General features: G+C 64.5%; 55 protein-coding genes and 1 pseudogene (1 of these 56 cut by a window edge). 18 read left to right on the top strand and 38 right to left on the bottom strand.

Features of this window, described 5'->3' with window-relative positions:
• Together gyrA and AAE027_RS05600 are read right to left on the bottom strand one after the other, a co-directional pair.
• Positions 1-1,639: the 5' portion of a DNA gyrase subunit A gene (gene gyrA, locus AAE027_RS05605; RefSeq protein WP_370987235.1), read on the bottom strand. The gene continues 1,106 nt to the left of window position 1, outside the view; the window shows 1,639 of its 2,745 coding nt (coding positions 1-1,639); its start codon is at positions 1,637-1,639; the stop codon falls past the left edge of the window.
• A gap of 358 nt (positions 1,640-1,997) precedes the next feature.
• A complete protein-coding gene (locus AAE027_RS05600) occupies positions 1,998-2,492 on the bottom strand; it encodes a single-stranded DNA-binding protein (RefSeq protein WP_091897737.1) in 495 nt (164 codons plus the stop codon).
• Between the two features lie 451 nt (positions 2,493-2,943).
• Here AAE027_RS05600 and AAE027_RS05595 point away from each other — a divergent pair, with 451 nt between their 5' ends.
• From AAE027_RS05595 to uvrA, 3 genes are all read left to right on the top strand, one after another.
• Positions 2,944-3,714 carry an outer membrane protein gene (locus tag AAE027_RS05595; RefSeq protein ID WP_370987234.1) on the top strand — a complete coding sequence of 257 codons (771 nt, stop codon included), beginning with the start codon at positions 2,944-2,946 and terminating at the stop codon, positions 3,712-3,714.
• A gap of 233 nt (positions 3,715-3,947) precedes the next feature.
• A complete protein-coding gene (locus tag AAE027_RS05590; RefSeq protein WP_370987233.1) occupies positions 3,948-4,619 on the top strand; it encodes an outer membrane protein in 672 nt (223 codons plus the stop codon).
• A gap of 286 nt (positions 4,620-4,905) precedes the next feature.
• Positions 4,906-7,887, top strand: coding sequence for an excinuclease ABC subunit UvrA (gene uvrA / locus AAE027_RS05585; RefSeq protein ID WP_370987232.1), 2,982 nt, complete (start codon positions 4,906-4,908; stop codon positions 7,885-7,887).
• Positions 7,888-7,952: 65 nt separating this feature from the next.
• Here the strand turns inward: uvrA and AAE027_RS05580 are convergent.
• Positions 7,953-8,216 (bottom strand): annotated as a pseudogene (locus AAE027_RS05580) (RNA 2'-phosphotransferase); the annotation flags it as partial.
• On the opposite strand from AAE027_RS05580, the gene AAE027_RS05575 reads away from it, so the two are divergent.
• Complete coding sequence (locus tag AAE027_RS05575; RefSeq protein WP_370987488.1) at positions 8,163-8,612, top strand: hypothetical protein; 450 nt, start codon at positions 8,163-8,165, stop codon at positions 8,610-8,612. The pseudogene AAE027_RS05580 and the gene AAE027_RS05575 overlap by 54 nt on opposite strands.
• Here the strand turns inward: AAE027_RS05575 and AAE027_RS05570 are convergent.
• Positions 8,538-8,888, bottom strand: coding sequence for a DUF5615 family PIN-like protein (locus AAE027_RS05570; protein ID WP_370987231.1), 351 nt, complete (start codon positions 8,886-8,888; stop codon positions 8,538-8,540). The genes AAE027_RS05575 and AAE027_RS05570 overlap by 75 nt on opposite strands.
• A gap of 71 nt (positions 8,889-8,959) precedes the next feature.
• Entirely contained in the window at positions 8,960-9,181 is a 222-nt protein-coding gene (locus AAE027_RS05565) for a DUF433 domain-containing protein (protein ID WP_128941125.1), read from the bottom strand.
• A 70-nt stretch (positions 9,182-9,251) separates the two neighbouring features.
• Here AAE027_RS05565 and AAE027_RS05560 point away from each other — a divergent pair, with 70 nt between their 5' ends.
• Positions 9,252-9,917: an HAD family hydrolase gene (locus AAE027_RS05560; RefSeq protein WP_370987230.1), complete on the top strand. Its 666-nt coding sequence runs from the start codon at positions 9,252-9,254 to the stop codon at positions 9,915-9,917.
• 118 nt (positions 9,918-10,035) lie between these two features.
• On the opposite strand, the gene AAE027_RS05555 is transcribed toward AAE027_RS05560, so the two are convergent.
• The 6 genes from AAE027_RS05555 to AAE027_RS05530 form a co-directional block, all read right to left on the bottom strand.
• Positions 10,036-11,004 (bottom strand): YVTN family beta-propeller repeat protein, encoded by a 969-nt coding sequence (locus AAE027_RS05555; RefSeq protein WP_370987229.1) that lies wholly within the window; start codon positions 11,002-11,004, stop codon positions 10,036-10,038.
• Between the two features lie 2 nt (positions 11,005-11,006).
• Positions 11,007-11,570 (bottom strand): SRPBCC family protein, encoded by a 564-nt coding sequence (locus AAE027_RS05550; protein WP_370987228.1) that lies wholly within the window; start codon positions 11,568-11,570, stop codon positions 11,007-11,009.
• A 1,078-nt stretch (positions 11,571-12,648) separates the two neighbouring features.
• Positions 12,649-13,446 (bottom strand): AAA family ATPase, encoded by a 798-nt coding sequence (locus AAE027_RS05545; RefSeq protein ID WP_370987227.1) that lies wholly within the window; start codon positions 13,444-13,446, stop codon positions 12,649-12,651.
• Positions 13,447-13,587: 141 nt separating this feature from the next.
• Positions 13,588-14,448, bottom strand: a complete 861-nt coding sequence (locus AAE027_RS05540; RefSeq protein ID WP_370987226.1) for a PCC domain-containing protein — start codon at positions 14,446-14,448, stop codon at positions 13,588-13,590.
• A gap of 9 nt (positions 14,449-14,457) precedes the next feature.
• Positions 14,458-16,065, bottom strand: a complete 1,608-nt coding sequence (locus AAE027_RS05535) for an acyl-CoA synthetase (protein WP_370987225.1) — start codon at positions 16,063-16,065, stop codon at positions 14,458-14,460.
• Between the two features lie 105 nt (positions 16,066-16,170).
• Positions 16,171-16,668 (bottom strand): hypothetical protein, encoded by a 498-nt coding sequence (locus tag AAE027_RS05530; RefSeq protein WP_370987224.1) that lies wholly within the window; start codon positions 16,666-16,668, stop codon positions 16,171-16,173.
• 94 nt (positions 16,669-16,762) lie between these two features.
• Here AAE027_RS05530 and AAE027_RS05525 point away from each other — a divergent pair, with 94 nt between their 5' ends.
• Positions 16,763-17,122: a hypothetical protein gene (locus tag AAE027_RS05525; RefSeq protein ID WP_370987223.1), complete on the top strand. Its 360-nt coding sequence runs from the start codon at positions 16,763-16,765 to the stop codon at positions 17,120-17,122.
• Between the two features lie 102 nt (positions 17,123-17,224).
• Here AAE027_RS05525 and AAE027_RS05520 read toward each other — a convergent pair whose 3' ends face one another.
• Positions 17,225-17,620, bottom strand: coding sequence for an SPW repeat domain-containing protein (locus tag AAE027_RS05520; RefSeq protein ID WP_128933624.1), 396 nt, complete (start codon positions 17,618-17,620; stop codon positions 17,225-17,227).
• A gap of 318 nt (positions 17,621-17,938) precedes the next feature.
• Here AAE027_RS05520 and AAE027_RS05515 point away from each other — a divergent pair, with 318 nt between their 5' ends.
• Positions 17,939-18,214, top strand: a complete 276-nt coding sequence (locus AAE027_RS05515; protein WP_128933623.1) for a GNAT family N-acetyltransferase — start codon at positions 17,939-17,941, stop codon at positions 18,212-18,214.
• A gap of 53 nt (positions 18,215-18,267) precedes the next feature.
• Here AAE027_RS05515 and AAE027_RS05510 read toward each other — a convergent pair whose 3' ends face one another.
• A complete protein-coding gene (locus AAE027_RS05510) occupies positions 18,268-18,654 on the bottom strand; it encodes a DUF3597 domain-containing protein (protein WP_176945500.1) in 387 nt (128 codons plus the stop codon).
• A 333-nt stretch (positions 18,655-18,987) separates the two neighbouring features.
• On the opposite strand from AAE027_RS05510, the gene AAE027_RS05505 reads away from it, so the two are divergent.
• From AAE027_RS05505 to AAE027_RS05480, 6 genes are all read left to right on the top strand, one after another.
• The gene (locus AAE027_RS05505; protein ID WP_370987222.1) at positions 18,988-19,896 is read left to right on the top strand and encodes a DUF2189 domain-containing protein; all 909 of its coding nucleotides are present in this window, start codon (positions 18,988-18,990) and stop codon (positions 19,894-19,896) included.
• A 126-nt stretch (positions 19,897-20,022) separates the two neighbouring features.
• Entirely contained in the window at positions 20,023-20,847 is an 825-nt protein-coding gene (locus tag AAE027_RS05500) for a lytic murein transglycosylase (RefSeq protein WP_091885472.1), read from the top strand.
• Between the two features lie 402 nt (positions 20,848-21,249).
• Entirely contained in the window at positions 21,250-21,402 is a 153-nt protein-coding gene (locus AAE027_RS05495; protein ID WP_007590701.1) for a DUF1127 domain-containing protein, read from the top strand.
• A 126-nt stretch (positions 21,403-21,528) separates the two neighbouring features.
• Positions 21,529-22,956, top strand: a complete 1,428-nt coding sequence (gene trmFO / locus AAE027_RS05490) for a methylenetetrahydrofolate--tRNA-(uracil(54)-C(5))-methyltransferase (FADH(2)-oxidizing) TrmFO (protein ID WP_370987220.1) — start codon at positions 21,529-21,531, stop codon at positions 22,954-22,956.
• 7 nt (positions 22,957-22,963) lie between these two features.
• Positions 22,964-24,058, top strand: coding sequence for a serine/threonine protein kinase (locus AAE027_RS05485; RefSeq protein ID WP_370987219.1), 1,095 nt, complete (start codon positions 22,964-22,966; stop codon positions 24,056-24,058).
• A 102-nt stretch (positions 24,059-24,160) separates the two neighbouring features.
• On the top strand, positions 24,161-24,712 hold the full coding sequence (locus AAE027_RS05480; protein ID WP_176945518.1) for a CAP domain-containing protein: 552 nt from the start codon (positions 24,161-24,163) through the stop codon (positions 24,710-24,712).
• A gap of 12 nt (positions 24,713-24,724) precedes the next feature.
• Here AAE027_RS05480 and AAE027_RS05475 read toward each other — a convergent pair whose 3' ends face one another.
• Positions 24,725-25,198, bottom strand: a complete 474-nt coding sequence (locus AAE027_RS05475) for a VOC family protein (RefSeq protein WP_370987218.1) — start codon at positions 25,196-25,198, stop codon at positions 24,725-24,727.
• Positions 25,199-25,346: 148 nt separating this feature from the next.
• On the opposite strand from AAE027_RS05475, the gene AAE027_RS05470 reads away from it, so the two are divergent.
• A complete protein-coding gene (locus tag AAE027_RS05470) occupies positions 25,347-26,525 on the top strand; it encodes an aminotransferase class V-fold PLP-dependent enzyme (RefSeq protein WP_370987217.1) in 1,179 nt (392 codons plus the stop codon).
• 7 nt (positions 26,526-26,532) lie between these two features.
• Here AAE027_RS05470 and AAE027_RS05465 read toward each other — a convergent pair whose 3' ends face one another.
• From AAE027_RS05465 to yajC, 6 genes are all read right to left on the bottom strand, one after another.
• The gene (locus tag AAE027_RS05465) at positions 26,533-27,777 is read right to left on the bottom strand and encodes a threonine ammonia-lyase (protein WP_370987216.1); all 1,245 of its coding nucleotides are present in this window, start codon (positions 27,775-27,777) and stop codon (positions 26,533-26,535) included.
• 45 nt (positions 27,778-27,822) lie between these two features.
• Positions 27,823-28,686: a phytoene/squalene synthase family protein gene (locus tag AAE027_RS05460; RefSeq protein WP_370987214.1), complete on the bottom strand. Its 864-nt coding sequence runs from the start codon at positions 28,684-28,686 to the stop codon at positions 27,823-27,825.
• Entirely contained in the window at positions 28,683-29,066 is a 384-nt protein-coding gene (locus tag AAE027_RS05455; RefSeq protein ID WP_091885494.1) for an Mth938-like domain-containing protein, read from the bottom strand. Before AAE027_RS05455 ends, AAE027_RS05460 begins: the two co-directional genes overlap by 4 nt.
• A gap of 60 nt (positions 29,067-29,126) precedes the next feature.
• Positions 29,127-30,146 carry a protein translocase subunit SecF gene (gene secF / locus AAE027_RS05450; protein ID WP_370987213.1) on the bottom strand — a complete coding sequence of 340 codons (1,020 nt, stop codon included), beginning with the start codon at positions 30,144-30,146 and terminating at the stop codon, positions 29,127-29,129.
• A 10-nt stretch (positions 30,147-30,156) separates the two neighbouring features.
• Positions 30,157-31,761, bottom strand: coding sequence for a protein translocase subunit SecD (gene secD / locus AAE027_RS05445; RefSeq protein WP_370987212.1), 1,605 nt, complete (start codon positions 31,759-31,761; stop codon positions 30,157-30,159).
• 61 nt (positions 31,762-31,822) lie between these two features.
• On the bottom strand, positions 31,823-32,188 hold the full coding sequence (yajC, locus tag AAE027_RS05440; protein WP_091885503.1) for a preprotein translocase subunit YajC: 366 nt from the start codon (positions 32,186-32,188) through the stop codon (positions 31,823-31,825).
• Positions 32,189-32,370: 182 nt separating this feature from the next.
• On the opposite strand from yajC, the gene AAE027_RS05435 reads away from it, so the two are divergent.
• Positions 32,371-33,354, top strand: coding sequence for an ATP-binding protein (locus tag AAE027_RS05435; RefSeq protein WP_370987211.1), 984 nt, complete (start codon positions 32,371-32,373; stop codon positions 33,352-33,354).
• A gap of 165 nt (positions 33,355-33,519) precedes the next feature.
• Here the strand turns inward: AAE027_RS05435 and AAE027_RS05430 are convergent, their stop codons facing one another.
• The 3 genes from AAE027_RS05430 to AAE027_RS05420 form a co-directional block, all read right to left on the bottom strand.
• On the bottom strand, positions 33,520-34,905 hold the full coding sequence (locus AAE027_RS05430; protein WP_370987210.1) for a peptidoglycan DD-metalloendopeptidase family protein: 1,386 nt from the start codon (positions 34,903-34,905) through the stop codon (positions 33,520-33,522).
• A gap of 109 nt (positions 34,906-35,014) precedes the next feature.
• Positions 35,015-35,665 (bottom strand): protein-L-isoaspartate(D-aspartate) O-methyltransferase, encoded by a 651-nt coding sequence (locus AAE027_RS05425; protein ID WP_091885512.1) that lies wholly within the window; start codon positions 35,663-35,665, stop codon positions 35,015-35,017.
• Complete coding sequence (locus tag AAE027_RS05420; RefSeq protein WP_370987209.1) at positions 35,662-35,850, bottom strand: hypothetical protein; 189 nt, start codon at positions 35,848-35,850, stop codon at positions 35,662-35,664. Before AAE027_RS05420 ends, AAE027_RS05425 begins: the two co-directional genes overlap by 4 nt.
• Before the next feature lie 41 nt (positions 35,851-35,891).
• On the opposite strand from AAE027_RS05420, the gene AAE027_RS05415 reads away from it, so the two are divergent.
• Positions 35,892-36,263, top strand: a complete 372-nt coding sequence (locus AAE027_RS05415; protein ID WP_091886060.1) for a response regulator — start codon at positions 35,892-35,894, stop codon at positions 36,261-36,263.
• A gap of 106 nt (positions 36,264-36,369) precedes the next feature.
• On the opposite strand, the gene surE is transcribed toward AAE027_RS05415, so the two are convergent.
• From surE to AAE027_RS05355, 12 genes are all read right to left on the bottom strand, one after another.
• The gene (surE, locus tag AAE027_RS05410; RefSeq protein WP_370987208.1) at positions 36,370-37,137 is read right to left on the bottom strand and encodes a 5'/3'-nucleotidase SurE; all 768 of its coding nucleotides are present in this window, start codon (positions 37,135-37,137) and stop codon (positions 36,370-36,372) included.
• Between the two features lie 108 nt (positions 37,138-37,245).
• A complete protein-coding gene (locus AAE027_RS05405) occupies positions 37,246-37,608 on the bottom strand; it encodes a hypothetical protein (protein WP_370987207.1) in 363 nt (120 codons plus the stop codon).
• A gap of 59 nt (positions 37,609-37,667) precedes the next feature.
• Complete coding sequence (serS, locus tag AAE027_RS05400) at positions 37,668-38,999, bottom strand: serine--tRNA ligase (RefSeq protein ID WP_370987206.1); 1,332 nt, start codon at positions 38,997-38,999, stop codon at positions 37,668-37,670.
• A gap of 235 nt (positions 39,000-39,234) precedes the next feature.
• Positions 39,235-40,044 carry a twin-arginine translocase subunit TatC gene (tatC, locus tag AAE027_RS05395; RefSeq protein WP_370987205.1) on the bottom strand — a complete coding sequence of 270 codons (810 nt, stop codon included), beginning with the start codon at positions 40,042-40,044 and terminating at the stop codon, positions 39,235-39,237.
• On the bottom strand, positions 40,041-40,577 hold the full coding sequence (gene tatB, locus AAE027_RS05390; protein ID WP_370987204.1) for a Sec-independent protein translocase protein TatB: 537 nt from the start codon (positions 40,575-40,577) through the stop codon (positions 40,041-40,043). Before tatB ends, tatC begins: the two co-directional genes overlap by 4 nt.
• Positions 40,578-40,663: 86 nt before the next feature.
• Positions 40,664-40,900, bottom strand: coding sequence for a twin-arginine translocase TatA/TatE family subunit (locus tag AAE027_RS05385; RefSeq protein WP_091885538.1), 237 nt, complete (start codon positions 40,898-40,900; stop codon positions 40,664-40,666).
• A gap of 164 nt (positions 40,901-41,064) precedes the next feature.
• Positions 41,065-41,817, bottom strand: a complete 753-nt coding sequence (gene scpB, locus AAE027_RS05380; protein ID WP_165405914.1) for an SMC-Scp complex subunit ScpB — start codon at positions 41,815-41,817, stop codon at positions 41,065-41,067.
• Between the two features lie 21 nt (positions 41,818-41,838).
• Positions 41,839-42,678 carry a segregation and condensation protein A gene (locus AAE027_RS05375; protein ID WP_128933604.1) on the bottom strand — a complete coding sequence of 280 codons (840 nt, stop codon included), beginning with the start codon at positions 42,676-42,678 and terminating at the stop codon, positions 41,839-41,841.
• Positions 42,675-43,703 (bottom strand): beta-N-acetylhexosaminidase, encoded by a 1,029-nt coding sequence (gene nagZ, locus AAE027_RS05370; protein ID WP_370987203.1) that lies wholly within the window; start codon positions 43,701-43,703, stop codon positions 42,675-42,677. Before nagZ ends, AAE027_RS05375 begins: the two co-directional genes overlap by 4 nt.
• Before the next feature lie 46 nt (positions 43,704-43,749).
• Entirely contained in the window at positions 43,750-45,318 is a 1,569-nt protein-coding gene (locus tag AAE027_RS05365; RefSeq protein ID WP_370987202.1) for an SPOR domain-containing protein, read from the bottom strand.
• Positions 45,319-45,459: 141 nt separating this feature from the next.
• On the bottom strand, positions 45,460-47,250 hold the full coding sequence (argS, locus tag AAE027_RS05360; protein WP_370987201.1) for an arginine--tRNA ligase: 1,791 nt from the start codon (positions 47,248-47,250) through the stop codon (positions 45,460-45,462).
• Between the two features lie 9 nt (positions 47,251-47,259).
• Positions 47,260-48,468, bottom strand: a complete 1,209-nt coding sequence (locus AAE027_RS05355; protein ID WP_370987200.1) for a deoxyguanosinetriphosphate triphosphohydrolase — start codon at positions 48,466-48,468, stop codon at positions 47,260-47,262.
• A 124-nt stretch (positions 48,469-48,592) separates the two neighbouring features.
• Here AAE027_RS05355 and erpA point away from each other — a divergent pair, with 124 nt between their 5' ends.
• On the top strand, positions 48,593-48,922 hold the full coding sequence (gene erpA / locus AAE027_RS05350) for an iron-sulfur cluster insertion protein ErpA (protein ID WP_024342679.1): 330 nt from the start codon (positions 48,593-48,595) through the stop codon (positions 48,920-48,922).
• Between the two features lie 4 nt (positions 48,923-48,926).
• Here the strand turns inward: erpA and AAE027_RS05345 are convergent, their stop codons facing one another.
• A complete protein-coding gene (locus tag AAE027_RS05345; protein WP_370987199.1) occupies positions 48,927-51,257 on the bottom strand; it encodes a hybrid sensor histidine kinase/response regulator in 2,331 nt (776 codons plus the stop codon).
• Between the two features lie 133 nt (positions 51,258-51,390).
• On the opposite strand from AAE027_RS05345, the gene xth reads away from it, so the two are divergent.
• Positions 51,391-52,188 carry an exodeoxyribonuclease III gene (xth, locus tag AAE027_RS05340; protein WP_128945869.1) on the top strand — a complete coding sequence of 266 codons (798 nt, stop codon included), beginning with the start codon at positions 51,391-51,393 and terminating at the stop codon, positions 52,186-52,188.
• Between the two features lie 15 nt (positions 52,189-52,203).
• On the opposite strand, the gene AAE027_RS05335 is transcribed toward xth, so the two are convergent.
• Complete coding sequence (locus tag AAE027_RS05335; RefSeq protein WP_370987198.1) at positions 52,204-53,028, bottom strand: tetratricopeptide repeat protein; 825 nt, start codon at positions 53,026-53,028, stop codon at positions 52,204-52,206.
• Positions 53,015-54,736 (bottom strand): dihydroxy-acid dehydratase, encoded by a 1,722-nt coding sequence (gene ilvD, locus AAE027_RS05330; RefSeq protein WP_370987197.1) that lies wholly within the window; start codon positions 54,734-54,736, stop codon positions 53,015-53,017. The genes AAE027_RS05335 and ilvD overlap by 14 nt, the downstream gene beginning before the upstream one ends.
• Positions 54,737-55,432 lie beyond the last annotated feature (696 nt).

Here is a 55,432-nt window from a genome sequence, read left to right as displayed (position 1 = left end):
CGTGCGAGACGGTGACGACCATGTCCTCGCGCTGGATCAGGTCCTCGTCCTCGACCTCGCCTTCCTGCTCCATGATCACGGTGCGGCGCGGCGTGGCGAACTCGGCCTTCACCTCGGCGAGCTCGGTCTTGATGATCTCGAGGATGCGGGCGCGCGAGCGCAGGATCTCGAGATAGTCGCCGATCTCGCCGGCGAGTTTTGACAGCTCGTCGCCGATCTCGTCGCGGCCGAGCGCAGTGAGACGTGCCAGGCGCAGTTCCAGGATGGCCTTGGCCTGATCCAGTGACAGGCGGATGGTGCCGTCCGCGTTGATGCGGTGGCGCGGATCGTCGATCAACGTGATGATGTCCTCGACGTCGCGCGCCGGCCAGTCGCGCGTCATCAGGGTGTCGCGCGCAGCGGCCGGCGTCGGCGAGGTGCGGATCACCCTGATGATCTCGTCGATGTTGGCGACCGCGATGGCGAGGCCGACCTGCTCATGCGCGCGCTCGCGCGCCTTGCGCAGCTTGTACTTGGTCCGGCGCGTGACGACCTGCTCGCGAAAGCCGACGAAGATCGTCAGCATATCCTTCAGGTTCATCGTCTGCGGACGGCCGGAATCGAGCGCGACGGCGTTGACGCCGAAACTCGTCTGCAGCGGCGTGAACTTGTAGAGCTGATTCAGCACCACGTCGGGCACGGCATCGCGCTTGAGCTCGACGACGACGCGATAGCCCTCGCGGTCGGACTCGTCACGCAGATCGGAGATGCCCTCGATCTTCTTTTCCTTGTAGAGTTCGGCGATGCGCTCGACCATCGTCGCCTTGTTCACCTGATACGGTATCTCGGTGATGACGATCGCCTCGCGCTCCTTGCGGATCGTCTCGAACGTGACCTTGCCGCGCATCACGATGGAGCCGCGGCCGAGATGGTAGGCGCTGCGGATGCCCTGCCGGCCGAGAATGATGCCGCCGGTCGGGAAATCCGGGCCCGGGATGATGTTGTTGAGCTCGTCGATGGTCAGCGACGGATTGTCGATCAACGCCAGGCAGGCATCGATGACCTCGCCGAGATTGTGCGGCGGGATGTTGGTGGCCATGCCGACCGCGATGCCGCCAGCGCCGTTGACCAGCAGGTTCGGGAACCGCGCCGGCAGGACCACCGGCTCCTTGGTCGAGCCGTCGTAATTGTCCTGGAAGTCGACGGTCTCGTTGTCGATGTCGTCGAGCAGCTTCAGCGCGATCTTGGTCAGGCGCGACTCGGTGTAGCGCATCGCCGCCGGCGGATCGCCGTCGACCGAGCCGAAATTGCCCTGCCCGTCCACCAGCAGTTCGCGCATCGAGAACGGCTGCGCCATGCGCACCAGCGCGTCGTAGATCGCCTGGTCGCCATGCGGATGGTATTGGCCCATGACGTCGCCGACGATACCGGCCGACTTCTTGTGCTTCTTGTCCGGCGTATAGCCTTCCTCGTTCATCGAGAACAGGATGCGGCGATGCACCGGCTTCAGGCCGTCGCGCGCATCGGGCAGCGCGCGCGACACGATCACGCTCATGGCGTAATCGAGATAGGACTTCTTCATCTCGTCGAGGATGGAGACGGGGCGAATGTCCGAGGGTTGCGCCGGCTGGTCGCCGGGCTTGTTGTCGTCGTCAGCCAAGGGGAAATCCGGTGAGGTTTTATCTGGGAATCATATAGCGCATCGGGGGCCGGATAACCACCCTCGCGAAGGCCCTGGCAAGCGATTTTTCCGCCTATTTTTCCAATAACTTAAGCCATTCCGAGCACTGCTTCCGAGAGGCCCGGAATCCCCCTCCAAAATGACTTCACGCGCCTGGAAAACCGCGCAGCGAGCGGGCCCTGTCAGACGGTTTGCCCATGGGCAGCCCGAGCTCACGTCGAACATGAAGCGGGCCCGGAAAATCCGAGCCTGCCCCGCCGATTAGTAGAAATTGCTGACACGACACGCCCGGCGCAACCCGATCAGGTAATGCGCCTTGGCCGCGCGATCCGTGCTCTCAGAACGGGATATCGTCATCCATGTCGCTGTTGCGACCGCCGCCGGCGGCAACAGGACGGCGCGGTGCGCTGCTGACGGGACCGGAGGAGCCGAAATCGCCGCCCGGCTCATCGCCGAAGCTGCCGCCTCCTCCGCCGCCGCCGCGGCCGTCGAGCATCGTCAGCGTCGAGTTGAAGCCCTGGAGCACGACCTCGGTCGAGTACTTCTCGACGCCGCTCTGATCGGTCCATTTGCGAGTCTGGAGCGCGCCCTCGATGTAAACCTTGGCGCCCTTCTTCAGGTACTGCTCGGCGACCTTGCACAGCCCTTCATTGAAGATCACGACGCGATGCCACTCGGTCTTTTCCTTGCGTTCACCGGTATTCTTGTCGCGCCAAGTATCCGAGGTGGCGATGCTCAAATTCGCGATCGGCCGCCCGTCCTGGGTGCGGCGGATCTCGGGATCCTTGCCGAGATTTCCAACTAGAATGACCTTGTTGACGCTTCCCGCCATCGCCGCTCTCCACTCCAATGCCACTGAATTTCAAAGGCGAAAGTCCGCTCCTCGCGTTCCTCCGTCGCCCTGTTGAGGCGACCCTATACGCTTGCGGACGCCGCTCAGCCCATCACCCCCAAGGTTATCCCCACATATAGCATCGCCATCCGCTTCGTTCCAGATTTGTTCTTTGTGACGATTAGGGCGGACATCGGGCCCAGTCTGGGCACGATGGCGATGAAAAAGGCAGGCCTCCGGATGGAACTTTTTGGGTTCCCGAGAAACGGTAAAAACTACTTAACATTCATCAAGTTGCACTTGGCTCAATCGGTTTGCGAGTGTGGCATTTCGGAGACGGACTTTGCCCACCCCTTAGGCTACGGTTGAGTCGGACTTAGTTCATATGGGCGTCGCGCCTGATCAACCGCTTCGGGGACTTCGAGAGGCGGACGAAACTGGGGAGACTGCAATGAATAAGCTTCTGTTTGGTGCAATCGGTGTAATCGCGTTGGGCCTGTCGGCTCCTGCAGGCGCGGCGGATCTCGCGGCGCGCCCCTACACCAAAGCTCCGCCGCCGATGGTCGCCGCCATCTACGACTGGAGTGGTTTCTACATCGGTATCAACGGCGGCGGCGGCACCAGCCACAAGTGCTGGGACTTCGTGACGCCTGTGACCGGCACTCTGGTCGGCGAAGGCTGCCACAACGCGACTGGTGGCACGGTCGGTGGCCAGATTGGCTATCGCTGGCAGTCGGCCAATTGGGTGTTCGGCGTCGAGGGCCAGGGCAACTGGGCCGACTTTTCTGGCGACAATGTCAGCGCGCTGTTCGCCCTTCGCAACCGCTCGAAGATCGACTCGTTCGGTTTGATCACCGGTCAGGTCGGCTACGCCTGGAACAATGTGCTGCTCTACGTGAAGGGCGGCGGCGCCGTCGTCGGTGATCGCTACCGGACCTTCGATTTGGCGACAGGTCTCGAGTTCGACCGGGCCAACGAGACCCGTTGGGGCGGCACGGTGGGCGCGGGCATCGAGTTCGGATTCGCGCCGAACTGGTCGGTTGGCTTCGAGTACGATCACATCTTCCTCGGCAACCGCACGATCAACTTCACCGGGTCCGGCAATTTTGTCACTGCCCCGCTCGGTGTCGTCACACGCTCCGAGCGCATCAGCCAGGATGTCGATATCGGCCTGATCCGCGTGAACTACCGTTGGGGCGGTCCGCTCATCGCAAAATACTGATATCTACCTGATATCACTGAGAGATTGAAGGCCGGCCTCGCGCCGGCCTTTTGCTTGCTTGCTCTTCGGAACAATAGGTCGGCACTTGCCACGTTTTGGGGGCTGTTGTGGCTTTTCGGAGACACAACTTGCGGCTTTAGTGGTGTAAGCACGGCATTAGTTGGGCCGTTGAGTCCGCTGCCCTTCCGGCATGGAAGGCAACAACAGAAACTGGGACTGGGATTAGATTGAAGATGAAGAAGGTTTTGTTGGCTTCGGCCTGTTTGTTCGCTCTCGCTGCTCCGGCTTCGGCCGCTGATCTCGCAGCCCGCCCCTACACCAAGGCGCCGATCGCTCCGGCTGCTGTCTACAACTGGACCGGCTTCTATCTCGGTGTCGTCGGCGGCGGCGCTTGGGAAGCTACTTCGACCGACCCGAAGATGCAGGGTGGCTTCGTCGGCGGCACCGCCGGCTACAACTGGCAGACCGGCAACGTCGTGTTCGGCATCGAGGCGGATGGCGCCTGGGCTGATGTCAACGCTTCGGCGACCGCGCTTGGCATCACCGTGGCTTCCAAGACCGATGCGCTCGGCACCGTGCGTGGCCGTATCGGCTGGGCCGTCAATAACTTCCTGTTCTACGGGACCGGTGGTTACGCCTGGATCGACAACAAGATCACCCTCAGCGCGCTGGGCGTGAGCGTCTCCGACAGCAAGTGGCACTCCGGCTGGACCGTCGGTGCGGGCGTCGAAGCGTTCTTCGCTCCGCAGTGGTCGGTCAAGGGCGAGTACCTCTATCGCAGCCTCGGCAGCGAGAACTACTTCTCCAACCTCGGCACTCCGCTGGCGTCCGGCACGATCAACTTCCACACCGTGCAGGTTGGCGTGAACTATCACTTCGGCGCCCCGGTCGTCGCCAAGTACTGATCTGAAGTACTGATCTTCGCGACCGACGTCACATCGTCACGAAAGGCCGGCCTCGCGCCGGCCTTTTTGTTTCTAGGAGCCGTTCCCCGCAGTTCCGCCGCTCCTGCTGCCAGATGCCGCCAGCGCGCCAACAATCCGTTGACGATTCGCACGTGCCACTGGAAATCCGCGCCCGTTCTTCCTACGTTCGCTGCCATACCCATCGGCGCCGATCCCGGTTCCGGGCGAAGCGCGCCTTTTGCATTGGCGCGATCGCGCGTCTTTGGATTCCTTGAGGACCACCGGGATGGACGAAGTGATCAAGGCCAAGCGCCAACAACAGAACGCGGGCTCGAGCCTGCGCGCAATTACGATCCGTGGCGCGCGCGAGCACAACCTCAAGAACATCGACGTCGAGATTCCCCGCGACAAGCTGGTGGTGTTCACGGGCCTCTCAGGCTCGGGCAAATCCTCACTCGCCTTCGACACCATCTACGCCGAGGGCCAGCGCCGCTACGTCGAATCGCTGTCGGCCTATGCGCGCCAATTCCTGGAGATGATGCAGAAGCCCGACGTCGACCAGATCGACGGCCTGTCGCCGGCGATCTCGATCGAGCAGAAGACGACCTCGAAGAACCCGCGCTCCACCGTCGGCACCGTCACCGAGATCTACGACTATATGCGCCTGCTCTGGGCGCGCGTCGGCGTGCCCTATTCACCGGTCACGGGCCTGCCGATCGAGAGCCAGACCGTCTCGCAGATGGTCGACCGCGTGCTGGCGCTCCCCGAAGGCACCCGCCTCTATCTGCTCGCCCCGGTCGTGCGCGGCCGCAAGGGCGAGTACCGCAAAGAGCTCGCCGAATGGCTCAAGAAGGGCTTTCAGCGCGTCAAGATCGACGGCAGCTTCTACGAGCTGGCGGAGGCGCCGACGCTCGACAAGAAATTCCCGCACGACATCGACGTCGTGGTCGACCGCATCGTGGTGCGCCCCGACATCGGCCAGCGCCTCGCCGAGAGCTTTGAGACCGCGCTGAAGCTCGCCGAAGGCCTCGCCGTCGTCGAGTTCGCCGACGCGCCCGCAGTTGCGCCTGCGGAAGAGAAAGAGAAAAAGAAGACCGCGAAAATCCACGACAAGAGCGGGCCCGAGCGCATCCTGTTCTCGGAAAAGTTCGCCTGCCCGGTCTCCGGCTTCACCATCCCCGAGATCGAGCCCAGACTGTTTTCGTTCAACAATCCCTACGGTGCCTGTCCCGCCTGCGGCGGCCTCGGCGTCGAGCAGCATGTCGACGAGGATCTCGTGATCCCCGACAAGGAGCTGTCCTTGCGCAAGGGCGCGATCGCGCCCTGGGCCAAATCGTCGTCGCCCTATTACGAGCAGACGCTGACCGCGCTCGGCAAGCACTACAAGTTCACGCTCGACACCAAGTGGAAGGATCTCGCCAAGAAGACCAACGACGCGATCCTCTACGGCTCCGGCGAGGACGAGATCAAGTTCTCCTACCAGGATGGCGTGCGCTCCTACGACACCAAGAAGCCGTTCGAGGGCGTCATCACCAACATCAACCGCCGCTACCGCGAGACCGAGAGCGAATGGGCGCGCGAGGAGCTGGCGAAATATTTCCACGACGTACCCTGCGAGGGCTGCCGCGGGTTTCGGCTCAAGCCCGAGGCGCTTTGCGTCAAGATCGGCGGCAAGCATATCGGCGAGATCTCGGAGCTGTCGGTCAGACGCGCGGGCGAGTGGTTTGAGACCGTGCCTGATGCGCTCAACGCGCAGCAGAACGAGATCGCCGGCCGCATCCTCAAGGAGATCCGCGAGCGCCTCACCTTCCTGCTCGACGTCGGTCTCAACTATCTCACCTTGTCCCGCTCCTCCGGCACGCTGTCCGGCGGCGAGAGCCAGCGCATCCGCTTGGCCTCGCAGATCGGCTCGGGGCTAACAGGCGTGCTCTACGTGCTCGACGAGCCCTCGATCGGCCTGCACCAGCGCGACAATGCGCGCCTGCTCGATACACTGAAGCGCCTGCGCGACCTCGGTAATACCGTGGTCGTGGTCGAGCACGACGAGGACGCCATTCGCCTCGCCGACTACGTGCTCGACATTGGCCCCGGCGCCGGCATGCATGGCGGCTACATCGTCGCCGAAGGCACGCCCGCCGAGATCATGCGCAACCCGAAATCGCTGACCGGCAAGTACCTGACCGGCGAGCTCGAGGTCGAGGTGCCGGAGCGGCGCCCGCCGAACCATCGCCGCACCATCAAGGTGGTCAATGCGCGCGGCAATAATCTCAAGAACGTCACCGCCGAGATTCCGCTCGGCCTGTTCACCTGCGTCACTGGCGTCTCCGGCGGTGGCAAGTCGACGCTCTTGATCGACACGCTCTACCGCGCCATCGCCCGCAAGCTGAACAATGCCAGCGAGGGCGCCGCGCCGCACGACCGCATCGAGGGCCTCGAGCATATCGACAAGATCATCGACATCGACCAGTCGCCGATCGGCCGCACCCCGCGCTCTAATCCGGCGACCTATACCGGCGCCTTCACGCCGATCCGCGAATGGTTCGCCGGCCTGCCCGAGGCCAAGGCGCGCGGCTACGAGCCCGGCCGCTTCTCCTTCAACGTCAAGGGCGGCCGCTGCGAGGCGTGCCAGGGCGACGGCGTCATCAAGATCGAAATGCACTTCCTGCCCGACGTCTACGTCACCTGCGACGTCTGCAAGGGCAAGCGCTACAACCGCGAGACGCTGGAGGTCCTGTTCAAGGGCAAGAGCATCGCCGACGTGCTCGACATGACCGTCGAGGAGGCCGCCGAGTTCTTCAAGGCAGTGCCGCGCGTGCGCGAGACTTTCAATACGCTGCACCGCGTCGGCCTCGACTACATCCATGTCGGCCAGCAGGCGACCACGCTCTCAGGCGGCGAAGCCCAGCGCGTCAAGCTCGCCAAGGAGCTGTCGAAGCGCGCCACCGGCCGCACGCTCTACATCCTGGACGAGCCGACCACCGGCCTGCACTTCCACGACGTCAAGAAGCTGCTGGAGGTGCTGCACGAACTGGTCGCGCAGGGCAACACGGTCGTTGTCATCGAGCACAATCTCGAAGTCATCAAGACCGCCGACTGGGTCATCGATCTCGGCCCCGAAGGCGGCGACGGCGGCGGCGAAATCGTCGCCTGGGGCCCACCGGAAGACATCGCGAAAGCGCCAAGGAGCTACACGGGCAAATTCCTGGAGCCGGTGCTGAAGAAGGCAAGGAAGCCGAAGCGCGGGAGGACGAGCGAGGCGGCGGAGTAAAGCCAGCTCCGCTACCTCTTCGCGTTATTCGTTCGTAACCGGCACCAAGTACTCTGGTGGGCCAAGCCCAGTTCAACCGAAACCGAATGCCCTTGCGCAGCATGAATGCGGTCGGCATCTGGTGACAGAGAAAATCGCTTTTTGTCGCTCTCTGCGACGATGCGCAGCAGATCCTCACGGCCAAACTTCGTGCCAGCGGCATTCGCCTTGACGATTGGGTCGTCGATACCGGCCTATCCCTGCGAATCCAGCACAAGCCCGATCACATCAGGCTTATGGCGCAGGACGAGGCTCAGAAACTTGCTGAGCTGGATGTCATCGATCGGCATGGCTTCCCTTCCAATCCCCTACCTCTAAATTTAAGTATTCGACAAGACCAGATGATCGATCTGGAGGGAGCGATGCCTAACCAAACCTACACGCTCTTCCGCAACGCCATCCTTGCGGAACGGCAGGTGACCTGCGTCTACGAGGGGCGATACCGCGAGCTCTGTCCGCATATCATCGGCACCAACAAACGCGGTGAAGAAACTGTGCTGGCTTGGCAGTTTTCTGGCGAAAGCAGCGGGCCGCTGCCGCAATGGCGCTGCCTGAAGCTGGCCAATGTCAGCGGTGCTCGAGCGCGCGACGGCCATTGGCACGAGGGCGGCTCACATCGGACCACTCAGACTTGCGTCAGCAACATCGATATCGATATCAATGTTCATGTCCGCAAATTGCGGTGACTCACGGGATCGAAAACGAACCTCATCAATCACGACATAGCGGCCGAAGAGCCCTTGGCCGAACTTGTCGACGGCCTCCAGCAGCCGCTTCCGTACCAGCGGCCCATTCTCCGGATCGATGCGCAACAGGATAAGACCTGGAACGGCTTGGCCGCGACGAAAGACAAGCTCGCCGAAATCTTTGTCAGCTGTGAGGAGAAGACGCCCTTCCCGCGACGCCAGCACGATGACCTCCACGTCGCTCAGACTGGCAGCAAATTCGGCGACGCAAAGCACGTCGTGACCGGCGCCGCGCAGTTCTCGAACCAGAGAGACCGTGACGCACTCGTCCGCGAGCCGAGCACGGTTCAGCGATAAATGATGTCTTCGTCAGCCAAATAGTCGGCTGCGAACGCCTGGGCCGCCCGGATATCATCAGGCGTAAGCCGCGGGTGCTCCGCGATGATGGCCTCAGTGGTCATACCCGCACCCAGCTCGCGCAACACCAGTTCGACCGGCACACGCGTCCCGCGGATCACGGGCTTGCCGTCCATGACCGCCGGGTTGATTTCAATTCGCTCGTGCCGCATGGCTGTCCTCGAAATTTTGCCGAATGATAGCACGTCACATCTTGCCTGTCAGCGAACTCCAGAACCCACAATGCCCTACTCCCTCGCCATCTTCGACCTCGACGGCACCCTGGCCGACAGCTTTTCGTGGTTCCTGCGCACCATCAACGACGTCGCCGATCGCTTCGGCTTTCGCCGTGTCGCGGATGAAGACATCGAAGAGCTGCGGCATGCGTCGAGCCGCGAGATCCTCTCCCGGCTCGAAGTGCCCGTGTGGAAGCTGCCGGCGATCGCGCGGCATGCGCGGCGGTTGAAGGCGGAGGCAGCTAGCGAGATTGCGCTGTTTGCGGGCGTCGAGACCATGCTGCGGGCGCTGGCGGACAACGGCGTGCAGCTCGCGCTGGTGACATCCGACAGCGAGGCCAATGCGCGCGAGAAGCTTGGCGAGGCCGCCGCGCTGTTTTCGCATTTCGACTGCGCGGCCTCGCTGTTCGGCAAGCCCGCGAAATTCCGTCGAGTCATCCGCCGCGCCGGCGTCGAGCCGAGCCAGGTCATCGCGATCGGCGACGAGGTCCGCGACATCGAGGCGGCGCGCACCGTCGGCATTGCCTGCGGCGCGGTGTACTGGGGCTATGCGGCGCCGGCGGCGCTGCGGGCGCTGAAGCCGGATTACACGTTCGAACGGATGGACGAGATTGCGGATGTGTTGTGCCGAGATCGCGGAATCGTAGGGTGGGTTAGCCCTGCAGATGCGTAGCGCATCTGCTCGCGTAACCCACCGCTGTGCGTCTTCCGATCCTCCGTTGCTCGCGGCTTGGTGGGTTACGCCTTCCACATCTCGCGCGTGGTCCGGCTAACCGCCCCTACGCAATCCCCTACTCCGTCCTCCGCAAGAACGCCCCGAACGCCCGTGGGCCGTCGCCGGTCTTGACCTCGCCGATGACTTTCAGATCAGTGGCATCGATGATATCGAGCACGTTGCTCTCCCAGCACGCGACGATGATGCGCTTGCCGTCGGCGGTGGCGGCGATGCCTTCGGGATAATCGCCGACATTGATGCGCTTGATCGGCTTAAGCGTCGCCAGATCGAACACGCTGACGGTGCCGCCATACTGGTCGGTGACGAAGCCGCGCCCCAGCGTCAGCGCCACCGCATAGGGCCGCATCCCGACGGGCACGCGGCCGATCTCGCGGCCTTCGGCGATGTCGATCACGGAGACATCGTCGGAGCCGACATTGGCGGTGTAGGCGCGCTTGCCGTCAGCGTCGATGGTGACGCCGAACGGACGGGTGCCGACCTTGATCGTCGCCTTGCGCTGCCGTGTCGCGGTGTCCACCACCGAGACGCTGTCGTCGTCGCGGTCGGCCGAGAGCAGCAGCTTGCCATCCGGCGTTACTGCAAGGCCCGATGGCGAGGCGCCGACGGCGATGCTGGCCGTGACGCTGCGCGAGGCCGTATCGATCGCCCGCACCGCGGCGGCATACCAGTCGGCGACATAAACCGTCTTACCATCGGGCGCGACGGCAATGCCGAGCGGCCCGCCGCCGACCTCGATCCGCCCCACAATCTGCCGCGCGGCCGCGTCCACCACCGTCACCGCCTTGGCGTCGGGGCTCGTCACATAGGCAAAGCGCCCGTCCGCGCTGACGGCGACGCCCGCCGGCTTGCCGCCGATCGGGATGGTCGCAACGCTGCGCGCAGTGGCGAGGTCCACGACCATCAGATCGTCACTGAGCTGGTTAGTGACGAACGCCTCTTCGGCGGACGCGCTGCCAGGCCCCGCTATACCGAGACTGGCAGCGCAAAGGCTGGCGGCCAAGGCCGCCAGGACCAGCGCTCGCACGATCAGCTACCGCTCTCGATCTTCTTCTTGAGCGCCTCGAGCCCGGCCTTGTACAGCCCGCTCACCGCCTTCACCGCGGCCTCGTCGCTCAGCTCCGGTGGCGGATCGTTGTTGGGGTAACCACGATAGAACGCGCCGGCCCATTCCAGCTTCGCTTTGCCATCAGGCGCGGGCGACACCGTCAAGGTCGAGGAATAATTGGTCACCGGCAGCACCTTCACGTCAACCTTGGTGATCCGGTACGAATAGCTCAGCATCTCGGGCTCGTATTTGTAGAGCTCCTCCTCGACCGTCGGTCCGCCCGTCAGGGTCAGCGTCCGCGTCGCGCCGATCTCGTTGCCCTTCTGGCCCTCGGTCTTGGTGACCGGCGGGAGCCAGTTCATGTCCTGGAAATTGCCGATTGCGGCCCAGACCTTGGCCGGCGGCGCGCTGATCTCGATCGATTCCCGCACCTTCTGCCGGGTCGGCCCATGGGCCCAGACCGGCTCAAAAGCCGCCGTCAGAGCCATCCCCACCACCGCCAGCGCCGCCACCCCGGCGATCGCCGTTCCCATCGTCATCCTCATACCGTTTCCTCATTCATCAATCTGCGCGACTTGAGGCGCGCTGAGGTCATCGTAGCGCATATTTGGACCATGGGGAGACCTGTTCGTGGCGCGGCTGTGGCAAGCGTCGGTGCCCGTATCCACACCATCCCTTGCGTTGCCCGACGGGCAAAACACACGAGGCCAGGGTCAATGCGTCCAAATCAAAACAATTCGCTTTACTCGAATTCGGAATTATCGCATGTTTCGGTCACCCCAACCCGGGCCGAGGGGCGGATCGCGATCGTCACGAACGCGGGATGGGATGTGGTGGACGCGGGCGGCACCGCGCGGAGGTGGTTTGCAGGGCGGGTCACTCCGTGAGCGAACGCCGCGCGCACACGACGGGTGCAGCCTGCGTACGGCAAAATCGTGTGGTCCTGGCGCCCGGGGTCTGTGCGCCAAGTGTTGCGGTGATGCATGCGGCCCGACCGGGCCCGCAACATCAGCCATCCGCAAGGCGACGGGGGCAATAGTGCATCGCTCCCCGGGGAGATCACGACATAAGCCGTAAAACCACTGCGCAGGGAAGGCCGGGATGTCCAGGCTGCCCTGTATGCCGCTGTGCATTTGTTTCCAGCGCATTTGCGCACAGCGGACCGCGGGTGCCAGCCGGCGCCCGGCCTTCCCTGCGCCCTCGGCATCTTCGAGGGCGATGATTGAAGCAAAGCTCGGGCAGATGTGCCGCGAGAACGGGAAACCGTGTGTGCGATTTAGATTCGAACAGATGAATTCCGCTCTCGTGCCCCGGACGCAGCGCGGCGCCTCTTCGGCGATGCGCTGCAGAGCCGGGGCCCATGCAGCAGCGCACCGCGCGGCCTCCTGGGACCCGGCTCTGCGCCGCAACGCTCACGCGTTGCAGCTTGTCCGGGACACGAGAGTAGGTGCGCTGTTGCCTTACACTCCGTCATTGCGAGCCAACGGGTCCGCGCGAAGCGCGGCCCGATGACAGGCTCCGCGAAGCAATCCCGTCTGCCACCGTGGAAAGACTCTGGATTGCTTCGTCGCAAGAGCTCCTCGCAATGACGACGGAGAGAGCGGGTGTCTGCCACATCCCCAATCACTCCCCCAGCGTCGCCTCCACGAACCCGCGCGGATCGTCGCAAAATTCACGCATGACCCGATAATGATCGGTCTGCTCCACCGTAACAGGCTCAAGTCCATATTTTCCCAGCCGCAGCAGCTGCGCGTTGGGATAGGCCATCAGCAGAGGCGCGTGGGTTGCCATGATCACCTGGCAATTGCCGGAGATATCCATGCGATGCAGGAGCTTGAGGAAGTCCATCTGCCGCGCCGGCGACAGTGCCGATTCCGGCTCATCGAAGATGTAGATGCCCTGCTTCTGGCAGCGCTCCTCGAAGAAGACCAGAAAGCCCTCGCCATGGGAAAAGGAGAGATAGTCCGGAGCTTCCTGGACGCTCGCACCAAACACGCCTTCCATGGCTTGCGCGGCGCTCACGGCCGAGCGGTCGAGATAGCGGGCAACCGAAAAGAATGTCTCCGCGCGGAAGAACCAGCCGTCGGTCACCTTCGGGACCCACGCGGCCCGCAAGGCAGACGACAGCTCTTCGCCAGTGATTTCGATGCCGCCGCCGTCGATCTCCTGAAAGCCCTTGCGGCCGCCGGTGCTGGCAAAGCCAGCCATCCCCGCGATGCCTTCGAGAATGGTCGATTTCCCGGTTCCGTTCTCGCCGACGATGATCGTGACCGCGGACTCGAAGCTGTGATCGAACTCATCCCTGAAGACGGGAAGGCAGAACGGATAAGCCTCCCAGTCCTCGACCCGCGAGCGATCGAGCCAGACACGCCTGAGATAGGGCGCGCGCAGTGTGGTCTGTCGACGTCGTGTCCGGCTCATGCCCCTGCCCCGCTCCGTCCCCGCCGAAATCTCCGAAGGAACATATCAGGAACGACAACTGCATGGAAGTGGCATCTGCCGAAGGTCGCAAGCTTCGGTCGTGCCTTAGCCCACGGATCAGCCAAAGCATCAGCACAAGGATTAGCCCATGGGCACCAGCACCAGCTCCATGGTCATCAGCACGGGATTGTCGCCGCGGACCAGACGCCCCTCGGCAAGGCCGCCGGTGTAGTCAATCAGGGCGACGTCGAGTGCGGCTTCGAGCGCGCCGGACGAACCGGCCTCGATCGCGCCGCACGTTATTGCCAGCTCAGTGGCGAACGGCTCGGTTACGCCGCCATGGGTGAAGCGCGCGCCGATGGTCGAGCCGACGCCGCCGTGGAGCTTGGCGCGGGCAATGCCGTGTGCGCGACAGAATGCTTCGAGGCAACCCGCAAAATCCTGGTTCGGCCGCAGCCGCATCGCAAACGCTCGGCTCGTGGCCTGCGCACCGGTGCTCGCAGCCGCCACAGGCCCGAACAGCTTGAAATTGGTCTCCGGATCAGGCTCGGCCGTGAACATCGCACCATCCAGACCGAACGCTTCGACGGCGAACGGCTCGGCGACAACAGTCTCGTCCGGCAGCATGTGGCCGCCGCCGGCGCGGCCATCGGCCTCCGTCCACAGCCCGTGGCAATGAAAGAACGGCGCGCCGTCGCGCATGCCCAGCGTCATGCTGCCGAGCTTCGTGCGCGTCACGCCCTTGGGCCGGAACGTATCGCTGTAGAACGCAGCGTTCTCGCCAGTCTTCGACAGCGCCGGCATCACATAGCCGAACGGCCCGAGCGCGCCAGCGCCAAAATTGAGCACGCCGCCGGCAAAACCCTCCGCGGCAAAACCGCGGCGCGCTGCTTCCAGCAGCGGCAGGCCGGCTTCAAGCGTGAACGCGAAGGCGCGTCCCCTCGCCTCCACCCATTGGATACGTTCTGCGCCAGGTGCGCCCGGCTGCTTGATGCTGCGCATGACGCCCGCTCAGCCTGCCTTCGTCTTGTCGAGATCGAGCAGGCCTCGCGCCTCGAGCTCATCACGCACCATGCGCTTCGGCACCTTGCCGTAGCCGGATTTCGGCAGCGCCTCCCAGAAGAAGAAGCGCTTCGGCATCTTGTAGCGCGGCACCTTCGGCGCGAGGAACGCCGCCATCTCCGCTTCACTCACAGGCGTCGCGCCCTCGCGCGCGACGCAGACGGCAACGCCGACCTCACCCCAGGTCGCATCGGGTACGCCGAGCACGGCAACCTCGCCGACGGCCGGATGCGTCAAGATCTTCTCCTCGATCTCGCGCGGATAGATGTTGGAGCCGCCGGAGATGTACATGTCGGAGGCCCGTCCCGTGATGTAGACAAAACCCTCCTCGTCCATGTGACCGAGATCGCCGGTGCGGAACCAGCCGTTGCGGAACGCCTTCGCATTTGCTTCAGGATTATCGTAGTAGCCGGCAAACACCGCGGGTCCGATCACGCAGATCTCGCCGCTCTGGTTGGCGGCAAGCTCGCGGCCGTCGTTGTCCTGAATCGAGACCTGCATGCCGGTGCGCTCGAAACCGCAGGTGCCGATCTTCGCATGCGGGCCGTCCTCGGGATCGTGCAGCGCGGCCGGCAGCACCGTGATGTTGCCAGTGACCTCACCAAGGCCAAAATACTGCACGATCACCTTGCCGAGCTTCTTCAGCGCCGCCTTCTGGTCCTCGCGATACATCGGCGCGCCGGCATAGATGACCTGGCGCAGCGAGGAATGATCGTATTTGTCGGCGGCGGGATGCTCGACCATCATCTTCAGGATGGTCGGCACCGTGAAGAGATTGCTGACGCGATGCGCCTCGATCAGGCGGAACGCCTCGTTGATGTCGAATTTTTCGGTCGGCAGCAGCACGGTGCGTGCACCGCGCGCGGTCTGCATCAGCTGATGCACGCCGGCACCGTGCGACAGCGGCGCCACCACCAGCGAGGCATCCTGCTCCGTCGTGCCGGGCGTCAGATCGGCGAGATGATTGGTGACGACGAATCCCATCTGGCCGTGGGTCAGCACGGCCGCCTTGGAGCGGCCGGTGGTGCCGGAGGTGAAGAAGAACCAGCAGGGATCGTCGTGCTCGACCGCGACGTTCTCCACGGCAGCGCCGGCTTGCGAGACGATCGCGTCAGCCACCGAGCGCTCGCCGAACGCGGCCTTGCCTTCGATGCTCCAGGTGAATTCCAGCGCACCGCCGCTCACGGCCGCAGCGTGCTCGGGAAAATCGATATGGCACAGAAACGCCTTGGCACCGGAGGCCTGCGCAAGATAGCTGACCTCATCCGGCATCAGGCGAAAATTGGTGGGCACCCAGACCGCACCGAGCCGGAACGCGGCGAACATCGAAAAGAACATCTCGTCGCCATTCTTGGAATGGACGAGGATGCGGTCGCCCTTCGCGATGCCGCGTGCGGCGAGCGCGGCCGCCAGCGCCGAGACCTGTGCATCGATCTCGCGCCAGGTCCAGGACTTGTCACCCCAGACAAAGCCAGCTCGCGATCCATGCCGCCGCGCATTCTGGGTCAGCATGTAAGCGAGATTCATGACGCGGCGGGACATGCGCAGGGGCTGCATCGGGTTTCCTCTTCGACGGCGGAAGGCACGCGAGCCACCCGCTCATTGCAGTCCATTTATCGCGACCGAACGCGCTCCCGCAAGGCCGCCGGCCGCGTACCTGCCCTACGGCTCCCTGAAGGCAAACGGCTTCGTCGTGATGGCCCTCTCCTTGACGCAGGTCTGCGCACCAAAGCCGCCGCAATAGCTGCCATGCAGATCGAAGCGGATGACGCGCGAAGCGCCGTGACTGGTCGATTTCGGCTTGATCCCGTAGCTGCGGGCGCGACCGTCGAAGACGAGACGCACATCCCCACCCGGCAACGCCACCAGGATGTTCATGGTGCAGCCGCCGGTTCCGCAATAGATGGTCTCGCGCTCGCCGCATTTGGTGCCGCTGAAATCGACGATGTAGTCGTCACGGCCGTCGCCGGTCAGGTCGATCTTGCGCACAGTGTCCGGCGCGAAGGTCACGGTGCCACCGTCCTGGCTGTCGCATTCCTCATTGGCGTAGCGCAGCGCGTTCTGCACGCCGGGCGGATAGTCGGACGGATTGAAGGGTCTTGCGTCTTCGGCGCGCGCGGCGGAGGCGAAGAGGGCGAGCAGGAGGATCAGATAGCGCATACGCCTCTGTCGCCGGCGCGGACGCAATCGTTCAGGGAATTTTAAACATGACCGGCGCAACCTCGCTCAGTTCTTGCGTTCAGAGTGTCACATCATGGTCAAAGCGCCCGCCGTCCTCCTGCTTACGCTGGCGCTTGCCGGATGTGCCGTGGCCCCGCAAGCGCATCTGGCCTCAGATCCCGCCTTCAAGCCCGCGCGCTATGCCTGGGATGGCGCCGGCGAAGATCCCAACCGGCCGCACGCAGCGTCCGGACCTGCGCGCACCGCAGCCCGATCCGAGCACGACCGATCGCACGCCGAACTTCAGCCCTCTTCGAAGGAATGGCGGCAGGCGCAGGACGGCACCGACGCCGAGCAGGACGCCAGGGTCAATCGCTCCCTGGTCATCTGTCAGGGTTGCCTCGGCCCGCAGCCGCAGCCCGAAGATTCCAGGCTCGCCAAAGCCGCCGATTGAACCGAACTGCCCTCGTGGATCGAGCGGCGTCCGGACTACTCAGATCTCGTCACGAGCTAAGGACACAGGCCCGCGGCCGGCGGGCCTGCCGATATCTACGGCCTATTGTCCGTGCCTGAGCATGTCCTGGTCATTCAGATCCCAGTCCTGCCACAACTGCAGTACGCCGAGCAGCACCACCACCGCACCGAGGCTCGTGTGGTAGATGCGGAGAAAGCCTTCACCGGAATAGCCGATCACGTAAGGCGAGGCGATGAGCCACAGCCCGACCAGGATCGTCGTCACCTCTTGCCAGCGCTGCAAGGCAACATATTCGAGCTGGCTGATGCCAAACACGACCAGACCGACCGCGACGGCATTCAGGATCATCGTTTCGTGTCCGGTGACCGGCTGATCCTGGATGGGAAACCACGGCGAAGCCACGATCAGCGCGCCGAGCAGCATCCCGCACCAATCTTCCCATGTTCGATGAGTACCCAAGAAACCAAAATCCGACATCGTACCCTCCTACAAGAGGCATACGTCTGCGGCTGGCAATCATGACACTCCGAATGTCTAGCGACCCTGCCGGCCGCATTCGGGCGTATGTCCTCTCAAGGACGTGGGAACCGCCGTGGGGCTTGCAAGGGCAATACCGAGGATTATTTGCACTCGCTGCATCATGCTCGCACAGCGAGACTTCCATACTGCACTGCGGCCGCAAGGACGCGCGTTTGCAGATATCTCCCCTGCGGCAATCTCCCTTGGTCTCACCTTGGCAAGGGCGGGCTCAGCCTCCTAGATCAGGACGCAATCTGCACTTTGGAAGGGGCCCGCATGGCGGCTTCGGTACGCGACAACAAGGACAGGAGCCGCTTCGAGCTCGATGTCGGCGGCGGCATCGCCTTCGCCAATTACCGGCTGACGCCGTCGGCCGTGATCATCACCCATACCGAAACGCCGCGCGCCCTGCGCGGCCGCGGTATCGGGTCCGAACTGGTCAAGGGCGCGCTGGACTTGATCCGCCGCGACGGCAAGAAGGTGATCGCCGGCTGTGGCTTCGTCGTCGACTATCTCGACAGGCATCCGGAAGATGCGGATCTCCTCGCCTGAACGCAAAAGGGCCCGCGAGATCGCGGGCCCTTGCGCTACGACCGAGCGATCGGTCAGTGCTTGATCTCCGGCGGCAGCTTACCGCCATTGGCGGCGAGCTTGGACATCACCTGCTTGTGCAGCCAGACGTTCATGCTCGCCGAGTCGTTCATATCGCCGGTGTAGCCCAGCTCCTTGGCGAGATCCTTGCGCGCCGCAAGGCTGGAATCGATGTCGAGCGCCTTCATGAGATCGACGATGGAGGTGCGCCATTCCAGCTTCTCGCCCTTGTGCGCGGCCACCGCCTTGTCGACGATCGCGGCGACGTCGACGGCTGCCATGGGCGCGGCAGCCGGCGCCGATGTGCCCGGTGCGGCCCCTGCGGGCGCGCTGCCGCCAGGCGCGACAGCAGCCGGCTGGCTGCCGAAGATCGCGCTCATGATTTTCCCGAAAATGCTCATGTCTGCTCCCCGAAAAGGATCCGTTGGAAGGGCCTTGAGTGGCACTATAGACGATGTTCGTGCGTTACGCCCGCGAAGTTCTGCGAAGCAGCACGCAGCATCAGCTTATCTGCGGCGAAATGACGACCGAATGACATCGGCGAGGTTTGCACTGCGTCATCGAAATTCGCCCAGGCGCGAGGGACAGGACTCGGAATTGGGAGTACGCTTGCGGTTCAGCTCGCGATGCCATCCGGAATTCGCGTCTGGTCGGAATCGCGATCGTTCAAAGAAGGCGACCACTTGCGCCGTTGCCGGCGCGAGATCGACCGCATGGCAAGGGAGCAACCGACCATGGCCACACTCTACCAGGGCAATGTCCCCAGCATGGCCCGGACCGCGGAAGCGGCCGGGCCGGTGATCCGAACCATCCAACTGTCCGACCTGCACGACGCGCTGAAGCGCGGCTGGGAGGACTTCAAGGCCGTTCCGAGCCACGCGATCATCCTCTGCGTGATCTATCCGGTGCTCGGCCTCGTGCTCGCCCGCGTGGTGATGGGCTATTCGGTGCTGCCGCTGCTGTTTCCGCTGGCCGCCGGCTTCGCGTTGATCGGGCCCTTCGCCGCGCTCGGTCTCTACGAGCTTTCCAGCCGGCGCGAACGCCATGAAGAGGCCACCGCCTGGGATGCCATGGAGGTGCTCCGCTCGCCCTCCTTCGGTGCGATGCTCGGCCTCGGCACGCTGCTGCTCGCTCTGTTCGTAACCTGGGTCGCGACCGCACAAGCGATCTATGTTGCGGCGTTCGGCTATGAGGGCGTGACCGGTATCTCGGATTTCATCACGCGCGTGCTGACGACGCAGCAGGGCTGGTGGCTTATCGTGGTCGGCTGCGGCACCGGCTTCCTGTTCGCGCTCGCCGCGCTCTGCATCAGCGCCGTGTCGTTCCCCTTGATGCTGGACCGTCATGCCGGTGCATTCGAGGCGATGGTCACCTCGCTGCGCGTCGTCGCAAAGAACCCGGCGCCGATGGCGGCCTGGGGCCTGATCGTGGCGGTGCTGCTGGCGCTCGGCACGATCCCGGCGTTCCTTGGCCTCGCCGTGGTGATCCCCCTGCTCGGCCATGCCACCTGGCACCTCTACCGCAAGGTGATCGTGTCCGATCCAGATGCACGTCCAGTGCCGCCTCCGCCGCATCGTCCGCGCAAGCCGGCCGCCGACTTCCCCGCCAACCTCTTCCCCTGGAGGAACAACACGGACGCCTGACGATATCGTGACGTGCGATCCTGCCCGGCTCGGGCAGGGTCGCGCTGTCACAGCCTTGCTTTGGCCGCGGTTACAACCGAGATTGCGCGCGCCAGTCAGATCACTTCACGGAATCCATTTCATCTGATGACCACGACGATTTCTCGTCTCGCTCTTGCAGCCCTCGCCCTCTCCGCGTCCATCCTGTCAGTCCAGCCAGCGCTCGCCGCTGTTGCCTGCGGCTCGGGCAATTTCGACGCCTGGCTTGCGGACTTCAAAACCGACGCTGCGGCCAAAGGCATCTCGCAACAGGCCATTGCATCGGGGCTCGCCGGTGTGACGCTCGATCAGGGCGTGCTCAACCGCGATCGATCGCAAAAAGTCTTCACCCAGACCTTCGAGGAGTTTTCCGGCCGCATGGTGCCACCGCGCCTGCAGCGCGGCTCCAACATGATGAAGCAATACGGCTCGGTGCTGTCGCGCATCGAGCAGGCCTATGGCGTGCCCGGCGAGGTGCTGGTCGCGATCTGGGGGCTCGAGACCGATTTCGGCGTCAACACTGGCAAGTTCGCCACCATCCGTTCGCTGGCGACACTGGCCTATGACTGCCGGCGCGCCGAGCAGTTTCGCGGCGAGCTGATGGATGCATTGCGCATCGTCCAGCGCGGCGATCTCGCACCCGCCGACATGAAGGGCGCCTGGGCCGGCGAGCTCGGCCAAACCCAGTTCATGCCGTCATCCTGGATGAAGTACGCGGTCGATTTCGACGGCAACGGCAAGCGCGATCTCCTGCACAACGCGCCCGATGTGCTCGCCTCCACCGCCAATTATCTCGCCGGCTATGGCTGGCAGCGCGGTAAGGATTGGCAGCCGGGCGGTCCGAACTTCGCGGTGCTCCAGCAGTGGAACAAGAGCGAGGTCTATTCCAAGACCGTCGCCTATTTCGCCACCCAGCTCGCCCGCGCGCCTTAAACCTTCGTTTTGCCGTTCAGCCAATTTCCGAAGCGAATCGGCAGCTCTTTTTATGAATTAATATTCATTTTTATGCCAATGTCGTGCATGCGATTCGTGCATATCTAACTTGGGTCCAGACGCTGTTGAACTCCTTGCAGGTACGAGGAATTCCATCATGTATTAAACTGCATGATCCGCAATAACCCCCGTGAATTCGCGGGAATTTATGGCACCAAATTGCTTGTCTTGCCCGCGGCCTGGGCGGGAATGCCGTCGGGTTAATCGCCGGTTACCAGTGCTATGCATTCTTCGCCTAGCTGCATCGCAACATCGGAACTTTCGCACTGCACCACTCCCTCCTATATTCATTTCAACGATGAGGCCCGGGCAAGGGCTGAATCGAACTACAGGAGACTACCAATGCTGCTCTCGCTCATCCGCATGATCCAGGCTTTCCGGGATTATCAGCGCAATGTTGCCGAGCTGTCCCAGCTCAGCGATCGCGAACTGGCCGATATCGGCCTCGATCGCTCGGACATCCCGCGCGTTGCCGCCGGCCAGTATCAGGGCTGATATCATTCAGCCCTTCACCGGACGAACCGATAGCGCCCGCCTCGTGCGGGCGTTGTCGCATCTGGTGGCAGAAAACTCGATCTCGGCGATTCCACTGGGCGCCGAAAAGCGCTACCTGTCCGCTCCATGACAGGACCCCAATCCAACATCGTGCACGTGATCGGCGCCGGCCTTGCCGGTTCCGAAGCCGCCTGGCAGGTCGCCAAATCGGGCGTGGCCGTGGTGTTGCACGAGATGCGGCCGAGCCGCATGACCGAGGCGCACCGCACCGACGGGCTCGCCGAGCTCGTCTGCTCCAATTCGTTTCGCTCGGACGACGCCGCCAACAACGCCGTCGGCCTACTGCATGCGGAAATGCGCCGGCTCGACTCGCTGATCATGCGCGCCGCCGATGCCAACCAGGTACCCGCCGGCGGCGCCCTGGCCGTCGACCGCGACGGCTTCTCTGCGGCCGTCACCAAGGCGCTGAACGACCACCCCCTGATCGAGATCGCCCGCGGCGAGGTCGCAGGCCTGCCGCCGGCCGACTGGAGCAACGTCATCGTTGCGACCGGCCCCCTCACCTCTGCGCCGCTGGCCGATGCCATCCGCGAGCTGACGGACGAGAATGCGCTCGCCTTCTTCGATGCGATCGCGCCGATCGTGCACCGCGACTCCATCGACATGTCGGTGGCCTGGTTCCAGTCGCGCTACGACAAGGTCGGTCCTGGCGGCAACGGCGCCGACTACATCAACTGCCCGATGACGAAGGAGCAGTATGATGGCTTCGTCGCGGCACTGATCGCCGGCGAGAAGACCGAGTTCAAGGCGTGGGAGACCAACACGCCCTATTTCGACGGCTGCCTGCCGATCGAGGTCATGGCGGAACGCGGCCCCGAAACGCTGCGCCACGGTCCGATGAAGCCGGTCGGCCTCACCAATCCGAACGATCCGACCACAAAGCCTTACGCGATCGTGCAGCTGCGCCAGGACAACAAGCTCGGCACGCTCTACAACATCGTCGGCTTCCAGACGAAGCTGAAATACGGCGAGCAGCAGCGCATCTTCCGCACCATTCCGGGATTGGAGAAGGCCGAATTCGCCCGCCTCGGCGGCCTGCATCGCAACACCTTCCTCAATTCGCCAAAGCTGCTCGATGGCCAGTTGCGCCTGCGCGCGCAGCCGCGGCTGCGCTTTGCTGGCCAAATGACGGGCTGTGAGGGCTATGTGGAATCCGCCAGCGTCGGCCTGATCGCGGGCCTCTACGCGGCCGCCGATGCGCGCGGCGAAACGCTGGCGAGTCCGCCCGGCACGACGGCGCTGGGATCGCTGCTCGGCCACATCACGGGCGGCCATATCGAAACCATCGAGCCCGGCACGCGCTCGTTTCAGCCGATGAACATCAATTTCGGCCTATTCCCGCCGCTCGCGACCGTGCCGACCAAGAAGGCCGACGGCACGCGGCTGCGCGGCAACGAGAAGACGGTGGCCAAGAAGCAGGCGATGAGCGCACGCGCGCTCGCCGATCTCGATCGCTGGATCGCCGATCACCTGCGCATTGCCGCCGCGGCGTGAGTTTTCGATGAGCCTCCCCCAAGACGACGCCGCGGCGCTCTCGGCGCGCTGGACCGAGGGCGTACTGCTCAAGCGCGACGTGTTCTCGACCGTCGAGCGCGGCCGCTTCCGCAGCGAGGACGGCGAGGTCGACGCGGTGCTGCGCCGGCTCGACGAGGTGCCGTGGTGGTCGTTCCTCCTGGCACGCCATCTGTTCGCCCGCGAGAAGCGCGCGCTGGCGCTCGCCAAAGGCCTCAACGTCGGTCCGGAGCTGCTGTGGGCTGGACGCCGCGCGCTGGTGCGCGGCTTCGTTGATGGCGTCGCGCTGCATCTGGCCAAGCCGCATGGCGACCTCGCCTATTTCCGCTCGGCCAAGGCCGCGCTGCGCCGGCTTCGCCGCGCCGGCATCTGCCACAACGATCTCGCCAAGGAACAGAACTGGTTGGTCGGACGCGACGGCCATGCCTATGTGACCGACTTTCAGCTCGCGGCCTGCTTTGCGCGGCGCGGCCGGCTCTACCGCATCCTTGCCTATGAAGACCTCCGGCATCTGCTCAAGCACAAGCGCTCCTACGCACCGGACGCACTGACGCCGCGCGAGCGGAAGATCCTGGCGAAGAAATCGTTCGCGGCGAGCCTCTGGCTTGTCACCGGCAAGAAGGTCTATCGCGCCATCACCCGCGGCCTGTTCAACTTCACTGACCGCGAGGGTGGCGGCCGCCGGCTCGTCAACGACGCGCCGGTGCTGGCGGCACTGATCCGCAAGAACCCGGCCGTGCGCGACACCGCCATCGTCGCCTTTGCCGACCGCCGCTCCGGCGTCGGGCTCTATGCCTTCGTCGAAGCCGATCAGGCCGTGCTCGAAGGCGATCTGCGCAACGAGCTTGCGGCCGCCAAGGGCCCGAAGCCGCCGGAACACATCCAGGTCGTGCACGCCCTGCCCCGCGACACCAGCGGCAAACCGCGCACCGAGATCCTGCAACTGGTCGCCATGAACCAGCTCGACCTGATCGAGCCGATGATGAAGAACGATCAGGACCGCGCCTTCCTCAAGGCCATCCTCGAGCAGCGCAAGAACCTGCGCGATCGCTTCAATTTCGAGGCGGATCTGCCAACGAGCTAGGGCCTGGCGCCTTGAAGCGTCCACATTGGCGATAGAGAAGCGGTCGGCAAAGGCAGACTTGGGGCAGACTTGGTGGGGGTCATGGGCGGTCGGGGGACGATGATGCATCGTGTGGTCGGCGGGGTGATCGCCGGCCTTCTACTGCTGGCCATCACACCCGCAATGGCCGAGTCCCCCGCCGAGCTGATCTCGAGCTTCCGCCTCAAGCACGGCGAAGTCCGTGTCGTCCGCGATTCAACCCTTGACCGCATCGCCATGGACCAGGCCCGCGCGATGGCGACGAAGGACGATCTCAGCCACGACGCACTCGGCCCGTTCAACCGCCGTGTGGCGCCAGCCGGCGCGGGCCGTGCCGCCGAGAACATCGCCTACGGCTACGACAATTTCGAGAAGACCCTGGGACAGTGGATCGACTCCTCCGGACACCGCAAGAACCTGTTGCTGCACAACGCCTCCCGCGTCGGCATCGCGAGCGCCAAGAATGCCAGCGGCAAGCGCACCTATTGGGCGATGGTGATCGCCGGCGACTACGAGCCGAAGGGCAAGAGAAAGAAGGACAAGGAGCCGCTGGTTGCCGTGAAGCGCGAGGCCGTGCCCACGAGCAAGCCAAAGTCCAGCGGCTGCCACATCAAGCTGCTCAGCCTCTGCATCTGAGGCCTGACAATTTCAGCCGCGCCGCGCCGCCTCGATTGCGGCGACGTCGATCTTGGTCATGCCCATCATCGCGTCGAAGGCGCGCTTGGCTTCAGGGCCGCCGGCCGCCAGCGCCTCGATCAATACGCGCGGCGTGATCTGCCAGGAGACGCCCCATCTGTCCTTGCACCAGCCGCAAGCGCTTTCCTGCCCGCCATTGCCGACGATGGCGTTCCAATAGCGGTCAGTCTCCTCCTGATCGTCGGTAGCGATCTGAAACGAGAAGGCCTCGTTGTGTCTGAACATGGGCCCGCCGTTAAGTCCGAGACAAGCAAGGCCAGCCACTGTGAATTCGACCGTCAGCACATCGCCGGCCTTGCCGGACGGGTAATCGCTGGGCGCGCGGTGAACGGCACTCACGGCGCTAGCGGGGAACGTCTCGGCGTAGAAGCGGGCCGCCGCCTCGGCGTCCTTGTCGTACCAGAGGCAAATCGTGTTCTTCGCCATCGCGGGTCCTTTCAAATTCCTACCAAATCACGCCCTCTATCATCATAGCATCCGGATCGGCATGCTCCAGGCGCGGCATCCATTGTCCGATCTTGCTCGCGTGCGTCGTTGTGCCAAACTCAGGGAACCCTAACGCAGAGGCTCTCACTTGATCGACATCGACCGGATACGCACCGACACACCAGCCGCCTCCCGGCTTGCGTATCTCCACAATGCGGGTGCTGCTCTCATGCCAACGCCCGTCGCCACAGCGATGAAGCGGCACATCGACCTCGAAAGCGAGATCGGAGGTTATACCGCCGCTGATCGCGAGTCCGCCCGGCTCGACACGGTCTACGGTTCGGTCGCGCGGCTGCTGAATGCCGCGCCCGACGAGATCGCCCTCATGGAGAACGCGACGGTTGCCTGGCAGATGGCGTTTTATTCGCTTCCATTTGCCCAGGGCGATCGCATCCTGACCGCCGAGGCAGAGTACGCCGCCAACTATGTCGCGTTTCTTCAGATGGCCAAGCGTACAGGCGCGATCATCGACGTCGTGCCGAGCGACGCGACGGGCGAACTCGATGTCGCTGCGCTCGAACGCATGATCGATGACCGCGTGAAGCTCATCGCCATCACCTGGGTTCCGACCAATGGCGGGCTGGTCAATCCCGCGGCGGCGATCGGCAGGATCGCGCGAGCGCACGGCATTCCCTATCTGCTCGATGCCTGCCAGGCGGTCGGCCAGATGGTGGTCGATGTCGAAACCATCGGCTGTGACATGCTGTCCGCCACGGGGCGCAAATTCCTGCGCGGGCCGCGCGGTACCGGCTTTCTCTACGTCCGCCGAGCGATGCTGCAGCGGCTTGAGCCGCCGATGATCGACCATTTCGCGGCGCCCTGGGTCTCGTGCGATGAGTATCAGCTCCGCGATGATGCGCGCCGTTTCGAGACCTGGGAGAACAACTACGCGGCCCGGCTTGGATTGGGGGCTGCTGTCGATTATGCCCTCGCGATCGGCCTTGGTCCTATTGAGCAGCGCTGCCGCTTGCTTGCAGACCGTCTTCGCAGCGGCCTCGCCTCCATTCGCGGCATCCAAATACGCGACCTCGGCCGCCGCCCGGGTGCCATCGTCAGTTTCACGGTGGAGGGATATGACGCGGACGCCATTGTCAGCAGTGCCGCTGCGGCGGGCATCACCATCGGCGCTTCGGATCCGTCGAGCACCCGCATCGATGCAGAACTCCGCGCGCTGCCGCCGGTCGTGCGCGCCTCGCCGCACTATTACAATACGGAAGCCGAGATCGATCGGCTGATCGGTCACGTCGCGGGTTTAACACCGCGATAGGACGCGCTCACGTGCAGCGCGCGGTCAACCCGGATGCGCTGAGCCTTGCCATCACCTCGTCGAGATGGGCGCTGTCGCGGGTCTCGATGACCAGTTGCAGCAGCGTCGCCTTGGCCGGCAGGTCGGAGAAAGTCCGCTGGTGCGAGACCTCGATGATGTTGGCGCCGGCTTCGGCCAAAAGCGCCGCGACCGCGGCCAATTGCCCGGGGCGGTCAGGAATATCGAGCGAGAGTTGGGTCAGTCGCCCCTCGCGTGCCAGCTCGCGGGTCAGGACCGAGGCGATCAGTCTCGTATCGATGTTGCCGCCGCTCAGCACCAGGCCCACTTTCTGGCCGGCGAAGCGAGATGGATCGGACATCAGCGCGGCAAGGCCGGCGGCACCGGCGCCCTCGACCACCGTCTTCTCGATCGAGATCAGGGTCGCAACCGCACGCTCGAGCTCGGCTTCGTTCACAAGCGCGATGTCATCGACGAGGCGGCGGACGATTTCGGTGGTGATCTTGCCGGGCGATTTGACCGCGATGCCTTCGGCGAGCGTGTCACCGCGCGCCGGCAGATTCCCGTCATGGATGGCATTGTACATCGAGGGATAGAGCCAGGCCTCGACGCCGAGCATCCGTAGCGACGGTTTGATCGACTTGGCGGCAATGGCGATGCCGCTGATCAGCCCGCCGCCGCCGATCGGGACGACCAGCGTATCGAGCTCCGGCACCGCCTTCAGCATCTCCAGTCCGACGGTACCCTGCCCGGCGATCACCAGCGGATCGTCATAGGGGTGGACGAAGATCATGCCGCGAGCCTCACCGTGGCTCCGCGCGAACGCGGCCGCCTCCTCCAGCGTCGCGCCCGTAACCACCACCTCCGCGCCGTGATGCCTGGTGTTCTCGATCTTCACCATGGGCGTGCCGACCGGCATGACGATGGTGGCGGGAATGTTGAGCCTTCTTGCGTGATAGGCGACGCCCTGTGCGTGGTTACCCGCCGACATCGCGATGACGCCGCGCGCGCGCTCCTCCGGCGTCAGTGCGGTGAGCCTATTGAGGGCGCCGCGTTCCTTGAACGAGGAGGTGAACTGGAGGTTCTCGAATTTCAGCCAGATGTCGCAGCCGCAGATGTTGCTCAGCGTCCGGCTGTAGCTACAGGGCGTTTCGACGACGGCACCCCGGATGGTCTCGGCGGCCGCATGGATGTCGCTTGGTGCGACCGGGAAGTCGCCGAGATCGGAGGTCGCGCTTTGGGACAAGTCAGCCATAGGCCAGCATAGAGCATTTGGCCGCCACAGGCGATAAGCCGACCCCTATTTGGTAAATTCCCTGGAGCGCGAAGCCCGCCACAGCGTCCACAGCGTGCGCAGCCGCAAGGCCGGCTGCGGCGCGAACGGATTGCGGCCAGGTTTCGACAGGCGCTGCAGATCGGCCTGGGTCTGGCTCAGTGGCAAAAACGCGGGCCGCACGGATGGCGGCACCTGCGGCAGCAGCGAGGAGGCCGTGGTCAGATGCTGCCGCGCTTCGCCCGCGAGCTGATCCAGTACGGCGCGCAGGCTCGGCGTCTCCTTGCCGGCGAACACATCCTCCATATTGCAGTTGTGGCTCGCCAGCACTTGCTGCGGCAGGAACAATTGCCGGTGCGCCGCATCACGCGGCAGGTTGGCAACGACCTGGACAATTCCCTGGGCAAGCCCAGCATGACGGGCGAGATGCTCGGCCGCCTCCGACGGCGGCGCCATGATCCGGGCTGCAAGGGCAAACAACGCCGATGAGGTCGCCGCCAGATAGCCTTCCAGTGCCGCCATGGTCGGCATCGGATCGTTGTAGAGATCGAACTGGTGCTCGTCGGCGAGCAGCGACAGCGGCTCGATCGGCAGGTCGTAATCGCGGATCGCGCGGAGCAGCTCCGCCGCCACCGGATTGCCCTCGGCGCTGCCATGGACATGGCCTGACAGCATGTCGGTCCACCATTGCAGGCGAATCTCGCCGGGCAAGGGCTGGCTCACCTGGTCGCGAACGCGCACGATCTCCGCATTGAAGGCATAGAGCGCCAGCAGCGCGCGGCGCTCTGCGGCGGGTACGAACAGCGTCGCAACATAACGCGGAAAGTCGTGGCTGCGCACGAGATCGGCGCAGAAGGTAGCCGAATCGGGTGGCGGCGCGGTGCTGCTCATGGCACCGCGATCAGCGCGGCTGCCACGCGGCGTCGCTCGCCGATCATGATGTTGTAGGTGCGCACGGCGGGGCCGGTCTGCATCGTATCCAGCACCACCCTCACCGCCTTCAAGGCCTGGCGGAGTTCCGGCGGCGGAAGCCAAACCCCGGTTCCAGTGCCGACCAGAAGCGTGTCGATGCTGTTGGCGGCCGTGAACACGCGATCGAGCGAGTAGCGGTCGATCTTGGTGGGGTCCGTCACGTCCCAGGCCCAGATCGCGTCGGGCAGGCACAGCAACGATCCTCGATGCGACATGCCGGCGAAGGCGAAGCCGCCCTTGCCATAGGCTTCGATCGGCGCCGAGCGCGGGAAATGGGGTGCGTTGGGGTCGCCAGCCATGAGCCAGGTCCGAATGAGCTTACTACCCCCGCAAACGCGTGCGTGGGTATGCGGTTCGGATCATGCCTTGTTTTTCTTCGCCGGCGTAGCCGCATCCGGCGCATCTTCGCGATGCTCGCCGACACCGAGATAGATCAGGATCGGCGCCGCAATGAAAATCGAAGTGTAGGTGCCGACCAGCACCACGCCGAACATCATCACCGCGGTGAAGCTGTGGATGGCGTGTCCGCCGAACAGCAGCAGCGCGAGCAGTGCCAGCGTCACCGTGACGTGGGTGATGATGGAGCGCGACAGCGTCGAGTTGATGGACTCGTTGAGCAGCTGCGGCATCGGCATCTTCTTGTAGCGCCGCAGCATTTCGCGGATACGGTCGTAGATGACGACGGTGTCGTTGAGCGAATAGCCGAGAATCGTCAGCAGCGCGGCGATGCTGGTCAGGTCGAAATCGACCTGGCTGATCGACATGAAGCCGATCGTGAGCACGATGTCGTGCACGTTGGCGATCATGGCGCCGAGCGCGAACTGCCATTCGAAGCGGAACCAGAGATAGATCAGGATCGCCACGATCGCGAGCATCAGGCCGAGCATGCCGTAGGCCAAGAGCTCACCGGAGACGCGCGGTCCGACCACCTCGACGCGGCGATATTCGACGGAATCGCCGAGCGCTGCGCGGACCTTCTGCACGGCCTCCTGCTGCGCGGCGTCGCCGCCGGGCTGCTCCGCAACGCGGATCAGGACGTCAGCGGGACCACCGAACTGCTGCAGCTGGACTTCGCCGAGACGCAGGGAATCCAGCGTCGTGCGCATCGCCGCGATGTCGGCGGTGCCGGACTTGGCCTGCACCTCCAGCAGCGTGCCGCCGCGGAAGTCGATGCCGAAATTCAGCCCGTGGGTGAAGAACAGCGTGATCGCGACGATCGACAGCGCCGCCGAGATCGGGAAGCTGACGCGGCGAAAGCGCGTGAAGTCGAAATGCGTATTGTCCGGAACGATGCGCAGCGACGGCAAGAGGCCGAGGGCCGCGACCACGGTGAGAATGGCGATGAGGACGCCGAGCCCGATGAGAACGGTATGAGTCACGATCAGGCTCCTAGATCGGCACGCTCTGCGGCCGCTTCCACCGCACCCACCCGGCGACGATCAGCCGCGTCAGAGTGAAGGCGGTGAACACCGTGGTGATGATGCCGATGCCGAGCGTCACGGCAAAGCCGCGCACCGGGCCGGTGCCGATGTAGAACAGCACGGCGGCAGCAATGAAGGTGGTGATGTTGGAATCGAGGATGGTCGCCAGCGCCCGCTTGAAGCCGGCGTCGATCGCCGAGATCGCGTTGCGGCCGCCGCGCAGTTCCTCGCGGACGCGCTCGTAGATCAGCACGTTGGAATCGACCGCGATGCCGACGGTGAGCACGATGCCGGCGATGCCAGGCAGCGTTAGCGTGGCGTTGAGCAGCGACAACAGGCCGAAGATCATCGCGACGTTGATCGCCACCGCGACGTTCGCGAACACGCCGAACAGCCGGTAGGTCGCGAGCATGAACACGATGACGAGGATCGAGCCGACATAGGCCGCAAGCTCGCCCTTCTCGATCGAATCCTGGCCGAGACCCGGACCGACGGTGCGTTCCTCGACCACCGTGAGCGGCGCCGGCAGCGCGCCGGCGCGCAGGAGGATCGCGAGATCGTTGGCCGATTGCACGGTGAAATTCCCGGAGATCTGGCCTTGGCCGCCGGTGATCGGCTCGCGGATGACGGGCGCCGAGATCACCTTGTTGTCGAGCACGATCGCGAACGGCAGTCCCACATTCTCTTGCGTCGCCTGCGAGAATTTGCGCGCGCCCGACGTATTGAACTTGAAGCTGACGACCGGCTCACCCGTGCGCTGGTCGAAGCTCGCCTGGGCGTCGGTCAGATCGCCGCCGGCGACCAGCACCTGCTTCTTGACCACGTAAGGCGTCGGCGGCGGCGAGGCGCTCATCAAGAGTTCGGATTCCGGCGGCAACCTGCCCTGCTGCGCCTGATCCGGCGGCACGGAGGTATCGACCATGCGGAATTCCATCTTGGCGGTCTTGCCCAGCAATTCCTTCAGGCGCGTCGGATCCTGGAGGCCGGGGACCTGCACCAGGATGCGGTCGTTGCCCTGGCGCTGAATCACGGGCTCGACGGTGCCGAGCTCGTTGACGCGGCGTTCGACGATCTGGATCGACTGCTCGATGGTCTTGCGCATGCGGTCGAGCATCGCGGCCTGCGGGATGCTCAGGCGGATCACACCGCCACCGGCATCGGTGACCTCAAGGTCGCGCTGACCGCCGGATCCCATGAGGCCGCCCAGCGGCTGCGACAGCTCGCGCAGCTTGGCGAGTGCGGCCTGCGCATCGGATTCCTTGCTGATGCGAACTTCGACCGCGTCGTTGCGCACGGTAACGCCACCGGTGAAACCGATCTTGGCATCGCGCAGCGTCCGGCGAACGTCGTCACGGATCTGGTCGAGCCTCTCCTTCCTCACATAGGCGGAATCGACCTCAAGCAGCAGATAGGATCCGCCCTGCAGGTCGAGGCCGAGCACGAGCCGGCGCTGCGCCCAGGCCGGCCAGGTCTTGACCTGCGCCTCGGGGAAGAAGTTGGGGACCGCGCAGAGGCACACGATCAGCGCCGTCAGGATAATCCCGAGCGCCCTCCACCGCGTGAAATACAACATCGACTAGACCTGTCAGATCAGGAGACTTGCAGGAGACTTATAGTGACTCGCGGGGAAGCATTCACTTCGCCGCGCTGTCGTCCTTGGCGCTTTCCTTGGATTCTTTGGCCGGTTCGCCCTTGGCGCGCACGCCTGAGATCATCTGGCGCATCTGCCGCACGCGCACGCCGTCGGAGATCTCGAACTCGATCTGGTCGTCGTCGACGACCTTGGTGACCTTGCCGACGAGGCCGCCCGAGGTCACCACCGTGTCGCCGCGGCGGATGTTCTTCACGAGGTCGGCATGATCGCGGACCTTCTTCTGCTGCGGACGCAGAATCAGGAAGTACATGATCACGAAGATCAGGGCGAACGGCAGCAGCGACATCAACATGCTGTTGGTGTCGCCGGCGCCCGCGGCCTGGGCATACGCAGGGGTAATCAGCATTCGGACGATCCTCGTGACAACGGGGGAAAGCCGGTCAGGCCCTCAAAGGCGACCGGTTCGGTCAAATTCGCGCGGACTATAGCGGCCATTGCCCCAATTGCAACGCTGCCAGACCGCCCTTTTGGCCCACCTTGCGGCGCGTCCTCAGGCCCGATAAGGCTGCATTCTCAGGAACTTCGGACATGCCCAAAAAACCCAGCAAAAGCCCGGCCGGCAAAGGCCCCAATACCCCTGCCAAGAAGCCCGCCGGCGTCGCGGCAAAACGTCCCAAGGGCGCCGCTAAGGCAGCCCCGGTCGATCCCTCCCAGGAGCGCATCGTCCGCGCGCTGGAGACCATTGCAGCGCACCTCTCGGCCCAGGGCAACCCGACCCTCGAACCCGAGTCGTTCGAACGGGCCGACGCGTTCGTCTGGCACCCGGACGGCCGCCTTGCGGCAGTGCCGCGGGTCAGCCGCGTCGAGCTATTCCTACTGAAGGGCGTCGACCGGATGCGCGACATCCTGATGGAGAACACCGAGCGCTTCGCCAATGGCCTGCCCGCCAACAACGCCCTGCTCTGGGGCGCGCGTGGCATGGGCAAGTCATCGCTGGTGAAGGCGGCGCATGCCAGCCTCAACGCGGAGCGCAACCCGACCGACAAGCTGAAGCTGATCGAGATCCATCGCGAGGACATCGAAAGCCTGCCCGCGCTGATGGAGTGCCTGCGCGCCTCCGCCTTCCGCTTCATCGTGTTCTGCGACGATCTCTCCTTCGACGGCAATGATGCGTCCTACAAGTCGCTCAAGGCCGTGCTCGAAGGCGGCATCGAAGGCCGGCCCGAGAACGTCATCCTCTACGCCACCTCCAACCGCCGCCATCTGCTGGCGCGTGAGATGATCGAGAACGAGCGTTCGACCGCGATCAATCCCGGCGAAGCGGTCGAGGAGAAGGTCTCACTGTCGGATCGCTTCGGCCTCTGGCTCGGCTTCCACCGCTGCAGCCAGGACGAGTATCTCGCCATGGTGCGCGGCTATTGCAGCCATTTCGGCATCAAGATCGACGACGAGGCGCTGGAGCGCGAGGCGCTGGAATGGTCGACCACGCGCGGCTCCCGCTCAGGCCGCGTCGCCTGGCAGTTCGTGCAGGAGCTGGCGGGACGGCTGGGTGTGAAGCTGAGGATGATGTAGCGGACAGTTTCGCCTCACCTACACCTGTCATTCCCCGCGCAGGCGGGGAATCCAGTACGCCGCGGCCTATCGGCTGAACAATTGCTGTCTCTGGAATACTGGATCGTCCGCCTTCGCGGACGATGACAGTGAGCGCGCGGTGTGAACCCGGCTGAAGCGTCCGCCTCACGCTCCGTTCAGGAATTGAAGCGGGTCAACCGGGCTCGATCCCTTGCGGATCTCGAAGTGGAGCTGCGGCGACGCCACTTCCCCGGATTGACCCGACTTGGCAATGACCTGACCGCGCTTGATGGTATCGCCGCGCTTCACCAACAGCTCACTCGCATGGGCATATGCGGTGACGTAGCCGTTGGAGTGCCGAACCAGGACCAGATTGCCGTAACCTTTCAGCTCGTTGCCGGAATAGGCGACGACGCCGTCTTCAGCCGCCTTGACCGGCGTCCCCTCGGGCACCGCGAGATTGATGCCGTCATTGGACTTGCCGTTGGTCTTGGCGCCGTAGCTCGTGACCACCTTGCCGCGCACCGGCCAGCGGAAGGTCGGCAGCGCGCCGGTGGCCTCCGCAGCCTTCGCCGGCGTCTCGGCGGGCTTCTCTTCAACATTGGCCGTGGCTTGGGCCAGACGCGCGCTCTGCACGGGCGCGGCGGCAGCGGCCATCTTGGTAGCAGGCGCCGGAGCGGCCGCCACGGGCTGGAGCGTTCCCACAACCGGAGCAGCCGCGACCGGAGCCGGAGCAACCGGCACCGCGACGGCGGCGGACTTGGCACCGGGCACGGTCAGCTTAGTGCCGAGCTTGAGCTTGGCCGAGGGCGCGAGGCCATTGGCACGGGCTAGCTCGGCCGCCGAGATGTGGTTCTTGCGCGCGATGCTGGCGAGCGTGTCGCCACGGTTAACGAAGTGCGTGCTCGGCGGCGCAGCGACGGCTGCAACCGGCTTCGCCGCAGGCACAGCCGCGACGGGAGCCATCGCCGGCGCAGGCGCAGCGGCCGTGGCCGGATGCGGGATGATCAGCTGCTGGCCGGGCGAGAGCGTGCGCGGGCCCTTGTAGCCGTTGGCGGCGAGGATCGCCTGCGGCGTGACATGATAGCGCTTGGCGAGCACGTCGAGCGTGTCGCTGGTGCCGACGATGATCTTGGTGCCGCCGGCCGGCTGGGCTGCAGCAACCGAGCGTGGCGGCACGGTCGCCGTGGTCTCGAGGTGCGGCTGCGTCGGGGGCGCATAGGAGCCGACGCCGCGCCCGCCACCGGACACTCCGCCGCCAGAGGCAATGGGATAGGATTGCGGGGTGGACACCGCGGGCGGAGGGAGGGGCTGGGACTGATAGGAACCAGGCTGCGTCTGCGGCCGCGCATATTGCGGCAGCTCACGCTGCGGCGGTGGCGCCTGCTGCACCGAACCGGTGGATTCCGAGGCGAAGGGATTGGAGAAATTCGACTGGGACAGTCGCGACGACATGTCGGCGCTGCACCCCGCAAAACTGAAGGAGATCAGCGCCAGCACCGCGACTTGCGGCACGCGGCGCGAGTAAAGCAACTCGGCGACAGCGGACATGGTTACTCACTCGTACGCAACAGAACTGGTGTTTTAAGTAAACACGCGCCGAGTAAATAACGGCTTAACCCTCCCAATAAGATGTTGGCGGCACAGCTAATCCGGAATTCTACAGCTCCCGCGCCACGCCAGGCAGCGCCGGCACGAAGCGGACATCGACGAGTTCCTTGCGCTCGATCCCCGCCTCGGTGCGGTTGAGGCGGGTCAGCGTCTGCACGCCCTGATGCGGGCCGACCGGTGCGATCAGGATGCCCCCGATCTCGAGCCGTTCGATCAGGTTCTCTGGAATCTGCTCCATCGCGGCGGTGACGATGATGCGGTCGAACGGGCCGATATTGGCCGGCAGATTGAGGCCATCACCGAGCATCACCTCGACATTGTGGCAGCCGAGCTCTTCGAGCCTGGCGCGTGCGGTGTCCGCGAGCTTGCGGTAGCGCTCGACCGTGAGCACCTGCCCTGCGAGCCGCGACAGCACGGCGGCCTGATAACCGGAGCCGGTGCCGATCTCGAGCACGCGGTGCCGCTTCTGGAGTTGGAGCTGCTCGGTCATGTAGGCGACGACGAAGGGCTGGCTGATGGTCTGCCCGCAGGCGATCGGCAGTGCACTGTCGCGATAGGCGCCGTCGCGGTTGGCGTCGTCGACGAACAGCTCGCGCGGCACCTCCTCCATCGTCCGCAGCACGGCCTGATCGCTGATGCCCCGGCGCCTCAGCGTGAGCTGAAACATCATCTTTTCGGGCGGGGGTTGATGGGAGGTCATTGCTGCCAATGCTGTGTTGTCAGGCCCGTTAAGTCGCCAACCCGGGCGTGAGAATCTTGTTCCTTGGTCGGGAACCCATGATACCATTCGGCTGGATATTTGAGCACAGATTGGCGTGCAACGGGCCAGTCGTGATCGCCATTTTCAGGCAGCCGTTCGTCAAAACGCGCATTGCGTCGATTCATGTTATCTGCGAACGTTTTTGGGAATGGGCAAGGACTCGACCATGACCGCGACGGGGCTTTCCGGCCGCTCTGTATTCCTCGTCGAAGACGAGGTGATGATCAGGATGATGGTTGCGGACATGCTCGAAGAGCTCGGCTACAAGGTCGCTGCCGAGGCCGGCGACATCACCGAGGCCATGCGGCTCGCCCAGGCGACCGAGTTCGACATCGCCATTCTCGACGTCAACGTCAACGGCAAGGTCATCTCGCCGGTGGCCGATGTTATCAGGGCGAAAGGCTGCCCCTTCATCTTCGCCACCGGCTACGGCTCCTCCGGCCTGCCCGAACAGTACCGCGATCGGCCGGCGCTCCAGAAGCCGTTCCAGCTCGACGCACTCGGCAAGACCATCGAAGCCGCGCTTCGCAGCGGCTAGAGCGTTTTCGAGCGAAGTGGATACCGGTTCGCGTGAAGAAAACGCGTCAAAACAAGAATCTAGAGCTTCGGTTCTGATTCAATCAGAACCGGTAATGCTCTAGGCGCTACTTCAGCGTCGCGCTCAATTCCTCTGAAAACGCTTCGTTAGTGCGGTCGAGCCTGAGCGGCGTCACCGAGACGTAGCGCTCGCGAAGCGCCGCGAGATCGGTGCCGTCGGCGGGCGTGTCCATCATCGCCGTGCGTTCGAACCCGATCCAGAAATAGGGATTGCCGCGGCCGTCCCTGCGCTCGTCGATCCTGAGGAAGCCGAGATTGCGCTTGCCCTGGCGCGTGACGCGGATGCCGAGCACATCCTCCGGCGCACACGACGGGAAGTTGACATTGATCACCGTGTCCCTCGGGACGCCGGCGGCGATCACCTTGCGCAGGATATCGGGCCCGAACTTGCGCGCGGTGTCCCACGGCGGCCGCTCGCGGGTCTCGACGCTGAATTCCTGCGACAGCGCGAACGACGGCAGGCCCAGGATGGTGCCTTCCAGCGCGCCGGCGATGGTGCCGGAATACACCACGTCCTCGGCGACGTTGCGCCCCTTGTTGACGCCGGACAGCACAACATCAGGCAATTTGGGCCCGAGGATGTGGCGCGCGCCCATGATGACGCAGTCGGTCGGCGTGCCGCGCACGGCGAAGTGCCGCGGGCCGACCTCGCGCAGGCGCAACGGATCGTTCAGCGACAGCGAATGCGACACGCCGGACTGGTCGAGCTCCGGTGCCACCACCCAGACGTCGTCGGACAAGGCGCGCGCGATCTCCTCCACGACCTTGAGGCCGGGGGCGTGGATGCCGTCGTCATTGGTGCAGAGAATACGCATGCGAAAGGTCGATTCCAGAAAGCGGGTCTGAGCCGTCTTATCCGGCTCTGCCCAATCAGGCAAACCGGCCGATTGGGTCCGGCGCCCAGGTTCCCGGCGTGGATCCTACTACCGGCGGATGCGCCATTGCGGCAGGAAGCGCGCCAGCCGACCCTCGGCATGCAGCTGCATCGCCGGCACGACCGGGCTGTCGACAGGATTTTCGATCACGCCGAGCGCCTCCAGCTGCGCGACGAACGGATCGGACACCGGCGCCTGCGGGAAGCGTTCGCGCGCGACCGTCAGCGCCTTGTCGAAATCCGCTGCATTGACTCCGGGCTTCGCCCGCCGGCTCCGCACGAGATCGTCGTCCCAGAGCCTCGCGATCTCGATGTCGAGCACGCCGCGCAGGCGCTGATCGACGGCCTGGATGCCGGCCCCCGTCACCGCCCATTGTCGGCCGACCCAGAAGATGTCGCGATGCAAGGCCATGAATGGTGGGTTCGCGTTGAGGGGCCGGCAGGATAGCCTGCCGCCCGATCTTCGCAACCCTACTCGCGCGCGACCACCTTCAGCCCGCCCATATAGGGCTGGAGCACGCTGGGAACCGCGATCGAGCCATCCTCCTGCTGATAGGTCTCCATCACCGCAATGAGCGCGCGGCCGACCGCGGTGCCGGAGCCGTTCAGCGTGTGCACGAAGCGCGGCTTGCCGTCCGGCCCGCGCGAGCGCGCATCCATGCGCCGAGCCTGGAAGTCGCCGCAGACCGAGCAGCTCGAGATCTCCCGGAACATGCCGCCGTCACCCTGCCCGGGCATCCAGACCTCGATGTCGTAGGTTTTTTGCGACGAGAAACCCATATCCCCTGCGCAGAGCGTCATCACGCGGTAGTGCAGGTCGAGCTTCTGAAGCACCTGCTCTGCGCAGGACAGCATCCGCTCCAGCTCGTCCTTGCTCGCTTCCGGCGTCGTGATCGAGACCAGCTCGACCTTGGTGAACTGATGCTGGCGGATCATGCCGCGGGTGTCGCGTCCCGCAGCGCCCGCCTCGGCGCGGAAGCACGGCGTCAGCGCGGTGAGGCGCATCGGCAATTGCTTCTCGTCGAGGATGGATTCGCGCGCGAGGTTGGTGAGCGACACTTCTGCGGTCGGGATCAGGCCGAGGCGCTCGGTCTTTAGCCGCTCATGGTCGGGCGCAGCCAGCAGCTCGCCCTTGATCGCCCAGAACTGGTCGTCCTCGAATTTCGGCAGTTGCCCCGTACCGAACATCACCTCGTTGCGTACGAGCAGCGGCGGATTGATTTCGGTGTAGCCGTGCTCGGTGGTGTGCAGGTCGAGCATGAACTGACCGATGGCGCGCTCGAGCCGCGCCAGCCCCTTCTTCAGCACGACAAAGCGCGCACCGGAGAGCTTTGCCGCGGCCTCGAAATCCATGTAGCCGAGCGCGGTGCCGAGATCGTCATGCAACTTCGGCGCAAAGCTGTAGTTGCGCTTGTTGCCGAACACGTGGTGCTGCACATTACCGTGCTCGTCGACGCCGTCGGGCACTTCGTCGAACGGAATGTTTGGGATCGCGGACAGCTCTTTCGTCAACTCCTCGTCGGCGGCCTTCGCGGCAGCTTCGAGCTGCGGCATCGTGGTCTTCAGTTCGGCGACCTCGGCCATCAGCTTGGCGGCGCGCGCCTCGTCCTTGGCCTTCTTGGCATCGCCGATTTCTTTCGATGCCGCGTTGCGCCGCGCCTGCGCCTGCTCGGAGGCCAGAATCGCCGCACGCCGCTTCTCGTCGATCGCGAGCAGCGAGGCCGACATCGGCTTGAGGCCGCGCCGTGCGATGCCGGCGTCGAAGGCTTGCGGATTGTCGCGGATCGATTTGATGTCGTGCATGACTGTGGTCCTGGGGCAGCGTGCAAACGGTCAACGTTCATGTTGGCAGTTTACGCTGGCGCGCCTCCCCCTAGCACAGCTGTCATCGCCCGCGAAAGCGGGCGATCCAGTATCCCAGAGACGCGAGTGATTCCCCGAGGGGCCGCGGCGTACTGGATTCCCCGCTGGAGCCTGTCATCGGGCTCGCCGAAGGCGAGACCCGGTGGCGGGGAATGACGGCGGAGATCGGAGCGCCTTACTCCGCCGGCTTGGCCGGCGTCGACACGTCGGTACCGGTGGCCTGCGAGGCCGCCACCTTCTTCTCCACCATCGACACCGCGATGATCGAACCCTCGTAGAGCGCCAGCAAGGGAATCGCCAGGGAGCACTGGCTGAGCACATCAGGCGGCGTCAGCACGGCCGCGATGACGAAGGCGATGACGATGAAATAGCGGCGCTTCTCGCGCAGCATCTTCGATGTGATGATGCCGATCCGCCCGAGCAGCGTCAGGATCACCGGAAGCTGGAAGGCGATGCCGAAGGCGAAGATCAGCGACATCATCAGCGACAGATATTCGCCGACCTTGGGCAAGAGCTGGATCTGCGCGGTCTCGTCGCTGCCGGCCTGCTGCATGCCGAGCGAGAAGCGGACCAGCATCGGCAGCACGACGAAATAGACTAGCGCCGCGCCCAGCACGAAGAAGAACGGGGTCGCGACCAGGTACGGCAGGAAGGCCTGCTTCTCGTGCTTGTAGAGACCGGGCGCCACGAACTTGTAGATTTGCGTCGCGACGATCGGGAACGAGATGAAGCCGGCGCCGAACAGCGCGAGCTTGAGCTGGGTGATGAAATATTCCAGCAGCGCCGTGTAGATGAACTTGGAATTCTCAGGACCCGCGACCCACACGAACGGCCAGACCAGCACGTTGTAGATCTGCTTGGCGAAGAAGAAGCAGAAGATGAAGGCAACGCCAAAGCCAAGCAGCGCCTTGATCAGCCGCGACCGCAGCTCGATCAAATGGTCCATCAAGGGGGCTTTGCTGGCCTCGATATCGGCGTCGGTCATGACGCTTTGGCATCCTTGATCGCTTCGGATGGCGCGGTGTCTTGCGCGACGTGGGCCTGCTCGACCTCACGGGTGATCGCCAGCGGCTCGTTCGCGGCTGCATGCGCCTCGGCTTCCATGAAGGTCGCGGGCGTCGGGGCTTCCGGAGTCGTTGGCGTTACCGGCGCTTCATTTGAAGTCGCCAGCGCTTCGCTTGAAGTCGCCGGCGGTTCGACGGCGCTGGTGGCTGGCGTCTCGGCCGGCTTGTCGAGCGCATCGACGCGGAGCGCGTCGCTGACGTCCTTCTGAAGCGAAGTCAACGGATTGAAGCCGGTCGCTGCTTCCTTGACCTCGTCAAAGCTCTTCTTGAGGTCGGCCATCTCGGCCTCGCGCATCGCTTCCTGGAACTGGCCCTGGAATTCGGCGGCCATCTTGCGGGCCTTGCCCATCCACTGCCCGACCATGCGCAGCACGCCCGGCAGCTCCTTCGGGCCGATGGCGATGAGGGCCACGACCCCGATAAGGACCAGTTCACTCCAGCCGATGTCGAACATGAGGTCTTCCGTTCACGCCAGCCGCAAGCCGGCCCAATCCCTCGCGCGCAGGATCGGGGCTACCCGCGTCTCGCATGCTCTCTGGCTCAGACGGCCTTGCTGCCGACGTCGGACCGTGCCGCGGTCGGCGCGGCGTTGTTGTGCTCGATGGACTTGTTTGGCTCGGGCTTTTCAGCGGGCTTGTCGTCGTCCTGCATGCCCTTCTTGAACGCCTTGATGCCCTGTGCCACGTCGCCCATCAGATCCGAAATCTTGCCGCGGCCGAACAGCAGCAGGACCACTGCGATCACCAAGATCCAGTGCCAAATGCTGAGTGAACCCATCCTGCAACCCTCCAAACGCGCATGGCCGGGGACCGGCCGATCTTCACCCAAAACTAGGCTTGGCGGGTCTCAAAAACAAGGACCAAGGCAGCGCCAATTCGCTGTTGGCACTACGCAATCTTGCTAGTGTTAACCGGTCGCAGTGGCCCGTGAACGGACCGGCGTCACTCTTCAGTGCCGCCTTCGCCGCCACCCTCATTGCCGCCTTCCGGCGCCTCGGGCTCGACCGCCGGCGCCAGCGCCAGATCGAGGTCCTCGCCCGGTTCCAACGGATCTTCGTCCTCACGCAGCGCCGGATCATCCGACGGCGTCGGCACGCTGAATCCGGTCGGCAGGCGCGAATCCAACAGGCCCGTGCCCTTCAGCTCTTCGAGGCCCGGCAGGTCGCCGAGCTGTTCCAGGGTGAACTGCGACAGGAAGTCCTCGGTGGTTCCGAAGGTCAATGGGCGCCCGGGCGTCTTGCGCCGTCCGCGCGGCTTGATCCAGCCGGTCTCCAGCAGCACGTCCAGCGTGCCCTTCGAGGTGACAACGCCGCGGATCTCCTCGATCTCGGCGCGTGTCACCGGCTGGTGATAGGCGATGATCGCCAGTACCTCGATTGCCGCACGCGACAGGCGGCGGGTCTCGGTGCTCTCCCGCGTCATCAGCCAGGCGAGATCGCCGGCCGTGCGGAAGGTCCATTTGTTGGCGACGCGCACGAGGTTCACGCCGCGCGAGGCATAATCGGCCTGGAGCTGCTCGAGCGCCGCCTTGACGTCGACGCCATCCGGCATCCGCTTGGCCAGCGTCGCGGTATCCAGCGGTTCACTCGAAGCGAACAGCAGCGCTTCCAGCAGCCGCAATTCCTCGGGACGTGCCTGGGATTCGTTGTCCATCGGCTCGGCCTCTTCTACCCGCACTTCAGCCAGGCTTGCCATGGCAGATTCTCCTTCTTGCACTTAACCGACCGGCGCATCGGGCGCAGGAGCTGCGTCCGGAACCGGTTTAGGACGCCCCTTCCGGAAATAGATGGGCGCAAACGCCTCTTTCTGGTTCAGCTCGAGCTGGCCTTCGCGCACCAGTTCGAGCGCGGCGGCAAAGCTCGAGGCGAACACCGTCGCGCGCTGCGTCGGATCGGCGACATGCCGGATCAGGAAGTCGTCGAGAACGCCCCAGTCGTCCTGTTCACTGATGCTGCCGACCAGCCGCTCCAGCGTGGCGCGCGCTTCGGCGAGCGACCACACCGTGCGCTTGGCCAGATGCACGCTCGCCAGCACGCGCGACTGCCGCTGCGCCGCATAGGCGGTGAGCAGGTCGTACAGCGTCGCCGTGTATTTCGGATGCTTGATCTCGGCGATCTGCTCGGGCTCGCCGCGCGGGAAGATGTCGCGCTGCAATTGCGGCCTGTTCATCAGCCGATTGGCGGCTTCGCGAATGGCTTCCAGCCGGCGCAGACGGTTGGCGAGCGCGGTCGCCATCTGCTCGGCGCTCGGGCCTTCCGCGCTCGGCGGCTCCGGCAGCAGCAGGCGCGATTTCAGGAAGGCGAGCCAGGCCGCCATCACGAGATAATCAGCAGCGAGTTCCAGCCGGATCTTCCGCGCAGCTTCGATGAAGTGGAGATACTGGTCCGCCAGCGCCAGGATCGAAATCTTGGCAAGGTCGACCTTCTGCTGCCGTGCCAGTGCGAGCAACAGGTCGAGCGGGCCCTCATAGCCTTCGACGTCCACGACCAACGCCGGCTCACCCTCGGCGAGCTCTGCGGGCCGCCCGGTTTCGAACGATAGGATTTCTGCGGTCATGCGGATGCCGTGTTTGCCCGTGCGATCAATGCGTCCAGTTCCGCGCGTGCGGCCGCCCGGTCGAACGGCTGCGGCGGCTTGCGTGCGGCGAGCGCGGCTTTCGCCCGCTCCAGTGCCCTGCCGGACAGTTCGGGTGTCTGCCCAGCGACGTCGTGCATCTCCGCGATGTTGCCGTTGCAATGCAGGGCCACGTCGCAACCGGCCGCAAAGATAGCGCGGGTCCGCTCGGCGATATTCCCCGACAGCGCGTTCATCGACACGTCATCACTCATTAACAAACCCTGGAACCCGATTGCGCCGCGAATCACGTCAGCAATCATTGTCGCAGATGTCGTCGCCGGATGGGCGGAGTCGACCGCGCTAAACACAACATGTGCAGTCATGGCCATCGGCAGGTCCGAAAGCGGCTTGAACGCGGCGAAATCGGTCCGCTCCAGCTCGTCCCGGGGCGTATCGACCGTCGGCAGCTTGAAATGGGTGTCGGCGGTGGCCCGGCCATGACCGGGGATGTGCTTCAGAACCGGCAGAACGCCGCCCTGCTCCAGGCCTTCGGTGACCGCACGGGCAATCGCCGCGACCTTGCCCGGCTCCGTGCCGTAGGCCCGGTTGCCGATGACGGCATCGGCACCCGGCACCGGCACGTCAGCGAGCGGCAGGCAATCCACGGTAATGCCGAGATCGGCGAGATCGGCCGCGATCAGGCGGGCGCTCAGGCGCGCCGCAGTGAGCCCGAGCGCCGAATCAGTGTCGTACAAAGTCGCGAATACGGTCCCCGGCGGATAGATCGGCCAGTGCGGCGGCCCCAGCCGCTGCACCCGACCGCCCTCCTGATCAATCAGGACGGGCGCGTCGGCGGCTTCCGACACAGCTCGCAATTCCGCAACCAATGCAGCAACTTGCGCCGGTGTCGCGACATTGCGCTTGAACAGGATGAAGCCCCATGGGCGTTCGGCACGGATAAACTCCCGCTCGGCGGCGGTCAGTTCCGTTCCGGATACGCCGGTAATGAAGGCCCGCGTGCTCATAACGGCCGATTAACCCTGCCCCGCGAGGGGGTCAAGGAAACGGCCGTTAATTCCTCTGGACGAAGCAGGCGGACAGGCCTGCGGACTTGAGGCTGTTGCATGCCTGCGTCGCCTCCTCTGCCGAACCATAGGGACCGGCGAAGGCGCGGTAGACGATGCCCTTGCCCTTGTCGGTGAGGTCGACGCGCTTGATCACCGGCGAGCGCGATCCGAGCACGCTGCCATACTTGCTCTGAAGCACCCGATAGGATGCGGCGGCGCTGTCCTCGCTCTGCTGCGAGGAGACCTGCACGATGTAGCCGCCGCTGCTGGTGGGGGCGAGTTGCGTCGGATTGGTCGCAGCCATCCGCTGCGGAGGCTCGGCCGTCGGTCCCGATTGCGGCGCGAGCGACATAGGCTGGTTGGCGCTGGCATTGGCCGAGGTCGGCGGATTGCGCGACGCGATTGGTGCAGGCGGCGCGACAACAGGTTTTGGCGCAGCTGCCGGCTTCGCAGCGGCGGATTGCGGTGCGGCGCTATCGGTCTGATCGCCTTTCACGGCCACCGTCCTGATCGAACGCGGCGAATTGTTCGGCAGTGTGCCGTTGCTCGGAGTCGGCCCTGCGCTTGGCGGCGGCACCATCGACGGCGACACACTCGCTACCGACGGCGGGTTCGCATTCTGGTTCAGCGGCGGGAACACCACACGGGGTCCACCCGCCCTGGCGTTGACGTCGACAGGCGCCTCCTCGCGCGGCACGATCTTCTCGGTGCCGTCACCGCTCACCATGCGATCCGGCACCTTGGCCGTGGAGTCCGTCGGCGCGGGCACGATCTTGGTCGGCGTGTTGTCGGCCTTGATGATCGGCGGCTCGCCGCTGCGAGGCGAACCCACATAGGTCTTGTAGGCAAACGCAGCGCCAGTCCCGACAACGGCAAGCGCGAGGATCGCCGCGACCGTCATCATGCCGCCGCGCCGCTTCTTCGGCTCGTCAAGTTCGGCGTCGGGATAGTCGTTCTGGTACGCGTAGGGATCGTCGGGATAGGCCGGATCGCGCTGGTAGTCCTGCTCGCCTGCCTCGAGCCGGCCATAGAGCGCATCATCGTAGCGCGACGGATCGGGCTGCGCGTACGGCTCCTGATAGGCCTGTTCCTGATAAGCCTGTCCGTGCTGCTGATAGGCCTGATCCTGATACGCTTGAGCTTGATAAGCGTGATCCTGATGGGTCTGCGGCTGATGAAAATCCGGCTCTGGGGCAGGCGCAGTCGGCTGGGCCGAATAGCGATGCAACGGATGAACCGGGTTTACGGAGACGGGATAGTCAGGCTCCGGCGCGGGTGCCGGCTGCGGCTGCACGTTAGCGCGCCGCATCCATGAGGGCGGCCCGGGCGGCGGCGGAGGCTGCTCAGCATAGTCCTGCTGATCATCGTCCTGGCGATGGTCGTCTTCCCGATAGCTCCGGGCAGGCGCCGCCGTCGGGCGCACAGTTGGCCGCGACTGCGCTGCGAACGGATCGGTCTGTCCGATCAGACGGGCGAGCTCGGCCAAGGGATCATTTTCCGCCTTCCCATGCTGATCGCTACCGCGACCATAGTCATCGGAGGGAAACGGTCTGTCCTGATATCGTTCGGCCATCGTGATGATGCGTCCCTTCGGGAAAGCCGCGCGCCCCTCGACCAAGGCACGGCTTTCGACCCACAAGGCTTTCAACCAAGTCTAAGCGATCCGGCTTCTGCCGGTTACCCCCCGAATTCCCATTAGGTAGTTCGCCCCAAACTACCGCATCTCGTCCGGGGCATGGACGCCGAGGATGGCGAGGCCCGATGCCAGGACAGAGACGACGCCCTGGACCATGGCCAGTCGCGCTTTTGTAAGATCTGCATCATTATTGATAATGAAGCGTAAATAGGGCAAATCGCGCCCTTTCGTCCAAAGCGCATGAAATTCGCTGGCTAAATCATAGAGATAAAAGGCAATTCGGTGCGGCTCGTGCGCCGCGGCGGCAGCTTCCATCACCCGCGGATAAATTGCGAGGCGCTTGAGAAGATCGAGTTCGACCGGGTCTGACAGCCGTTCCACGGCCGACTCACTCAGCCAGGCGATCCGCTCGGCGGTATTCCCGGGCAGTTCCGGGAACACCTCGGCTCGCGCGTTGCGGAAGATTGAGTGACCGCGGGCGTGACCATACTGGACGTAGAACACCGGGTTGTCGCGCGACTGCTCCATCACCTTGGCGAGGTCGAAGTCGAGCACCGCATCGTTCTTGCGGTAGAGCATCATGAAGCGGACGGCGTCCTGGCCGACCTCATCCACCACCTCACGCAAGGTGACGAAGTCCCCGCTCCTCTTCGACATTTTGACGGGCTCGCCATTGCGCAGCAACTTCACGAGCTGGACGATCTTGACGTCGAGAGCGCCCTTGCCTGATGTCGTCGCCTTCACCGCCGCCTGCATGCGCTTGATGTAGCCGCCATGGTCGGCGCCCCAGACGTCGATCATCTCCGCAAAACCACGGTCGAACTTGTTCTTGTGGTAGGCGATGTCGGAGGCGAAGTAGGTGTAGGAATTGTCCGACTTGATCAGCGGTCGATCAACGTCGTCGCCGTAAGCGGTCGCCTTGAACAGCAACTGCTCGCGGTCTTCCCAATCCTCGACCGGCGCGCCCTTTGGCGGCGGCAGGCGACCTTCGTAGATGTCTCCCTTGGCCTGCAGGAAATCGATGGTCTCGGCAACCTTGTTGTTGCCGGTCTCGATCAGCGAGCGCTCCGAGAAGAACACGTCGTGGCGAATGTTGAGGGCGGCGAGATCGTCCTTGATCTCGTCCATCATCATCGCGATCGCCTTGGCGCGCACCGTCGGCAGCCACTCGGCCTCGCTCACCCCGCGGAGCTTGTCGCCATGCTCCTCGGCCAGCGCCGCGCCGACGGGCTTGAGGTAGTCACCGGGATAGAGTCCTTCCGGGATCGCGCCAATGTCCTCGCCGAGCGCCTCGCGATACCTCAGGAAGGCGGAGCGTGCGAGCACGTCGACCTGGGCGCCGGCGTCGTTGATGTAGTATTCGCGCGTGACGTCGTGGCCCGCGAACTGAAGCAGGCTCGCCAACGCGTCGCCAAACACGGCGCCGCGACAGTGACCGACATGCATCGGCCCGGTCGGGTTGGCCGAGACGTATTCGACATTGACCTTGGAGCCGCCGCGGACGCGGCCGTAATCGGCGCCCTCGCGCAGCACCGTCCGCAGCGCCTCGGCCCAGGCGGCCGGCTTCAGCGTCAAGTTGATGAAGCCGGGGCCGGCGACGTCGACCTTGGCGATCAGCGCATCCGTGCGCAGCCGCTCGGCGATCTGCTCGGCGAGATCGCGGGGTTTTGCCTTCGCCTCTTTCGCAAGCACCATGGCGGCGTTGGTCGCCATGTCACCATGGGAGGCATCGCGCGGCGGCTCGACCACCACGCGCGAGAAATCGATGCCCTCAGGCCAGTTGGCGTCCACGGCCAGCGTACGGCAGGCGGCGTGCACACGCGCGAGCACGTCGGCGAACAGGTGCAGGGATGAGGATGTGTCGGGCATGGCCGCCGCCTAACGCAAATCCGGGGTCGAGTCAAAGAGCCGCTGGTGCTCGGTCAGGGCGAAACGATCGGTCATTCCGGCAATGAAATTGCCGATCCGGCGGGCCCGGTCGCCCTCATTGTCCGCCTCCGCCCCCACCAGCCATTCCGGCGGCAGTTCAGACGGCTCCTTCAGGTACTTCGCGAACAGCTCGAACAGGATCTGCTCCGCCTCCCCCATCACTCGCATCACCCGCTTGTGGCGGTACATGTGCTGGTACAGGAAGCGCTTGATGGCGGCCTCTTCTTCGGCGACCTCGGCTGGGAACGCGACCAGCGCCCGGCTCTGCTGGCGCACATCCTGAGCCGATTGCGGTTTGACCGCCGCAAGGTTCTTCTGCGCCTCGGCGAACACCGCACCGATCAGATGCGAGATCAGCTCGCGCACCAGCTCTGCGCCGCGCCTGACATCTTCGAGATCGGGATACTGCGCCGAGGTCTCGGCGATGATCTCCGCGGTCAGCGGCATCACCTTGAGATCGTCGAGGTGGAACAGGCCGGCGCGCAGGCCGTCATCGATGTCGTGGGCGTCATAGGCGATGTCGTCGGCGATCGCGGCGACCTGCGCCTCGAGCGAGGCAAAGCTCCATAATTCGAGGTCATAGGTCTTGATATAGTCGGCGATGCCGACGGGAACACCGTGCTCGCGGTAGCGCTCGGTCGGCGCGCCGCTGCGATCGGTCAGCGGGCCGTTGTGCTTGACGATGCCCTCCAGCGATTCCCAGGTCAGGTTCAGCCCATCGAAGTCGGGATAGCGGTGCTCCAGCGCGGTGACGACCCGGAGCGTCTGGGCGTTGTGGTCGAAGCCGCCAAACTCCTTCAGGCAGGCGTCCAGCGCCCGCTCGCCGGCATGACCGAACGGCGGATGACCGAGATCATGGGCGAGCGCCAGCGTTTCGGTGAGATCCTCGTCCAGCCCGAGTTGCCGGGCCAGCGCGCGGGCGATCTGCGCCACCTCCAGCGAATGGGTCAGCCGGGTGCGGTAGTGGTCGCCCTCGTGGAACACGAACACCTGGGTCTTGTACTTCAGGCGGCGGAACGCGGTGGAATGGATCACGCGGTCGCAATCGCGCCGGAACGGGCTGCGGGTCCGGCTCGGGGGCTCGGCGACCAGCCGGCCGCGGCTGCGATCGGGGTCGCAGGCATAGGGCGCGCGGGGGGCAGCCATTCCGACGGACACGGCGAATTTAGTCCCTATCCATTTGATTCTGCGTATGGTGGCACTTAACTATGTCGGACACGGGATACCAAATGAATTGGGCAAATGAATTTGGTATGACCGCGGGGACTATTGGAGACCAGTAATGACGACTGCCGTGACCATCAGCGACCGGGCCGCACGCCGGATTGGGGAGATCCTCAAGGGCGAAGGTTCTGGCGCGATGCTGCGCATTTCCGTCGAAGGCGGCGGCTGCTCGGGTTTCCAGTACAAGTTCGACATCGACCGCGCCCGCACCGACGACGACCTCGTGATCGAGCAGGACAATGCGGTGGTGCTGGTAGACTCCGCCTCGCAACCGTTCCTTGCGGGATCGCAGGTCGATTTCGTCGACGATTTGATCGGCGCCTCGTTCCGCGTCAACAACCCCAACGCGACGGCCTCGTGCGGCTGCGGGACCAGCTTCTCGGTCTGAGCGCTTACGTGCCGGTCATCTGCCTTTCCTCGTCCGTCCACTCCACCTCGGCCGGCATCAGCTGCGGCTGAAGCGGCGCGTCCTCCGACATGACGTGGCCGTCCAATGCTCGTAGCAAGGCCGCGACGAGCGCAGGCTTGCGCAGCGGCTTGGCCAGGAAGTCCGACATGCCCGCTTCGCGGCAGATCCTGACGTCCTCAGGGAAGGCGTTGGCGGTCAGCGCGATGATCGGCAGCGCGTCGAAGCGCCCGCCTTGTGCGCGGATCGCACGGGTTGCGGCCAGGCCGTCCATGTCGGGCATGCGCACATCCATCAGCACGACATCGTAGTCGCCTTCAGAGGCTGCCGCGACGGCGTCGACGCCGTCGGCGACGACGCGCAGCTCGACATCGAATCCGCCGAGCATCTTGCTCACGACCATGCGGTTGACGGCGTCGTCCTCGGCGACCAGCACCGTCAGCGGCCGGTCGAGCCCGGCGATACGGGCCTTGAGATCGTCGGCGTCGTCGCGGCCAGCATGTTGGTCGGACGCCTGCGCCTGGCTCCAGGGCAACACCAGCGTGAAGCGGAAGGTCGAGCCCTTGCCTGGGATCGAGGTGACGCCGATGGTGCCACCCATCTGCTCGATGATGCGCCGGGAGATCGCAAGACCGAGGCCAGTGCCGCCGAAGCGGCGGCTGATCGAGGCGTCGGCCTGGGCGAAGTCGCTGAACAGCTGGCCTAGTTTTTCGGGGGCGATGCCGATGCCACTGTCGGTCACCGTCCATTCGACGGTCGCCAGCAGATCGCGCCGTGCCTGGCAGGTGGCCGAAATCGTCACCTCGCCGTCGTCGGTGAACTTCACCGCATTGGACACGAGGTTGAGCAGCACCTGGCGGATGCGCGCGACGTCGCCGCGCAGCGTCGGCGGCAGGTTCGGATCGAGCTCGACCTTGACCGCAAGCCCCTTGCTCTTGGCGCTCGCGCGTCCCACGGTCGCTGCGGTCTCGACCAGCGCCTGCGGCGCAAAGTCGATCGCCTCGAACGCGAAGCGGCCGGCCTCGAGCTTGGACAGATCGAGGATGTCATTGAGGATGCGCTGGAGATTGTCGCCGGACTCGCGGATCGTGGTCACGGCCTCGCGCTGCTCCGGATCGAGTTTTGTCTCCAGCAGCATGCTGGCGAGCCCGAGCACGCCGTTCATCGGCGTGCGGATCTCGTGGCTCATCACCGCGAGGAAGTCGGACTTGGCGCGGCTCTCGGCCTCGGCCTTTTCCGCGCGCCAGCGCTCGGTCACGTCGCGGCCGAAGCCGCGATAGCCGAGGAACTGGCCGTCGCGATCGTGGGCGGGCTTCGCCGTCAGCGACCACAGCCGTGCCTCGCCGCCGACGACGACCTTGATATTCATCTCATGCAGCGGCTCGGCCTGCTCCATCAGGCCGACAATGTTGTAGGCCGCGCTCTTGTCCTCGGGGCACAGCATGTCGAGCACGTCGGCGAAATGCGAGCCCTTCAGCAGCGGAAGCGGCAGCTGCGCGACGTCGGCGAAGCGCTGGGGCACGTCGACCAGATGCCCCTCGGCGTCGGTCTGCCACAGCCAGTCGCTGGCGTTCTCCTGAAAGTCCTTCAGCAGCAGCGAGATGATTTCGGTCTGGCGCTCGAGCTCGAGCTGGGCCTTGAGATTGCCGAGGAAGAGGTTGCCCTGGGAGACGATGTTGCGCGCCATGAAGAATGCGAACAGCAGCAGGAATACCGCTGTCACAAGATACGGCCCGGTGCCGCACAAGAGCAGCGCGCCGACGCAGGCGATCGTCATGGTGGCGAGATAGACGAGGCCGGCACGAGGGAAGGTCGACAGCGTGAACGCACCGCCCGACATCATGCCGACCATCAGGCAGGCCAGGATGAGCTGGCTGGTTGGTCCGATGCGGCTGAACAGCGCCAGCGGCAGCATGCCCCAGATCGCGGCGAGGAGGAACGCCTGTCGCAGCACCTGCCGCGCGGCGCGGCTTGAGGCCTCCTGCAGCGGATTTCGACGCGACCGCCGCCACGAACGCACCGCAAGCGAGGCGGTGGCGGCGAACGCCATGCCCCAGATCGCGAGAAAATCGTTCCAGCCCCTGCCCCAGAACAGGATCAGCACGATGGCGACGTTGAGCATGGTCACGGCCATCGTCACCGGGATCAGCCGCGTCACCGCGTCGATCTGCTTGGCGCGGATGCGCCGCAGCTCCCGCTCGCTGAGATCGGCGGTCAGGCCGTCCTCGATCTCGAAGCCGCCGAGCCAGTACAGAAACGCACCGATCACGCCGTCGCGCGGCTCAGTTCGCGTCATGGATTTGTCCGGCCATTCCATCCGAGGAACCTTTTGGGCATCAATGACCCGGCGCGCGCTTAAGCCGGGTTAATTTTGTGGGAGATTCTGCGGCCGCCTTGACGGGTGCGTTTGCATTTTGTTCTAACGGTGGCTCCCGCCTGGAGCCCTCCCAATGCCCATCAGAGTAGCCACCTGGAACGTGAACTCGGTCCGGCAGCGCATCGACCTGCTACTGACCTGGCTGAAGGAGTGCCAGCCGGACATCGTCTGCCTTCAGGAGATCAAGTGCGTCGACGAAGCCTTCCCGCGGCTGGAGATCGAGGCGCTCGGCTACAACGTGGTCACGCACGGGCAGAAGACGTTCAATGGCGTCGCCCTGCTCTCCAAGCTCCGGTTCGACGAGACCAAGTCGGGCCTCGCCGGCGACGACGAGGATGCGCATGCCCGCTTCCTCGAAGGCGTGGTGACGCTCAAGCAGGGGGTGTTGCGCATTGCCTGCCTCTACCTGCCCAACGGCAATCCGGTCGGCACCGACAAATATCCCTACAAGCTCAAATGGATGTCGCGGCTTCTTGAGTATTCGAAGGAGCGCCTCAAGGAGGAGGTCCCGCTGATCCTTGCCGGCGATTTCAACGTCATCCCGCATGGGCGCGACGTGCACAATCCCGCCGCCTGGACCGAGGACGCCCTGTTCAAGGCCGAGACGCGGGAGAGCTTTCAGTCCCTGCTCGGGATCGGCCTGACCGACGCCTTGCGGGCGGTCACGGATGAGGGAGGGCTCTACACCTTCTGGGACTATCAGGCCGGGGCCTGGCAGAAGAACCAGGGCCTGCGCATCGACCATTTGCTGCTGTCGCCGCAGGCCAGCGACCGGCTCGCCAATGTCGGTATCGACAGCTATGTGCGCGGCTGGGAGAAGCCGTCGGACCACGTGCCGGTGTGGGCGGATCTCGATCTCGAGGCGGCGTAACGCCGCCTCTGCAGGTTACTCCCGGCGGCCCTGCACCCACTGCTCCAGCATTTGCAGGCACATGGCGCGGTCATCGTCGGAGGCCTTGGCGAAGGCGCGGTTGTAGCTTTCCTTGATCCAGGTCTCCTCGGCCCCGGCGCTGTCCCGGGCCAGCGTCAGCCACATCAGGCCGCGCGCGGCCTGTCGCGGCAGGCGGTCGCCGTTGAACAGCATCTGGCCGAGCAGCGCCTGGGCCTGATGCTGGCCCTTCTGGGCAGCGAGGCCGAGCCAGCGCGCGCCATAGCGGAAATCCTCGCGCGAGGCGTCCGGCGTCTTCAGGTACAGGCGGGCCAGATCGTACTGCGCGTCCGCATTGCCGAAATAGGACGCGGCATAAGAGAACATCTCCCGCGCCCGCTCCGGATCCGACTTGATCTTCGAGTTCGGGATGCCGCTGAGATAGTAGCGGCCGAGCGCGACGAAGGCGTTGGCCACGATCTGCGCTTGCGGCGCCGAGGGGCTGTCCTCGGCATGTGCGTTGGCGATGCGGCTGAAATATTCGAAGGCGCGCAGATCGTCCTGGGCGACGCCGTCGCCATTGGCGTACATGCGGCCGAGCTTCCACTGCGCGATGGGGTGACCGCCCTCGGCGGCATATTGCAGGGCGCTGAGCGAGGCTTCCTGGGACGCGATCGCCGGCGGAACTCTGGTGCGAACCGTATTCGCAGCCCCTGGCAAGGTGGTCACGACCGGGATAGTCGCATCCTTGTTGACCGGCGCGCCGTCAAAGGCGAGCGCCGGCGCGGCCAGCGCAGCAGCCCCCAACATAAACGCAACTATCGCACGCCTAGATGTCCGCATAGCACTGTTTCTCGTGCGCGCCGCCCGGATGGGTCACCGCCCCCCCGAGCGCTGGTCCAACCTGCTGAGCATACTTCCAGAGCGCACCCGACGTGTGGTTAGTCGCGCGAGCCGCCCATTTGGTCTTGCGCTGGGCGAGCTCCTGGTCGCTCAATTTTACGTTAAGGGTACCGGCGACGGCGTCGATCTCGATGATGTCGCCGTCCTCGAGCAGCCCGATCGGGCCGCCAATGGCGGCCTCGGGCCCGACATGGCCGATGCAGAAGCCGCGGGTGGCGCCGGAGAAACGGCCGTCGGTGATGAGCGCGATCTTGCCGCCCATGCCCTGGCCGGTCAGCGCCGCGGTGGTCTGGAGCATCTCCCGCATGCCGGGGCCGCCCTTCGGCCCCTCGTAGCGGATCACGATGACTTCGCCTTCGCGGTAGGTGCGCTTCTGAACCGCCTCGAAAGCGTCCTCCTCACGGTCGAAGCACCTGGCCGGACCGGTAAACCTGAGGTTGGACATTCCCGCGACTTTCACGATCGCACCTTCTGGCGCCAAATTGCCCTTCAGACCGACCACACCGCCCGTGACGGTGATGGGTTTGTCTGCCGGGTGCACCACGTCTTGGTGCGGATTCCACTTCACGCTCTTGAGGTTTTCGGCGATCGTCCGGCCCGTGACGGTAATGCAATCACCGTGCAGGAAGCCGTTGTCGAGCAGCGTCTTCATCAGAAGCGGTATGCCACCTACTTCAAACATGTCTTTGGCGACATAACGGCCACCCGGCTTCAAATCAGCGATATATGGTGTCTTTTTGAAGATTTCGGCGACGTCGAATAAGTCAAACTTTATGCCCGCCTCGTGCGCGATCGCCGGCAGGTGCAGCGCAGCATTGGTCGAGCCGCCGGATGCGGCGACCACGGCAGCGGCATTCTCCAACGCCTTAAGGGTGACGATGTCGCGCGGCCGGATGTTGGAGGCGATCAGGTCCATCACCTTCTCGCCCGCGGTCATGCAGAAGGCGTCGCGGATTTCATAAGGTGCGGGGGCACCGGCCGAGTAAGGCAGCGCAAGGCCGATCGCCTCGGAGACGGTCGCCATGGTGTTGGCGGTGAACTGCGCGCCGCAAGCGCCCGCCGAGGGGCAGGCCACGCGCTCGATCTCGTCGAGATCCTCGTCCGACATGGCGCCGACCGAGTGCTTGCCGACGGCCTCGAACATGTCCTGCACGGTGACCTGTTGCCCGCGGAAATTGCCGGGCAGGATCGAGCCGCCGTAAATGAAAATCGACGGCACGTTGAGACGGACCATCGCCATCATCATGCCCGGCAGCGACTTGTCGCAGCCGGCCAGGCCGACCAGGGCGTCGTAGGCGTGACCGCGGACCGTCAGCTCGACCGAGTCGGCGATGCATTCGCGCGACGGCAGCGAGGAGCGCATACCGTCATGTCCCATGGCGATGCCGTCGGTGACGGTGATGGTGCAGAATTCGCGGGGGGTGCCACCGGCCGACGCCACGCCCTTCTTAACCGCCTGCGCCTGGCGCATCAGGGCGATGTTGCAGGGGGCGGCTTCATTCCAGCACGAGGCGACGCCGACGAAGGGCTGGTGGATCTGCTCGGTGGTCAGACCCATGGCGTAGAAGTACGACCGATGCGGCGCGCGCGCAGGGCCTTCCGTCACGTGACGGCTCGGCAGCCTCTGCTTGTCAATCTTCGCGCTCATCGCAAACCAGTTTCCCCGGTCAACCCTTTCAGACCCGAAAAATCAGAGCCAAGATTTGAATCGACCTTGGGATTTTCCGTCGCCGTCGAAGACTGCCGCTGCCCTTAAATCATTAGAGTGATTTTATTCATGTTCGGGTGTGGCCAAAAAGCGGCGCTGATGCGAACGGCCGGTGATGAGGGTTAAAACGCCAATCACTGTTGCTTGAACACAACAATCGTGGCGTGGAAGACACGGATTGTCCTACTAAGATACCCTCGCGGGATGATGATCCACAACTTCCGATTTCACGGCACGGGCAACGCGCCCCGTTTGACGATGAGGCAGTCGGCTGAGTCGGCGCCGCCCTGCTGCACCACCGAGCCCCTCTCATGTCCCGGACGCGCAGCGGTTGCGGCGCAGAGCCGGGATCCAGGGCCACACGGCACGACGCAGCGACGTGGGCTCCGGCTCTGCAGCGCATCGTCGCTGGACGATGCTTCGCATCGCCAGGGTGACGCTGCGCTGCGTCCGGGGCACGAGGCGCAGTGTGGCGCATGCTGCCTCCACAGCGTCATTGCGAGCGCAGCGAAGCAATCCAGAATTGATCTTCCCCCAAAAAAGTGGACGGCGTTCAAGCCGATTTTAGCTCCATCTCGACGGGGCTGATATAGCCGATGGCCGAGTGTCTGCGGTGTTGATTGTAGAAGCCCTCGA

The organism is Bradyrhizobium sp. DN3 (assembly GCF_041357655.1).
In the GTDB taxonomy this organism is placed as follows: Bacteria; Pseudomonadota; Alphaproteobacteria; order Rhizobiales; family Xanthobacteraceae; genus Bradyrhizobium.
This window is presented reverse-complemented; position numbering and strand designations above follow the sequence as displayed.

Bases quoted from the DNA above. Each gene is read 5' to 3' on its own strand.
- AAE027_RS05460 (WP_370987214.1), bottom strand. From the start codon at position 28,686: ATGAGCAGCACCGCGCCGCCACCCGATTCGGCTACCTTCTGCGCCGAT.
- AAE027_RS05430 (WP_370987210.1), bottom strand. From the start codon at position 34,905: ATGTCCGCTGTCGCCGAGTTGCTTTACTCGCGCCGCGTGCCGCAAGTC.
- AAE027_RS05345 (WP_370987199.1), bottom strand. From the start codon at position 51,257: ATGGAATGGCCGGACAAATCCATGACGCGAACTGAGCCGCGCGACGGC.
- AAE027_RS05575 (WP_370987488.1), top strand. From the start codon at position 8,163: ATGGCGCAGGACGAGGCTCAGAAACTTGCTGAGCTGGATGTCATCGAT.
- AAE027_RS05435 (WP_370987211.1), top strand. From the start codon at position 32,371: ATGCCCAAAAAACCCAGCAAAAGCCCGGCCGGCAAAGGCCCCAATACC.
- AAE027_RS05520 (WP_128933624.1), bottom strand. From the start codon at position 17,620: ATGTCGGATTTTGGTTTCTTGGGTACTCATCGAACATGGGAAGATTGG.
- AAE027_RS05540 (WP_370987226.1), bottom strand. From the start codon at position 14,448: ATGCGCAGCATCAAGCAGCCGGGCGCACCTGGCGCAGAACGTATCCAA.
- AAE027_RS05480 (WP_176945518.1), top strand. From the start codon at position 24,161: ATGCATCGTGTGGTCGGCGGGGTGATCGCCGGCCTTCTACTGCTGGCC.
- AAE027_RS05485 (WP_370987219.1), top strand. From the start codon at position 22,964: ATGAGCCTCCCCCAAGACGACGCCGCGGCGCTCTCGGCGCGCTGGACC.
- secD (WP_370987212.1), bottom strand. From the start codon at position 31,761: ATGTTGTATTTCACGCGGTGGAGGGCGCTCGGGATTATCCTGACGGCG.
- AAE027_RS05560 (WP_370987230.1), top strand. From the start codon at position 9,252: ATGCCCTACTCCCTCGCCATCTTCGACCTCGACGGCACCCTGGCCGAC.
- tatC (WP_370987205.1), bottom strand. From the start codon at position 40,044: ATGACCGACGCCGATATCGAGGCCAGCAAAGCCCCCTTGATGGACCAT.
- AAE027_RS05375 (WP_128933604.1), bottom strand. From the start codon at position 42,678: ATGACCGCAGAAATCCTATCGTTCGAAACCGGGCGGCCCGCAGAGCTC.
- AAE027_RS05545 (WP_370987227.1), bottom strand. From the start codon at position 13,446: ATGAGCCGGACACGACGTCGACAGACCACACTGCGCGCGCCCTATCTC.
- AAE027_RS05595 (WP_370987234.1), top strand. From the start codon at position 2,944: ATGAATAAGCTTCTGTTTGGTGCAATCGGTGTAATCGCGTTGGGCCTG.
- AAE027_RS05415 (WP_091886060.1), top strand. From the start codon at position 35,892: ATGACCGCGACGGGGCTTTCCGGCCGCTCTGTATTCCTCGTCGAAGAC.
- uvrA (WP_370987232.1), top strand. From the start codon at position 4,906: ATGGACGAAGTGATCAAGGCCAAGCGCCAACAACAGAACGCGGGCTCG.
- AAE027_RS05500 (WP_091885472.1), top strand. From the start codon at position 20,023: ATGACCACGACGATTTCTCGTCTCGCTCTTGCAGCCCTCGCCCTCTCC.
- AAE027_RS05590 (WP_370987233.1), top strand. From the start codon at position 3,948: ATGAAGAAGGTTTTGTTGGCTTCGGCCTGTTTGTTCGCTCTCGCTGCT.
- AAE027_RS05365 (WP_370987202.1), bottom strand. From the start codon at position 45,318: ATGGCCGAACGATATCAGGACAGACCGTTTCCCTCCGATGACTATGGT.
- AAE027_RS05465 (WP_370987216.1), bottom strand. From the start codon at position 27,777: ATGGCTGACTTGTCCCAAAGCGCGACCTCCGATCTCGGCGACTTCCCG.
- AAE027_RS05565 (WP_128941125.1), bottom strand. From the start codon at position 9,181: ATGCGGCACGAGCGAATTGAAATCAACCCGGCGGTCATGGACGGCAAG.
- AAE027_RS05600 (WP_091897737.1), bottom strand. From the start codon at position 2,492: ATGGCGGGAAGCGTCAACAAGGTCATTCTAGTTGGAAATCTCGGCAAG.
- AAE027_RS05455 (WP_091885494.1), bottom strand. From the start codon at position 29,066: ATGGCTGGCGACCCCAACGCACCCCATTTCCCGCGCTCGGCGCCGATC.
- argS (WP_370987201.1), bottom strand. From the start codon at position 47,250: ATGCCCGACACATCCTCATCCCTGCACCTGTTCGCCGACGTGCTCGCG.
- ilvD (WP_370987197.1), bottom strand. From the start codon at position 54,736: ATGAGCGCGAAGATTGACAAGCAGAGGCTGCCGAGCCGTCACGTGACG.
- nagZ (WP_370987203.1), bottom strand. From the start codon at position 43,703: ATGAGCACGCGGGCCTTCATTACCGGCGTATCCGGAACGGAACTGACC.
- yajC (WP_091885503.1), bottom strand. From the start codon at position 32,188: ATGCTGATTACCCCTGCGTATGCCCAGGCCGCGGGCGCCGGCGACACC.
- AAE027_RS05510 (WP_176945500.1), bottom strand. From the start codon at position 18,654: ATGAGCATTTTCGGGAAAATCATGAGCGCGATCTTCGGCAGCCAGCCG.
- AAE027_RS05535 (WP_370987225.1), bottom strand. From the start codon at position 16,065: ATGCAGCCCCTGCGCATGTCCCGCCGCGTCATGAATCTCGCTTACATG.
- trmFO (WP_370987220.1), top strand. From the start codon at position 21,529: ATGACAGGACCCCAATCCAACATCGTGCACGTGATCGGCGCCGGCCTT.
- AAE027_RS05405 (WP_370987207.1), bottom strand. From the start codon at position 37,608: ATGGCCTTGCATCGCGACATCTTCTGGGTCGGCCGACAATGGGCGGTG.
- tatB (WP_370987204.1), bottom strand. From the start codon at position 40,577: ATGTTCGACATCGGCTGGAGTGAACTGGTCCTTATCGGGGTCGTGGCC.
- AAE027_RS05385 (WP_091885538.1), bottom strand. From the start codon at position 40,900: ATGGGTTCACTCAGCATTTGGCACTGGATCTTGGTGATCGCAGTGGTC.
- AAE027_RS05475 (WP_370987218.1), bottom strand. From the start codon at position 25,198: ATGGCGAAGAACACGATTTGCCTCTGGTACGACAAGGACGCCGAGGCG.
- AAE027_RS05515 (WP_128933623.1), top strand. From the start codon at position 17,939: ATGGCGGCTTCGGTACGCGACAACAAGGACAGGAGCCGCTTCGAGCTC.
- xth (WP_128945869.1), top strand. From the start codon at position 51,391: ATGCCCATCAGAGTAGCCACCTGGAACGTGAACTCGGTCCGGCAGCGC.
- surE (WP_370987208.1), bottom strand. From the start codon at position 37,137: ATGCGTATTCTCTGCACCAATGACGACGGCATCCACGCCCCCGGCCTC.
- AAE027_RS05530 (WP_370987224.1), bottom strand. From the start codon at position 16,668: ATGCGCTATCTGATCCTCCTGCTCGCCCTCTTCGCCTCCGCCGCGCGC.
- serS (WP_370987206.1), bottom strand. From the start codon at position 38,999: ATGCACGACATCAAATCGATCCGCGACAATCCGCAAGCCTTCGACGCC.
- AAE027_RS05335 (WP_370987198.1), bottom strand. From the start codon at position 53,028: ATGCGGACATCTAGGCGTGCGATAGTTGCGTTTATGTTGGGGGCTGCT.
- AAE027_RS05505 (WP_370987222.1), top strand. From the start codon at position 18,988: ATGGCCACACTCTACCAGGGCAATGTCCCCAGCATGGCCCGGACCGCG.
- AAE027_RS05525 (WP_370987223.1), top strand. From the start codon at position 16,763: ATGGTCAAAGCGCCCGCCGTCCTCCTGCTTACGCTGGCGCTTGCCGGA.
- AAE027_RS05425 (WP_091885512.1), bottom strand. From the start codon at position 35,665: ATGACCTCCCATCAACCCCCGCCCGAAAAGATGATGTTTCAGCTCACG.
- AAE027_RS05420 (WP_370987209.1), bottom strand. From the start codon at position 35,850: ATGAATCGACGCAATGCGCGTTTTGACGAACGGCTGCCTGAAAATGGC.
- scpB (WP_165405914.1), bottom strand. From the start codon at position 41,817: ATGGCAAGCCTGGCTGAAGTGCGGGTAGAAGAGGCCGAGCCGATGGAC.
- AAE027_RS05550 (WP_370987228.1), bottom strand. From the start codon at position 11,570: ATGAGGATGACGATGGGAACGGCGATCGCCGGGGTGGCGGCGCTGGCG.
- AAE027_RS05495 (WP_007590701.1), top strand. From the start codon at position 21,250: ATGCTGCTCTCGCTCATCCGCATGATCCAGGCTTTCCGGGATTATCAG.
- erpA (WP_024342679.1), top strand. From the start codon at position 48,593: ATGACGACTGCCGTGACCATCAGCGACCGGGCCGCACGCCGGATTGGG.